Source organism: Ruegeria sp. CF5, assembly GCF_056537325.1.
In genome coordinates this window covers 288,358-346,028 of sequence record NZ_JBQFRI010000004.1, presented here as the reverse complement: position 1 = coordinate 346,028, position 57,671 = coordinate 288,358, and the positions used below count along the sequence as shown (strand labels likewise).

The 57,671-nt window shown below is 56.1% G+C and carries 45 protein-coding genes (2 of these 45 only partly in view); 27 read left to right on the top strand and 18 right to left on the bottom strand.

From position 1 onward, the window contains the following. Positions 1 to 162, bottom strand: the 5' portion of a protein-coding gene (locus tag ACR0NW_RS12875; protein ID WP_480450190.1) for a helix-turn-helix transcriptional regulator. It extends 651 nt beyond the left edge of the window; only the first 162 of its 813 coding nucleotides appear in the window; it begins with the start codon at positions 160 to 162; its stop codon lies off the left edge, out of view. A 158-nt stretch (positions 163 to 320) separates the two neighbouring features. On the opposite strand from ACR0NW_RS12875, the gene ACR0NW_RS12870 reads away from it, so the two are divergent. After that, on the top strand, positions 321 to 2,390 hold the full coding sequence (locus tag ACR0NW_RS12870) for an oxidoreductase (protein WP_480450191.1): 2,070 nt from the start codon (positions 321 to 323) through the stop codon (positions 2,388 to 2,390). 172 nt (positions 2,391 to 2,562) lie between these two features. Here the strand turns inward: ACR0NW_RS12870 and ACR0NW_RS12865 are convergent, their stop codons facing one another. The 7 genes from ACR0NW_RS12865 to ACR0NW_RS12835 form a co-directional block, all read right to left on the bottom strand. Beyond that, entirely contained in the window at positions 2,563 to 3,840 is a 1,278-nt protein-coding gene (locus tag ACR0NW_RS12865; RefSeq protein WP_480450192.1) for a tetratricopeptide repeat protein, read from the bottom strand. Between the two features lie 241 nt (positions 3,841 to 4,081). Next, positions 4,082 to 6,394 carry a DUF3604 domain-containing protein gene (locus tag ACR0NW_RS12860; RefSeq protein ID WP_480450193.1) on the bottom strand — a complete coding sequence of 771 codons (2,313 nt, stop codon included), beginning with the start codon at positions 6,392 to 6,394 and terminating at the stop codon, positions 4,082 to 4,084. Between the two features lie 35 nt (positions 6,395 to 6,429). Continuing rightward, the gene (locus tag ACR0NW_RS12855) at positions 6,430 to 7,254 is read right to left on the bottom strand and encodes a universal stress protein (protein WP_480450194.1); all 825 of its coding nucleotides are present in this window, start codon (positions 7,252 to 7,254) and stop codon (positions 6,430 to 6,432) included. Positions 7,255 to 7,266: 12 nt separating this feature from the next. Further along, positions 7,267 to 8,841, bottom strand: coding sequence for a tripartite tricarboxylate transporter permease (locus tag ACR0NW_RS12850; protein WP_480450195.1), 1,575 nt, complete (start codon positions 8,839 to 8,841; stop codon positions 7,267 to 7,269). Further along, complete coding sequence (locus ACR0NW_RS12845; protein ID WP_480450196.1) at positions 8,841 to 9,407, bottom strand: hypothetical protein; 567 nt, start codon at positions 9,405 to 9,407, stop codon at positions 8,841 to 8,843. Before ACR0NW_RS12845 ends, ACR0NW_RS12850 begins: the two co-directional genes overlap by 1 nt. Before the next feature lie 71 nt (positions 9,408 to 9,478). Continuing rightward, positions 9,479 to 10,435 (bottom strand): tripartite tricarboxylate transporter substrate-binding protein, encoded by a 957-nt coding sequence (locus ACR0NW_RS12840; RefSeq protein ID WP_480450197.1) that lies wholly within the window; start codon positions 10,433 to 10,435, stop codon positions 9,479 to 9,481. Between the two features lie 101 nt (positions 10,436 to 10,536). Further along, positions 10,537 to 11,013 (bottom strand): MarR family winged helix-turn-helix transcriptional regulator, encoded by a 477-nt coding sequence (locus tag ACR0NW_RS12835; RefSeq protein ID WP_480450198.1) that lies wholly within the window; start codon positions 11,011 to 11,013, stop codon positions 10,537 to 10,539. A 397-nt stretch (positions 11,014 to 11,410) separates the two neighbouring features. On the opposite strand from ACR0NW_RS12835, the gene ACR0NW_RS12830 reads away from it, so the two are divergent. The 5 genes from ACR0NW_RS12830 (at position 11,411) to ACR0NW_RS12810 (ending at position 17,362) form a co-directional block, all read left to right on the top strand. Next, the gene (locus ACR0NW_RS12830) at positions 11,411 to 12,406 is read left to right on the top strand and encodes a TAXI family TRAP transporter solute-binding subunit (RefSeq protein ID WP_480450199.1); all 996 of its coding nucleotides are present in this window, start codon (positions 11,411 to 11,413) and stop codon (positions 12,404 to 12,406) included. 121 nt (positions 12,407 to 12,527) lie between these two features. Continuing rightward, a complete protein-coding gene (locus ACR0NW_RS12825) occupies positions 12,528 to 13,454 on the top strand; it encodes an aminotransferase class IV (protein WP_480450200.1) in 927 nt (308 codons plus the stop codon). 8 nt (positions 13,455 to 13,462) lie between these two features. Next, positions 13,463 to 14,278: a pyrroline-5-carboxylate reductase gene (gene proC, locus ACR0NW_RS12820; protein ID WP_480450201.1), complete on the top strand. Its 816-nt coding sequence runs from the start codon at positions 13,463 to 13,465 to the stop codon at positions 14,276 to 14,278. Between the two features lie 46 nt (positions 14,279 to 14,324). Beyond that, on the top strand, positions 14,325 to 16,934 hold the full coding sequence (locus tag ACR0NW_RS12815; RefSeq protein WP_480450202.1) for a TRAP transporter permease: 2,610 nt from the start codon (positions 14,325 to 14,327) through the stop codon (positions 16,932 to 16,934). Then, positions 16,931 to 17,362: a universal stress protein gene (locus tag ACR0NW_RS12810; RefSeq protein ID WP_480450203.1), complete on the top strand. Its 432-nt coding sequence runs from the start codon at positions 16,931 to 16,933 to the stop codon at positions 17,360 to 17,362. Before ACR0NW_RS12815 ends, ACR0NW_RS12810 begins: the two co-directional genes overlap by 4 nt. 52 nt (positions 17,363 to 17,414) lie before the next feature. Here the strand turns inward: ACR0NW_RS12810 and ACR0NW_RS12805 are convergent, their stop codons facing one another. Then, a complete protein-coding gene (locus ACR0NW_RS12805; RefSeq protein WP_480450204.1) occupies positions 17,415 to 18,086 on the bottom strand; it encodes a GntR family transcriptional regulator in 672 nt (223 codons plus the stop codon). A 338-nt stretch (positions 18,087 to 18,424) separates the two neighbouring features. Beyond that, on the bottom strand, positions 18,425 to 20,773 hold the full coding sequence (locus ACR0NW_RS12800) for an AsmA family protein (protein ID WP_480450205.1): 2,349 nt from the start codon (positions 20,771 to 20,773) through the stop codon (positions 18,425 to 18,427). Here ACR0NW_RS12800 and ACR0NW_RS12795 point away from each other — a divergent pair. Beyond that, the gene (locus ACR0NW_RS12795; protein WP_480450206.1) at positions 20,748 to 21,200 is read left to right on the top strand and encodes a hypothetical protein; all 453 of its coding nucleotides are present in this window, start codon (positions 20,748 to 20,750) and stop codon (positions 21,198 to 21,200) included. The genes ACR0NW_RS12800 and ACR0NW_RS12795 overlap by 26 nt on opposite strands. A 370-nt stretch (positions 21,201 to 21,570) precedes the next feature. Here the strand turns inward: ACR0NW_RS12795 and ACR0NW_RS12790 are convergent, their stop codons facing one another. Further along, positions 21,571 to 22,239 (bottom strand): GntR family transcriptional regulator, encoded by a 669-nt coding sequence (locus ACR0NW_RS12790; RefSeq protein WP_170653148.1) that lies wholly within the window; start codon positions 22,237 to 22,239, stop codon positions 21,571 to 21,573. Positions 22,240 to 22,367: 128 nt separating this feature from the next. Here ACR0NW_RS12790 and ACR0NW_RS12785 point away from each other — a divergent pair, with 128 nt between their 5' ends. The 5 genes from ACR0NW_RS12785 to ACR0NW_RS12765 all read left to right on the top strand — a co-directional run bounded on the left by ACR0NW_RS12785 (position 22,368) and on the right by ACR0NW_RS12765 (position 26,566). After that, positions 22,368 to 23,312, top strand: a complete 945-nt coding sequence (locus tag ACR0NW_RS12785; RefSeq protein ID WP_480450207.1) for a class II glutamine amidotransferase domain-containing protein — start codon at positions 22,368 to 22,370, stop codon at positions 23,310 to 23,312. Beyond that, positions 23,309 to 24,022, top strand: coding sequence for a GltB/FmdC/FwdC-like GXGXG domain-containing protein (locus ACR0NW_RS12780; protein WP_480450208.1), 714 nt, complete (start codon positions 23,309 to 23,311; stop codon positions 24,020 to 24,022). The genes ACR0NW_RS12785 and ACR0NW_RS12780 overlap by 4 nt, the downstream gene beginning before the upstream one ends. Further along, positions 24,007 to 25,431: an FMN-binding glutamate synthase family protein gene (locus tag ACR0NW_RS12775; protein ID WP_480450209.1), complete on the top strand. Its 1,425-nt coding sequence runs from the start codon at positions 24,007 to 24,009 to the stop codon at positions 25,429 to 25,431. The genes ACR0NW_RS12780 and ACR0NW_RS12775 overlap by 16 nt, the downstream gene beginning before the upstream one ends. Beyond that, positions 25,428 to 26,123, top strand: a complete 696-nt coding sequence (locus tag ACR0NW_RS12770) for a type 1 glutamine amidotransferase (protein WP_480450210.1) — start codon at positions 25,428 to 25,430, stop codon at positions 26,121 to 26,123. Before ACR0NW_RS12775 ends, ACR0NW_RS12770 begins: the two co-directional genes overlap by 4 nt. A 92-nt stretch (positions 26,124 to 26,215) precedes the next feature. Continuing rightward, on the top strand, positions 26,216 to 26,566 hold the full coding sequence (locus tag ACR0NW_RS12765) for a hypothetical protein (RefSeq protein ID WP_480450211.1): 351 nt from the start codon (positions 26,216 to 26,218) through the stop codon (positions 26,564 to 26,566). Here the strand turns inward: ACR0NW_RS12765 and ACR0NW_RS12760 are convergent. Further along, positions 26,563 to 27,702, bottom strand: a complete 1,140-nt coding sequence (locus ACR0NW_RS12760; protein ID WP_480450212.1) for an FAD-dependent oxidoreductase — start codon at positions 27,700 to 27,702, stop codon at positions 26,563 to 26,565. The genes ACR0NW_RS12765 and ACR0NW_RS12760 overlap by 4 nt on opposite strands. A gap of 92 nt (positions 27,703 to 27,794) precedes the next feature. Between ACR0NW_RS12760 and ACR0NW_RS12755 the strand changes: the two genes are divergently transcribed. From ACR0NW_RS12755 to ACR0NW_RS12695, 13 genes are all read left to right on the top strand, one after another. Continuing rightward, positions 27,795 to 29,087, top strand: a complete 1,293-nt coding sequence (locus tag ACR0NW_RS12755; RefSeq protein WP_480450213.1) for a glutamine synthetase family protein — start codon at positions 27,795 to 27,797, stop codon at positions 29,085 to 29,087. After that, on the top strand, positions 29,087 to 29,353 hold the full coding sequence (locus tag ACR0NW_RS12750) for a EutN/CcmL family microcompartment protein (protein ID WP_480450214.1): 267 nt from the start codon (positions 29,087 to 29,089) through the stop codon (positions 29,351 to 29,353). Before ACR0NW_RS12755 ends, ACR0NW_RS12750 begins: the two co-directional genes overlap by 1 nt. A gap of 44 nt (positions 29,354 to 29,397) precedes the next feature. Then, on the top strand, positions 29,398 to 29,706 hold the full coding sequence (locus ACR0NW_RS12745) for a BMC domain-containing protein (RefSeq protein ID WP_170653132.1): 309 nt from the start codon (positions 29,398 to 29,400) through the stop codon (positions 29,704 to 29,706). A 23-nt stretch (positions 29,707 to 29,729) separates the two neighbouring features. Further along, positions 29,730 to 30,914 carry a hypothetical protein gene (locus ACR0NW_RS12740; RefSeq protein WP_480450215.1) on the top strand — a complete coding sequence of 395 codons (1,185 nt, stop codon included), beginning with the start codon at positions 29,730 to 29,732 and terminating at the stop codon, positions 30,912 to 30,914. Further along, a complete protein-coding gene (locus ACR0NW_RS12735; RefSeq protein WP_480450216.1) occupies positions 30,914 to 32,293 on the top strand; it encodes an aldehyde dehydrogenase family protein in 1,380 nt (459 codons plus the stop codon). The genes ACR0NW_RS12740 and ACR0NW_RS12735 overlap by 1 nt, the downstream gene beginning before the upstream one ends. Further along, entirely contained in the window at positions 32,290 to 32,913 is a 624-nt protein-coding gene (locus tag ACR0NW_RS12730) for a BMC domain-containing protein (RefSeq protein ID WP_170653126.1), read from the top strand. The genes ACR0NW_RS12735 and ACR0NW_RS12730 overlap by 4 nt, the downstream gene beginning before the upstream one ends. Next, positions 32,913 to 34,094 (top strand): malate dehydrogenase, encoded by a 1,182-nt coding sequence (locus ACR0NW_RS12725; protein ID WP_480450217.1) that lies wholly within the window; start codon positions 32,913 to 32,915, stop codon positions 34,092 to 34,094. Before ACR0NW_RS12730 ends, ACR0NW_RS12725 begins: the two co-directional genes overlap by 1 nt. Continuing rightward, positions 34,091 to 34,501 (top strand): Rid family hydrolase, encoded by a 411-nt coding sequence (locus ACR0NW_RS12720; protein ID WP_480450218.1) that lies wholly within the window; start codon positions 34,091 to 34,093, stop codon positions 34,499 to 34,501. The genes ACR0NW_RS12725 and ACR0NW_RS12720 overlap by 4 nt, the downstream gene beginning before the upstream one ends. A gap of 95 nt (positions 34,502 to 34,596) precedes the next feature. Then, a complete protein-coding gene (locus ACR0NW_RS12715; RefSeq protein WP_480450219.1) occupies positions 34,597 to 35,877 on the top strand; it encodes an ABC transporter substrate-binding protein in 1,281 nt (426 codons plus the stop codon). A gap of 65 nt (positions 35,878 to 35,942) precedes the next feature. Next, positions 35,943 to 36,794, top strand: a complete 852-nt coding sequence (locus ACR0NW_RS12710) for a branched-chain amino acid ABC transporter permease (RefSeq protein ID WP_170510277.1) — start codon at positions 35,943 to 35,945, stop codon at positions 36,792 to 36,794. Positions 36,795 to 36,796: 2 nt separating this feature from the next. Then, on the top strand, positions 36,797 to 37,744 hold the full coding sequence (locus ACR0NW_RS12705) for a branched-chain amino acid ABC transporter permease (RefSeq protein ID WP_480450220.1): 948 nt from the start codon (positions 36,797 to 36,799) through the stop codon (positions 37,742 to 37,744). After that, positions 37,741 to 38,472, top strand: coding sequence for an ATP-binding cassette domain-containing protein (locus tag ACR0NW_RS12700; protein WP_170653116.1), 732 nt, complete (start codon positions 37,741 to 37,743; stop codon positions 38,470 to 38,472). Before ACR0NW_RS12705 ends, ACR0NW_RS12700 begins: the two co-directional genes overlap by 4 nt. Then, positions 38,472 to 39,179, top strand: a complete 708-nt coding sequence (locus ACR0NW_RS12695; protein ID WP_170653114.1) for an ABC transporter ATP-binding protein — start codon at positions 38,472 to 38,474, stop codon at positions 39,177 to 39,179. Before ACR0NW_RS12700 ends, ACR0NW_RS12695 begins: the two co-directional genes overlap by 1 nt. Positions 39,180 to 39,251: 72 nt before the next feature. On the opposite strand, the gene ACR0NW_RS12690 is transcribed toward ACR0NW_RS12695, so the two are convergent. The 3 genes from ACR0NW_RS12690 to ACR0NW_RS12680 all read right to left on the bottom strand — a co-directional run bounded on the left by ACR0NW_RS12690 (position 39,252) and on the right by ACR0NW_RS12680 (position 43,732). Continuing rightward, complete coding sequence (locus ACR0NW_RS12690; protein ID WP_480450221.1) at positions 39,252 to 41,135, bottom strand: amidohydrolase family protein; 1,884 nt, start codon at positions 41,133 to 41,135, stop codon at positions 39,252 to 39,254. 294 nt (positions 41,136 to 41,429) lie between these two features. Beyond that, positions 41,430 to 42,542, bottom strand: a complete 1,113-nt coding sequence (leuB, locus tag ACR0NW_RS12685; RefSeq protein ID WP_480450222.1) for a 3-isopropylmalate dehydrogenase — start codon at positions 42,540 to 42,542, stop codon at positions 41,430 to 41,432. Then, positions 42,539 to 43,732 carry a TauD/TfdA family dioxygenase gene (locus ACR0NW_RS12680; RefSeq protein ID WP_480450224.1) on the bottom strand — a complete coding sequence of 398 codons (1,194 nt, stop codon included), beginning with the start codon at positions 43,730 to 43,732 and terminating at the stop codon, positions 42,539 to 42,541. Before ACR0NW_RS12680 ends, leuB begins: the two co-directional genes overlap by 4 nt. 110 nt (positions 43,733 to 43,842) lie before the next feature. Between ACR0NW_RS12680 and ACR0NW_RS12675 the strand changes: the two genes are divergently transcribed. Together ACR0NW_RS12675 and ACR0NW_RS12670 are read left to right on the top strand one after the other, a co-directional pair. After that, a complete protein-coding gene (locus ACR0NW_RS12675; protein ID WP_480450226.1) occupies positions 43,843 to 44,709 on the top strand; it encodes a LysR family transcriptional regulator in 867 nt (288 codons plus the stop codon). A gap of 330 nt (positions 44,710 to 45,039) precedes the next feature. Next, positions 45,040 to 49,293 (top strand): hypothetical protein, encoded by a 4,254-nt coding sequence (locus ACR0NW_RS12670; protein ID WP_480450227.1) that lies wholly within the window; start codon positions 45,040 to 45,042, stop codon positions 49,291 to 49,293. 207 nt (positions 49,294 to 49,500) lie between these two features. On the opposite strand, the gene ACR0NW_RS12665 is transcribed toward ACR0NW_RS12670, so the two are convergent. The 3 genes from ACR0NW_RS12665 to ACR0NW_RS12655 all read right to left on the bottom strand — a co-directional run. Further along, complete coding sequence (locus ACR0NW_RS12665) at positions 49,501 to 50,676, bottom strand: glycosyltransferase family protein (RefSeq protein WP_480450229.1); 1,176 nt, start codon at positions 50,674 to 50,676, stop codon at positions 49,501 to 49,503. Between the two features lie 442 nt (positions 50,677 to 51,118). After that, positions 51,119 to 57,025, bottom strand: coding sequence for a hypothetical protein (locus ACR0NW_RS12660; RefSeq protein ID WP_480791875.1), 5,907 nt, complete (start codon positions 57,023 to 57,025; stop codon positions 51,119 to 51,121). A gap of 238 nt (positions 57,026 to 57,263) precedes the next feature. Further along, positions 57,264 to 57,671 carry the final stretch of a tetratricopeptide repeat-containing sulfotransferase family protein gene (locus ACR0NW_RS12655; RefSeq protein ID WP_480450231.1) on the bottom strand. Its footprint extends 1,680 nt past the window's final position, so the window shows 408 of its 2,088 coding nt (coding positions 1,681-2,088); its start codon lies beyond the right edge, outside the window; its stop codon occupies positions 57,264 to 57,266.

The following is a 57,671-nucleotide window of genomic DNA, read 5'->3' as shown; positions in this document are numbered from 1 at the left end:
CAGAAAGACCTCGGGTTGTTGGTTTTTGAAGAACGCGACGATGGTCATGTTGTCGATGCGCAGGCACGCACTCAGCCAAAAGTGCAGCCGATGTGCGAAACCATCGGCTCCGATGGACAGGATTGCGTCTGCCAGAAGGTCAGGCCTGGGAGTGTTGCCCATGTTTCTATACCTCCTTGGGGGTATATACCCCTGTATCGCCATTCTTGTACAATAATTGTCGAAAATAGGGGGTATATCCAGTGTGAAATGCCCCCCGTTTCTAACAATCGCAACCCGGAAACGGGCAAAACCGCCAGATGCCTAAGGGAGATCCAGCAATGCGCGACCCACGCTATGACATTCTCTTTGAACCGATGAAGATCGGACCGCTGACTGCCAAAAACCGATTCTATCAGGTGCCCCATTGCAACGGCGGCGGCTATCGCGATCCCTCAGCAGCCGCCGCGATGCGAGGCATCAAGGCCGAGGGTGGCTGGGGCGTGATCTTTACCGAGCAGTGCGAAATGCACCACACTTCGGAAATCACACCGTTCATCGAGCTGCGCCTGTGGGAAGACAAGGACATCCCGCAGTTGCGCAAAATGTCCGAACGGATGAAGACTCACGGTGCGTTGGCCGGCATTCAGCTTGCTTATTCCGGCATAAACGGGCCGAACCTGTATACGAAAGAAGTACCACTGGCCCCTTCGGCACTGCCGATCCGGACCTTTACCAACGATCCCATTCAGGCCCGTGCGCTGGACAAACAGGACATCAAAGACCTCCGCCGTTGGTTTGTGAACGCAGCCAAACGGTCCAAAGAGGCCGGATTTGATCTGATTTGCCTTTATGGCGCGCATGGGTTCGGCATCTTCCAGCATTTCCTGAGCCGTGCCACAAACCAACGCAGCGATGAATATGGTGGCTCTCTGGAAAATCGCGCCCGGTTCAGCCAGGAGGTCATCGCCGATATGCGCGACGCCGTTGGCGACTCGATGGCGATTACACTGCGGGTGTCGCTGGACGAAACCATCGGTGAGCTTGGATTCTCGAACGCCGAGGTGCGAGACTATATCGAAATGAACAAGGACCTGCCTGATCTCTGGGATCTGGCGCAGGGCACGTGGGAGGACTGCTCGGGCCCGTCGCGCTTCAAGGAAGAGGCGGCACAGGAACAGTTGGTACGTGGCATCCATGAACTGACTGATAAACCCATCGTCGGGGTAGGGCGGTTCACCTCGCCCGACGTGATGGCCAAGATGGTTAAGTCCGGAACGCTGGACTTCATCGGCTGTGCCCGCCCGTCGATTGCCGACCCATTCCTGCCGAAGAAGATTGAGGAAGGCCGGATCGACGACATCCGTGAATGCATTGGTTGCAACATCTGCATCACCGGCGACATGACCATGTCGATCAGCCGTTGTACGCAAAACCCGACATTCATGGAGGAATGGCGCAAAGGCTGGCACCCCGAGAAGATGAACGAAAAGGGTGACAGCTCGAACGTACTGATCGTTGGCTCAGGTCCTGCCGGGCTAGAGGCTGCCTGGGCCCTGTGCCGCCGTGGCTACGACGTTGCCGTGGCCGAAGCACGCGACGTGATCGGTGGTCGCGTCACCCGCGAACGCGCCTTGCCGGGGCTCAGCGCCTGGGGACGTGTTGTTGATTATCGCGAATATCAACTGCAACAGCGGCCCAATGTCGAAATCTACCGTGAAAGCGAGCTGGATGCCGACAGCATCCTTGAGTTCGGATTCGAGAATATTTGCGTTGCCACCGGTTCGGTCTGGCGCCGCGACGGAGTATCCCGCCAACACGTCGTCCCAATGCCGATCGCAAAGGACGCAAAGGTCTATACCCCGGATGATCTGATGGATGGTTCTATCCCATCAGGCCGCGTGGTGGTTTATGACGATGACCACTATTACATGGGTGGAGTTTTGGCTGAACTTTTGGCCAAGAACGGCGCGCAAGTGACGCTTGTCACCCCTTCCGCCTATGTAAGCGACTGGACGAACAACACGCTGGAGCAAATAGCGATCCATCCACGGTTGGTCGAGGCAGGTGTCGAGATTGTCCTCAATCGGGGCATCACCGAACTACACGCGGACCATGTCGTATCGAACTGCACCTACACCGACCGAACATGGAATATCGAGGCAGACGCTGTAGTCATGGTGGCCTCTCGTGTCGGCAATGACCGCATCTTCGAAAGCCTGTCGCAACGCAAAGCCGAGTGGGCAGATGCCGGAATCAAATCTGTCAAACTGGTGGGGGATGCAAACGCCCCCGGTCCGATCGCATGGGCAACCTATGCAGGGCATCGCTATGCCCGCGAACTGGACGGCCCTGATATCGGAGATGCTCTGCCTTTCCGTCGGGAGATTACGGAGCTTGCGGTCGACTAACCGGTTCTGTCGTAAACTCTGCTTTCGACTATAGCTCCGACCGCGTGTCTGATTGCACGCGGTCGGATAAGACAGCAGCAACCTATGGCAAAGCGCGGGAACTAAGCAGTCATTCGCAATTCAGCTCAAGGGGGCTTTGTCAGATGAGCTGATCAACTGAAGCTCAGCGAGTTCAGACAAAGCCGACAACGGGCGCTGTCTGGCTGAAGATCGGGCGTCGCGCTGTGATCGTTCGATGGGCTTCGTTAGTATGGCCCGATTTCAACAGCAGGTTCAGATAAGTCAGTTCCAAAAGGTCGCGCTGCGCGCGGCTGCCGCCAAGACGGGCGTGATCCGCCATGACCGGTGTTAATTGTTGCAGCGCCTCAGTCCAATCTTGCCGTGCGATCGCACCCCAAGCTCGTGCCACGGGGCGAACAAGATCTGCCGCGAAACCCGACTTTGCTTCGGTCAGGACCGCAAGGCGTTCTCCGTCTCCGGCCATGGCATGGGCCAGCGCGCTATGAATATCCGCAAAACTCATGCCCGGGTTTGGAAAAAACCGTGATGCATAATCGCTCAGGTCGCGCCAGAGTTTGGGTGCCACGTCTAAACCGGCTATCTCGGATCGGTACAGAAGTGCAGCAACATCAGTCAAAACGTTAATAGGTAGCGAGTGGGACACGGCGGGCGCGATAGCGCCGTCGTAAATCGCCCACAGCTCCGCCTCATCTTCCTGCTCCAAAGCCCACAAAGCGCGATGCCAGCTCAGGTGGCCATGCAACAAGGAGCGGGTATCGTAATCCGCGATCCAGTCGGCAAGGTATGTGCGACCAACCTCTCCAGAGCCCTGTTCATAAAGCGTGTGTGCTTTGAAATGTGACGCATTTGCATTTGAATTATTCAAGGCAAGTGAGCGATCCATCATGGACATGGCCTCATCAAGCCGTCCAACCTCGCATAGCGCCTGACCATGCACACTCATGATCCACCAATCCTCGCCCAAGGCATCAAACAGTTGGGTCGTGTAGGCAAGTTGCGCGCTTTCACGACCGGGTTCGCCAGATGTCCCGATCAAGCCGAAAATGTTGGTACAGATTTGTGCGACAAGAACATCGCGCGGGTGATGTGCAGCGTGTTCCTGAACTGCGCTTCGTGCCTCGGACACACGCCCCTGAAGCAAGAGATCGAAGACCGCGAGATGGCCCTCCTCACGCGCGGTCAGCCCAGACGCGCAGGCGCGCGCCGACGCCATCGCCTCTTGTGCGCCAGGCATATCGCTCTCATACATTCGAGCCCGAGCAAGCCCAACGTGACCGAGGGCAAAGTCGGGATCGGCAGTGATGGCTGCGGAAAAGGCATCGCTTGCACCAAACGTTGCTGCAAGTATGTGATCAACCCCTGTCACATAGGCGTCCCGCGCCTCCGGCAGGCTGGTCGTCAGCGTCAGTCCATATCGATCAGTCAGCATGTCCACACTTCCATTTTCAACCGCAAACCCAGGTGCGAGTGCTCGCAACTGTTCAACGCTAGCACAAAAGTTGAAACCCTGAGCATTCAAATAGATAAACGACTGTAGTGCGCAACAAAGTGGACTTTCGCTGCGCAAACACAAATGTCAGCTGTTTTGAGTGTAACGACCTCAGCGAAGAGAAACTCAGACAGAAGGCTGAATTTCTCTGAGGGTTTTGAAAATGTAAGTGGTGCCGCCGTCAAACGCGGGCCACGTAGACCGGGCTGGACCAGGCCTGGAACCCGTCTTCGGTGTAGGCCGCGATCCAGATCTGATTATCGCCTTCATCATGCAGATCGATTTCGACCTCATCGGTGATATTGCGATCTAACGGAGCATCAGGCAGGCGGAAAAGCTTGATCTCGCGCTCCAGGCCGCCGGCTTCCATGCGGATGTCTTCCAGCCCGATATCGGAAAGCGCCGTGATCAGGTCACCCAGATTGGTGGTTATCTTCAACTCGCCTTCGTTGCTGTCTAAATGCATGTCGAAGCCCATGAAATTACCGGTGGTGATGGTTTTCCAGATCACCTGACTAGAGTTGCGCTGCTGTAACAGCGCGTCCGGGTTCCATTTGTTAATCGTTTCAAACCCATTGATCACAGCGTCCGACAGGGTCGCCAGACCATTCCAGGTGGTGTTTCGGCCACGGCCGCGATATTCGGCCCCGCTCCAAAGCACGCGGATGCGATTGCCGAGATCGGCCTCGGTATAAGGGCGCAGAGTTTTCAGAACCTTTTTACCGTTGCGGATTTCGATCCGTTCGATGCCTTTTGCTGCCCGAACATCCAGTGACAGGCGCGCGGTTTTTGACGGGGTTTCGACGATATCACCCATCATCACCTCGCGCACTCTATGGCGCGGGGTATCAGGATTACCCACGGGATTGCGTTCGAACAGTGCACTGTCCTGATCGAAACTGACCTTCACATCCATCGCCATCCGGCAGCCGGTGGTGGCATAGTGATGGCGGCGGCGTTGTGCCTCCATGATGCCATCGCGGGTGTTTTCCGGGGTTATGAAACAGGTCAGCCCGCCATAAGCCCCGAACAGGCTGTCGCCAGGATAGCTGGCGCCGGGACGGCCCTTGTGCCCGTCCGAGTTTGCCACAACGCCTACCCGGCGACCCAGTTCGAACCCATCGGTCAAAACCCATTCGAACGTACCCCAGGCCGAGTGCATTTCAACTGCGGTTTCGATGTTGGGATCATGATCATAGTGGATATTGGCATAGCGCCCACCCACATGGGCATAGACTACCACGTCCTCATCCGTCTCGCGGAAAGCACGGAACAGATCGGTCAGGGTATGGGCGTCGGTGTCATAATCTGTCTGCCCTTCGATCAGGGCATGACTGCAGCGGCGGATCGGGCGGCCTTCAGTGCGGAAGAATACGTTATGGTCTCCGCCAACGGCCGTGTTACCCGACCATTCATAACCGGGCAGAACGGTAAACCGGCCCGGTTCGTCCCATTCGGCGGTTAGCATATGGAGTTTTTCCCAAAAGGCGTCGTTGATCTGGAAGTCGTTGGCCTGATGGCTTGTCACATCCAGAAACGCCTTGTTGCGGGCAAAGTCGAAATAACTTTCGGCCGTATTGGTGCCAATGGTTTCCCCGGTCTGGCCGTGCAGATCGCCCCAGTAACTGGCCACATCCCCTTTGCGGATCAGCAGCGGCCCGGCCTCGGCCACAAGGCTGTCGCCTTCAAAGACTTTGATACGCAACTCGCCTTCGTCCGAAACATTCAACCCTTCAAGGGTCAGTGCGCGATCCTCCGGCGCAAAGGTCAGGGTATTGGGCAGACCGGCCACCGGCAGATTGGCCTCCAGGCGAAGACTGGTGCCTTCGGCCTGCGGGGTCGGGTTGCCCCAGAGGTCTTCGTTTTTGAGCCCCAGCGTAAACGCCTCGCCGGGGCGGCGTAGGGTCGGCAGAACCGCTTTCCAATCAAAGGCCGGGCCGGGCACGATCGGCACAAACATCTGCGGGCCCGGCACTTCGATGAAATGGCGGGTGGCCTGCACATCTGCCAGCACCTTGAATTCCCGCCCACCCTCGATAAAGGTCTGGGCTAGCATGCCGGGTGAGCCACCGGAGGTGTCGCCGAATATGACGGTGATTTCTTCTCCCTCACGCAGGTAACCTCCCTTTTGCTGGATCGTGAGGACCTCGAACCATGGTCGCGTGCCACCGGTTTTAGCGTAGGAAAGGTGCAACTTGCCTTCGCCATTTGATTTCGCGGTTACATAATTGGGTGCGGTCGGGTCGGTGAATTGCGGCATGCCACTGTCCGAGACCATGCGAAACGCGATCTGGATCGCGCCCAGGTCGTCAAGGCCCAGACGCCCAACCCTGTAGGTGATCGTTTCCGTGTGAAACCCGCGCACCTCAACCGGTTTGGCCGGTGTCATTGTAGCGGTGCCGTAGAGGGTCGGGTCGGGGCCGGGCTGAGCCGATGGGGTGAGTGCGCCGACAAGCTCGCGTGCGACAGGGCCATGCGGGTTCGGTTTTTTCATTTTCTCACACTTTCTTTAAGCATTTCAGTGGGAACTCAATGGGACAGAAGAACAGGGATGGCGCATCGCTCCAGCACGGTTGCTGTTACGCCGCCAAATATGTCTTCGCGGAATTTCGAGTGTTCGTAGGCGCCCATAACCAGCAGACCGGCCTGGCGGGTTTCACATTCTTCAAGCAGGGTTTCGGCTACAGATCTGCGTCCGGGTTCGACTTGGTCGTGCTGACAGGTGATCCCGTGACGCTTCAGGACGGTCGTTACATCGATCCCGTCCAGAGGATGGGACAGTTCGCTGCTTTTAACGCTCAGCACGGTGACGCGGCGCTTGGCTTCCAGAAGCGGTATCGCATCGTTCAGGGCACGTGTCGCAGCGCGATTGCCGTCCCAGGCCAAAAGCGCATGATCGGCGAACCGGGCTTCAGTCCATGTTCGCGGAACGACCAGCACTGGGCGGCCGCTTCTGACAGCGATCCTGTCGGGATGAAACGCGGCGCGGTTTTCGGCAAAGACACTGTCGCGACGGCCCACCACAGTCAGATCGTACATCTGCGCATATTCGGAGACTGTGGCGTCCGCTTCAGCACGGCGTGCGATCCAGTGAGTCATTTCGGGGTCGGCGTCCGCGCAGGCGGCATGGAAGCTGGCTTCGACCTGACGCACATGGTTTCGATCCAGGTTCAGGATACTTTTGCGGATGGACGAGCTTAGCCAGGGCTGTTGCCTCAGATCCACCCGCGAATACATCGCCATCAGACCCGTGACGTGCGCTCCATACCGGCGTTGCATATTGAGCGCAGCTGAAAGAGCCGCATCCGAAGACGGGCTGCCGTTATAGGCCACGAGTATGTTGCGCAGGGCCATGGGAAACTCCGTTTATTCCGGTTGTTTTCGCGGACGCGAAAAGAAAATGATGACGCCGAAAGCCAGTGCGATGAAAAAGATCGACGTTGGACTGCGGAACAGAAAGAACGGGTCGCCATCGGTGATTGCAAAGGCCTGCCGGATCGTATCCTCAAGGTTTCGCGACAGGATGAAAGCGATCACGAAGGGCAGGATCGGAACAGACAGTTTGCGCATCAGATAGCCCAGCACACCGAAGCCAAGGGCGAACAGCATCGCCGAGAACGCGGTTTCTTGCGCGTAAATAGCCGTCAACGTCAGCAGCAGAACAAAGGGCATGAGGATCGGCTTTGGAATGCGCACCATCACACCCACAAGCGACATGAAGCGCACACCGGTGAACCAGTTCAGCAGATTGGCCAGAACCATGCAGGTAAACAGACCAAAGGCGATGATCAGCTCGGGATTGACCTCGTTCTCGGTAAAGCGGAAGACGGATGGGCCGGGATTGAAACCGCCGATGCTGTCGGCTGCGAGGATCAGGAACACAGCCCCAACATTGCCTGGTATGCCCAGCGACAGAACAGGGATCAGATTGGCCCCCGAGACCGAAGAATTGGCAGCTTCGGTCGCCGCGATACCTTCGGGCGTGCCTTCTCCGAAGGGAACCGGGCCTTTGTGCATGCGTTGGCCCGTGGCATATCCCAGTGTCGCCGCAAGGGTCGAACCGATACCCGGTAGGGCACCGACCACCGTTCCGATCACGGCAGAGACACCGATAAAGGGCGCCAGTGCCCGTCGCTCACGCCAACTGAGCCGGTTGTCATCGCTGAGAACAGGGTCCGAGACCGTCTGTTGCGCGCGCTTTTCGCGCCACATCTCCTCGAATGAAACAAACAGCTCGCCCAGGATCAGCACACCCAGAACCGCAGTGATCAGCGGTATGCCGTTGGACAGGGCATCCAAACCCATGGACAGGCGGGGATAGCTGTCTTCGCCTGTTCCGATCGAGGCAATCAGCAATCCAAGTCCTACCGCCATGACGCCTTTGAGAGGTGCAGCCCCGACAACGGCGGCAACAAATGACAAGGACAGGATGATCAGGGCCGCCTTTTCAGGAAAACCCAGATAGCTTTCCACCGCGATTGCCAGAAACGGCGCGCAAGTGAACAACACCAGATCGGAAAAGGTATCCCCCGACGCTGACGAGAAATGCGCGACTTTCAATGCCTTTCCTGATTGGCCTCTGCGGGTCATCGGGTAGCCATCCAACGTTGTCAGCAGCGCATCGGGCGTACCAGGCGTGTTGAACAGGATGGCGGGTACTGCCCCCCCGACCGTCGCCCCCTTCATGACCCCTACCAGAAAACCGAATACGGGCAGCAGCGCCTCTTGGCCAAAGCCGAAACTTGACAGCAGAATGGGCAGCGACACGGCCATCAGGAACGGACCGCTAAGCCCCGGTGTGGCCCCCGCAACGATGCCGGCGAAGAACCCGAAGACTATCATCAGCAGCGTGATCGATATCGAAATACCAAGAAGGGTGAACGCTTCGGGCCCTTGAAACACGGCCAGCACACCAGCCCAGACATAGTCGAATGCTGACATTACCAATCTCCGTTCGGGGGCAGAAGGATAGTGTCGAAAGGCAGGTCGAACAGAACGATCAGAAATGTCGTCGCCAAAGCCGAAATAACCGGAATACGCGGGCGAAGCCGCCCTTCGATGATCGAAATCAACCCGGTCAGCATCATCGTGCCACCAAGGAAAAACCCGGTATACTTGAACGGGATATGCCCCCGAAGGCCGCGATACCCGTTTTCGTTCCAGAAAGACAAAAGCGGCCCGGCCCAGAACATGACCAGCAAAGACGTGGCTATCACCCCCAGGAATATCCCAAGCAGCATTAGATCCGACCGTGAAAGGGGTACAGATTTGAATGCGTCAGATGGCGTTGAGCGGCGCAATAGAACGGAGATCAGTTGCAGAAGAGCACAAATCGCAATGGCTGCGGCGGCCAACACCGGCAGGAACGCGTCACCGATTATGGTCTGACGGCGAAAGGTCTCGATCATTCCGGTATCAACATCCCAAGGGATCCAGATACCCAGCGCGGCCAGACCGAAGCACAGGGCAAACAGTGCGAACGCAATCTCAGTCTGATGGGGTGTCATGAGAGTCCTCCGGGTAATGGATACAGAGACCGCGAAAGGGCCTTGCAGCCCTCCCGCAATCCCGGGAGATGTTACTCGGAAGTGACTTTCAGCAGGGCGGCATCGTCCGCCGCTTTCTGGGTCAGATAGGCGTCCAGCTCTTCGCCGTTGATGGCCTGAACACCAGCAAACGCGTTAGTGATAAAGGCGTTGGCCTCGGTGTTTTCGTCGGTGATAATCTCGACAATGGCGTTGGTCAGCGCCTCTTTGGCCTCGGCGGGGATACCTTTGGGTGCAACGAAGATGAATTTGGAGCCGAAGGAGTACGGAACACCGAATTCTTTCAGAAGCGGCGCATCAGGCGATGCCACCAGCGCCTCATCTTCCCCCGAAACAAGGTTGACCAGTTCGCCGCTGGCCACCAGTTTGTTCTGCGGACCCGCGCCCCAGGCGATGTCCAGATCATCGGCCATCACACCGTTCATGCTGCCCTTGCCTCCTTTGACCATAACGGTCTTGAGATCCGCTCCGGTTTCCTTCGATAGCAGATAGATCGCGTCCGCGACCCGTGGGCTGAAAGCTCCGACCGAAATGTCCTCACCGGCTTCGGCGGCCGCGATTACGTCATGCAGGGTGTTCCATCCGCGGTCGGCCTTGGCAAACAGGGCCATTTGGGTGCCTGCCGTGGTGGTCAGCGCCTCGAAATCTTCAAGTGCATATCCCGCGTCCCGCGTTGCAAAGGGGGAATAGGTCAGTGCTTCGGAGACAGTCATGCCGATGGTCATGCCATCGGCGGGATCATTCACATGTTCCCGCAACATCACGGCGCCACCTTTGCCGGCGATGTTTTGCGGGATGATCTCCCAGCCGTGGCGCTTGTTTAGTTCCGTGGCGATCAGGCGGGCCTGGGTGTCTGTACCTCCGCCAGCGCGGAACGAAATCTTGAGTGTGATTGGCCCCGATGGTTTCCACTCATCCGCCATTGCTGCGGTGGTTCCTGTTATGGCCGTTACGGCCAACAGGGTTGCAGTGGCAACTGCTTTGAACATGTCTTCCTCCCTTATGAACACCTTCCGGTTCATTCAGGAGTCATTCTGTCTGCTGATTTGATGATATGTCAACAATAATTATTCAAATGATCAATAAGATGCTACTCGTTGAATTCCATCTCGGACGCAGAAATTGTCTCCAGAGCGGCATTAAACCCCCGTAACGCCTCTTCCCCTATGGCTTTTTCCAGCTCGGTCCGTCGCTCTAGGAATCTTGGCGCAAGCCGGGCAATCAGCGTCGCCCCGTCTTCGGTCATGTGGATCAGTTTCTTGCGCTTGTGAGTCGGATCCGCATGAAAATCGACGAATCCTTGCTCGACCAAAGTCGCGACCATGCGGCTGATAAGGGCGCGGTCCACCAGAATGCGGCGGCTCAACTCGGACACGGTAATCTCTTCAAAGATGCTGACCACGCGCAGGATACGATAGCCTGTCAGCGTCAGGGGGGTGTCTTCGATCAACCGCAGTGTCTGCTGTTCGAGCACCTTGTTGGCGATGGCGACCCGATAGGTAAGGTTGCTCTCCAGCTCCCGTGTCTTTCTCAGCTCCGTTTCAAGCTGTTTTTCACGTATCGACATAGCGATCATCCTTTGTTGACTTATCATCATAAGTAGAAGATTCCATGCCCGGGAAACAAGCCCGTCGGGTACATTAAGCAAATTGACGGCTTAAGGCTTTCGAGGGTGGTTCTCGGTACTGCCATCTGTACCAATCTCAGAATTCGGAAAGGTGCTGATCCAACTGCTTGCAGGAGCTTTTTGGCGAAGCTTGCGGAAATCCGAGGGAACAAACGCCAAATCATTTATGCTCGTCAGTAAAGCTCCAAAGTTTGCGACATATCCAAGCTTGGTTGTCAGGACAAAATATTCCACTAACAGGATTGTCGACAATCCTACAATACTATGATAAAGAGCTCCCACGGGAGAGCCGAGAGCCCCTTGGCCTCAGCAAACTGACCCAACGTGGAGGATAAGCATGACAACCAATTCAACCCTTGGCGCCAAGTTGCGCAATCGGGCGACAGCGCTGACCGTTGCAGCTGGCTTGGTGGTTCCTGGAGCAGCCGTTGCCGAAGAGACCTTTCTGACAATCGGCACCGCAGGCGTAACAGGTATCTATTATGCGGTTGGCGGAGGTATCTGCCGGTTGGTCAACAAAGACCGCAAGGAACACGGTATCCGTTGTTCGGTCGAAAGCACCGGCGGATCGGTTTACAATCTGAAAACCATTCGCTCAGGCGAGTTGGAAATGGGGACCGTTCAGTCAGACTGGCAGTTCCACGCCTACAACGGTACCAGCGTGTTCGAAGAAGATGGGCCGCATGAAGATTTGCGTGCAGTCTTCTCATTGCACCCCGACACTGTAATTGTTGCCGCGCGCACGGATACCGGCATCAAAACGCTTGATGATCTGAAGGGTAAAACCGTTAACCTCGGCAATCCGGGTTCGGGTACACGCGCTACAGCAGACGTTCTGGTGGACGCTCTCGGTTGGAGCCATGATGATTTTGCTCTGGTGACCGAGTTGAAATCGGCCGAGCAGTCCGCTGCTTTGTGTGACGGCAATATTGACGCTTTCCTGATGGTCGCGGGCAACCCGGTTGCCAACGTTTTGGAGGCGGCAACGACCTGCAACATCAATATCATTCCCGTCACCGGAGATGCCGTGGACGAGCTGGTTGAAAGCAAGTCGTTCCTGGGTCACGTGACCATTCCTGGCGGCCTGTACCGGGGGGTCGATGAAGGCGTTCCAACCTATGGTCTGTCGGCTACCTTTGTAACCCGCGCAGATGTTGACGATGAGGTTGTTTACCAGATGGTGAAAGCCGTGTTCGACAATTTCGATACCTTCAAGGCAATGCACCCCTCGTTCGCCAATCTGGACAAAGAGCTGATGGTCTCTCAGGGGCTGACCGCACCGCTGCATCCGGGCGCGGAGCGCTACTACCGTGAAGTTGGCTTGATTAAATAAAAGCCGCGCAAAAGGGCATTTATGCCCTTGCGCACTTGGGGCGCTCTCTCCCTGGCGCCCCAAAGGAAAGTCCTCCTTCGGGTGGGCTTTCGTCCCAGTCACAAATGCGAGCAACGAACCCATGTCTGATGCAATTCACAGCCATTCCACCCATGACGCAGAAGAAGATGCGCGGAACCAGGATATCAAAATCTATGTGAATGGTGAGATTGTTCACCGGGATGAAGCCAAAGTCTCGGTTTATGACTCCGGGTTCATGCTGGGGGACGGCATGTGGGAAGGCATGCGGCTGTATAATGGGAAATGGGCTTTCTTCGATGAGCACATGGATCGCCTCTACAATAGCTGCAAATCCGTATCTATCGACATAGGCCTAAGCAAAGAAGAATTGCTGGACGCCATGAACCGCACGGCGGCCGCCAACGGCATGACAAGCGATGCTCATTGCCGCCTCATGATTACTCGGGGCCGCAAGGCGAAACCGTTCCAGCACCCGGGGTTGTCACGGTTTGGTTCTACAGTCGTAATCATTGCCGAGCACTCCAAGCCGAAATCCAGCTTGCATAGCGCTGGCATTCGTCTGGCAACAGTTCCCCAAGTGCGCGGCCTGCCGATGAGTCAGGATGCAAAGTTCAATAGTCATTCGAAGTTGAACTGCGTTATCGCTTGCCTGCAAGCCGAACAGGCGGGCGCAGACGAAGCGTTAATGTTGGATCCGCATGGGTTTGTGAACACCACCAACGCCTGCAATTTCTTCATCGTGCGCCGGGGCGAGGTTTGGACCTCGACCGGGGATTATTGCATGAACGGTGTCACTCGGCAGAAAGTCATCGATTTGTGCCGTCAGGACGGAATCCCGATCTTTGAAAAGAACTACTCCCTTTATGAAGCTTATGGCGCGGACGAAGCGTTTCTGACCGGCACTTTCGGTGCGCAAACCCCAGTTGCTGCAATCGACGGGAAACCCATCGGGACAGGAGACAGGCCAATCATGGCTCGCTTGCAGCAGCTCTACAAAGAGCTGGTCGCACAAAACACACAAGGCTGAGGCCGATCATGCTGGACAAGATCGAAACGCTGCTGCTGGTAGGCTGCGGAAGAATGGGAGGCGCCCTGCTGAGAGGGTGGTTTGAAGCTGGTCTGAAACCCGCACAGGTCAGCGTAATTGACCCACATCCTGCTGATTGGTTGCTTGCACTGCAAGGGCAGGGCATCTCAATCAATGTTCAGCCTCTGACCGCCCCCGACGTCGTCGTGATCGCGACCAAACCGCAGATGATGCAAGTGGCCGTCCCCGGCCTGAAAGAATTTGGCAACGGCCAAACCCTGTTCCTGTCAATTGCCACAGGAACCTTGATTGACAGCTTTGAAAGCATGCTGGGGGCGGCGACCCCGATCGTTCGGGCCATGCCCAATACTCCAGCAGCGATAGGGCATGGTGTCAGTGGCATCGTCGGCAACGCGGCCGCCGGTAATCAGATGCCGTTGGCCGTTGCATTGATGCAGGCTGCGGGACACGTTGTTGAACTGGAAACCGAAGATCAGATGCACGCGGTCACCGCCCTGTCCGGATCTGGACCGGCTTATGTGTTTGCGATGACCGAAGCGCTCATCGCGGCGGGACAGTCTGTTGGGCTCACAGCCAAGATGGCGCAGGAACTTGCCGTCGCGATGGTCGCCGGTTCCGGCCAACTGATTGTCCAAAGCAAAGAAGATCCTGCTGAGCTTCGGCGTCAGGTGACCTCGCCCAATGGAACCACCGCAGCTGGCTTGGCCGAACTGCAATCCCCGCAAAACGGAATTGATGCCCTGATTAAGGAAACCGTTCAGGCAGCGCACGATCGGTCGATTGAATTGGCCCAAGGGACATAACGGCCCCCCAAACTGCAACAGGTATGCACCTGCAGGAGAGCGTAATATGATCAAGGACACCTCCGAAACGCACCAGTATACCGAGGAAGAGCTGCAAGAGCTTGTCGCTTCGTCCGATGCCGGAGCCCGCAATCCCGCTAGCACAGTCGGTATCGTCATGGCCGTAACGGCCATTGTGTGGTCTCTTTTTCAGGTTGTTCTGGCGTCTCCACTGGTGAACCACCTGCTACCGGCAGATGTCATTAACAATTCACGTCAATTCCACCTGATGTTTGCCATCTTTCTGGCTTTCCTGGCCTATCCTGCATTCAAGTCCAGCCCGCGCGACCATGTCCCGTACGTCGATTGGGCACTGGCGTTGGCCGGGTCCTTTGCCGCGATTTATGGATTTATCTTCTATGACAAGATCGTCCGCGCCGGAGGCATCGCTGATGAAGTAGACAAATGGGTAGCTCTGGGCGGTCTGCTGTTGCTGTTCGAAGCGGCCCGTCGCGCGCTTGGTCCCGCAATGGCCATCATCGCCTGCATCTTCCTGGCTTACATCTTCTTTGGCTCTTCCGAATACGTGCCCGAGGTCATCCGCTGGAAAGGCGCGTCGCTGACCAAGGCCATGAGCCACCTCTGGACCACCTCCGAAGGTGTTTTCGGCCTGCCGCTGAGCGTGTCGACAAAGTTCGTCTTCCTGTTCGTCCTCTTCGGTGCATTTTTGGAGAAAGCCGGCGCGGGGAATTATTTCATCCAACTGGCCTTTGGCGCACTTGGCCACCTGCGCGGTGGCCCGGCCAAGGCGGCCGTTGTCGGCTCGGCTGCGACCGGGCTGATCTCTGGTTCATCCATTGCCAACGTTGTGACCACCGGCACCTTCACCATCCCACTGATGAAACGGGTAGGCTTCACCTCGGAACAGGCCGGATCGGTCGAAGTCGCATCGTCCGTCAACGGTCAGATCATGCCCCCTGTGATGGGCGCCGCGGCATTTCTGATGGTGGAATATGTGGGTATTCCTTATGTGCAGGTCATCACGCATGCCTTTGTACCTGCAGCCATTTCCTATGTTGCGCTGGTCTATATCGTTCACCTAGAAGCCGTAAAACGCAACATGCCGACACTTGGTGACCGGGCTGTGCCCCTTGCCAGTACGATCGGGGGAATGTTCGCGTTTTTTGCGGGCTTCGCCCTGCTTTGCTATGCGATGAAATACCCGGTTCTTTGGGTGACATCTCTGGTTCCCGATGGCGCTGGCTGGGTTTTGGCGGTCTTGTTGGGTCTGACCTATCTGGGTCTGTTGGCCATTGCTGCGCGTCATGACGATCTGGAACCGGACGATCCGAACGCCAAGGAGGTGCACCTGCCTGTGGTGTCGGAAATCTACAAAAGCGGGCTGTACTTTCTGCTGCCGATCATCGTGCTAGTCTATTTTCTGATGATCGAGCAGAAATCCCCGGGCTTGTCGGCCTTTTGGGCCACGATGCTCCTGTTCGTCATCCTGTTAACTCAGAGACCGCTCAAGGCTTTGCTACGTGGTCAGACCAATTATGCCGAACAGATTCAGGGCGGCGTTCGTGATGTCATCGCGGGTCTGATTGACGGTGCTCGGAATATGATCGGGATCGGCCTGGCGACGGCAACGGCGGGCGTCATTGTCGGAACAGTGACACTGACCGGGGTTGGCCAAGTTATGGCGGATCTGGTCGAGTTTCTTTCGGGTGGAAACCTGATTGCCATGCTGGCCTTGGTTGGCTTTCTCTCCCTGTTTCTTGGCATGGGCTTGCCAACCACAGCAAACTACATCGTCGTCAGCTCGCTTTTGGCGGCCGTCGTGGTTGAACTGGGCGCGCAAGCCGGGTTGGTGGTTCCGCTGATCGCGGTTCACCTATTTGTCTTCTACTTTGGCATCATGGCCGACGTGACGCCGCCCGTTGGGTTAGCCAGCTTTGCTGCCGCCGCAGTTTCCGGGGGCGACGCCATCAAGACAGGCTTCATAGCCTTTTTCTACTCGCTGCGCACTGTGGCGCTGCCGTTCGTGTTTATATTCAACACGGATCTGCTGCTGATTGATGTTACGGTCTGGCAAGGCGTTTTCATCTTCATCATAGCTTCAATCGCAATTCTGGTGTTTACCGCAGGCACAATGGGATGGTTCGTCACGCGTAGCCGGATTTATGAAAGTGCTGCGCTCGTATTGATCGCCTTTGCACTGTTCCGCCCGGATTTCTTTCAAGACCGCATTCAGCCCCCGTATGTGCAAAACGAAGTCTTCGCATTGGAAACATTGCTGGATGCAGCTGCGGAGGGTGATGAAATTCGCGTTGTTGTGAACGGTCCGGATTTTGATACCCTCGAACTCAAGGACCTGACACTAAAGATTGACGTGCCTGCCGGTGCTTCCGGAGCGGAACGACTGGGTAAACTTGGGTTGCTTCTGGTGTCTGACCGCGAAACGACCACGTTGGAAGAGCCTTTTGGCGGCACTCCTTTTTTCGGACCGCTATCCAAGTTCGATTTCTATGCAGACGCTCCGGTTGAGGTCAAAGTGGTTCTAACCACTGCGGACAGAATGCCGAAAGAGCTGATCTACATTCCAGCGTTTCTGCTGTTGGGTCTGATTGCATTTCTTCAGAATAACCGCGCAAATCGGCAAGAGGTGGTGGCATGACCAAACGTATTCTCTGCGCAATTGACGTATCTCAGGCTGACCACGATTTAGCTGTTCTAACCGAAGCGGTTTCTTTGGCGCGGTCAAATGCTGCGCATCTGGATGTTTTGTCTGTTCTGCCCGACTACGGTACAAGTTTTGTGGGAAGCTTCTTCAAAGATAACCATCACGCCCAAATAAAACAGTCGGCGCGGGAGCACCTGGATGAAATGGTAAAGGGTGCTATTGGGGAAGACTCCGATCTGTTGATCCGGAAAGTGATCGCCACGGGTTCGACTTACGAAGAAATCCTGAAAACAGCCGAGACAACGGGCTGCGGGCTCATCGTCATCGGCGCGCATAAGCCCAACTATCAGGACTATCTATTAGGCCCCAACGCGGCTCGTGTGGTCCGGCATGCGCCATGTTCGGTATACGTTGTCCGGTAGGTGATCGGACAAAGGTCGCACGGTTTTGAGCCGGAGACCTGCATCTGCCACTTTATTCCAGCGGCAGGGCTGCCAGTGCCTTTCGCATTCCCTGGCGCATGTGGTCAGTGAGATGGTCCAGCATAGCGCTCAAATCGTCTCCACAAGCCAATGTGACATACAGTTCATGCGCATCGCGCTGCGGGCCGGCTCTTTCGTGCGCCTGCTGATGAATGGTGAAGTAAAAGCTCAGATTGGGGCGTAGTTGGTTCCAGCTTTTTTGAAGCAGCGAATGTTCCGACAATTCGTAACACCAACTGTGTAAAACAAGTTCCCGCTCAATTGCTTCATGAGGGTTGCAATTATCGTCCACGACGCTGGTCAGTCGATGGTTTCGCTCGTGAAGGTCATCAAAGCTAGCCTGAGTACGCTTGTTCCAACATTCCTGGAACGCAAATTGCTCAAGTGTGAGCCGCATCGAATACAACTCTTCAACATCGCGTCTGGTCACGCCGCGCACAAAAATGCCGGTGTATGGTTTGCTGACCAGAAGCCCGGTATCGACAAGCTCGCGAATGGCTTCCCGCAGAGGACCACGGCTGATCCCCAGCGCTTTTGCCAAACCGGCCTCGGTTAGCCTCTCTCCTTTACTAAGCTGTCCAGAAACAATCAGTGACGTTAACTGATCGACAGCCTGTTCACGTAAGGTTCTGGAGCTCAAAGGTTTTAGGTCGCTCAGTGACATTCGTTTGACGTACTCTTATTGCCAGCAAATCAATGCAAATAGTGTCAGTAAGTTCAAATTAGCTCTTTGTTGACAATAAAACAATCAGAAGGCGCGCCCTTTGATGATTTTGGGATGCGTCAATTCACTTATGCTCGTCAGTAAAACCCCAAGGTTTGCGACCCATCCTTGACCGGCCTGAAGTCAATTGAGCTGGCAGGGCCCTAACCCGCAGGTTTCGTCGAGGCCAGTGAACATGCGAGCCGCGCAATCCGGCCGGTTAATTGCCCGCCAGATGTGAGATTTCGATCCCTCTGAAATTCTTGCAAATCATCGGTTGTTCACAAATGACGCAACCGTCACTGCAATTGAAGAATATCAGGTACGCAGAGCTTTCTCTGTGCAGGCATCTGATCTGCGCCGTCCGAGCGTTTCAACCTTTTCGGCCCGTCTTTGACCTTGATTTTCGGCTTGGCCAGCGGCCCCTTTGCAGTTACCGGCCAAGGGCTTCGAGAAAGGGGTTCTCCGATTTTGCGGGGCTGCAAATTAAGATCGAGCGCTTTGTTGTTCAGGTCCACCCCGCCAAAGATGACAACCTGCACCTGATCCGTTTCCAACGTGGTCTGTTTCGTTGAAATTGTTCCATTGGAAATACTCAGTGGCGCGCGCAAACAAACGATTGGTGCCACTTTTTGTTTTTCTTTGGAAAACACCCAAGGCAGCAACCCAAGTCCCGCCAAATCCAGAAGCTGAGTTTCGACCGAGCCATCGCGCATGGAAACCGTAGCACTGCCGCTGATCGAGTTGGCAAAGTGCTTTGCAGATTCCGTCCCGCCGGTTACGTCAAAGTCGGCGTAAATCGTTCCGCTTGCACCTTTCTTGAAATTCAAATTGTGCAGTATGTCGTCCAACTGCCATCCTCCGGCTTTGCCAGAAAGGGTTAGGGGATGCGCCTCATCCGACAGATCCATGCGACCGTTCACAGTGAAATGGCCGCCGCCATATTCGAAATTCAGGGGTCCGGCCTTCAATTCGTTTTCATTCAGCGTCAGTTCACTTTGCAGGACGCTGATGCCCTTAGCACCTTCGATGTGGCGCAGATCGATATCGACGTCCATGTTCATTCCAGACAGAAGAATGGACCTTCCGATTGGTTTGAGCGTCACATCCCGCAGCGGACCCGGATCATCCTTGCCACCCGGTTCTGTGGTGTCCTCAGCATTCTCGCTGTCCGCGTCCGAATTGCCCAGCTTTCTCAGTTGAGCAGTCGCCAATACGATCTGGCGAATCTGATCTATTTTGATCAGATCACTTTCAACTGTCCCTCGCAGCACAGGATCCGTCGTCGCATCATCAAGATCGGCTTTGATCTTCAGAACTGAATCCGCGACTGAAATCTCGGATTCGGCGTTCCAATCCGTCCCCTCACTCACGAGATTGATTGCAAAACTGGCTTTCCCTGTTTCTACCGGTTCCAGTGACAAGGCTTGCAAAAGTTCGGCGCCGGACGGAACTTCGACTTCAATACCCAAATCGAGATTTTCGAATTTGAGAACATTTTTTACAGTACCGTGCACTTCGAGGTTCCAGACATCCGTTTCGCTTGTCTTGCCGTCCAGATTGGTAAGTGAAAGCTGATTGATATCTCCGTTCAGATGAAAATCGCCTGAAAACCTGCCAAGCTTGTCATCTGGCCCCAACAGCTCTGGCGAGATCAGGCTGCTTGCGGGGATATCCAGCAGCCCCTCTGCCGATATGCCTTGCAACTGCAAGGCATCGTCGACCGAGCCATTTAATACGACAAACGGATGCGCTGGATTTCCGATACGCAAGTTGACGTTCCCGACCCGCAGAGCACCTTCCGGCGTTCTGGATAGCTCGGAAAACTTGATCGGCGGTGGTCCTTCGCCTGAGGTATCCAGCGTAAATCCATTGGTCTTGATAACCATTTGCCGCTGAGGAACCTGACCCGGTACGCTGTCCATAACCATATCGACGGCGACAAGCTTGAGGTCGTATCGCGATTCTGCAGGAGCAGGTTCAGCGTCTTCTGGGTAAAGTCTGATACGGGTCGTCAGCGAAACATCGGCCGGGTTCCCCAACTCGCCGATCTGTCCAGTCAAATCCAGACTTTGCCCACCATCCAGCTCGACCGTGACGCCAAGGTCATCAATCCGGGCTACGCCGTCTGCAGTCTTGAACGTCGCGCCTACATTCCCCGATCCCTCCAGCACACGGTTCAGCTTTAACACATCAAGAAGTTGACCAAGCTCAGCGATTTCAACTGCTGTTCTTACTTCTAGTCCGGATTCCTGTTGGACCTGATTTGCGATAATTGAAATCTGATCAAAATTTACAGTCACCTGAAATGGAGCACCGACCGGAAAAACTCCGTTCAACTCAAATTTCTCGCCGTTCAGCGTGCCCGTTCCAGCTACAGAAGCATCTTGGGCTTCACTACCGCGCGCCAAAACCAGTTCAGGAAGCTGCAGATCGAAATCCAGGCCGTTCTGTGCGCTCTGGTATAGGATTGATACGTCAGTCAGCTCAATTTTCCGGTCCGTCAGAATGTCGGAGACTGAGGTTTCCCGGTGTTTGGCTGGTTTTTCGTTCTCATCTCCTGGCGTGGAAATGGGCTGCCAAGAGGTTGTGCCATCTTCAGCGGTAATAAGGTTAAGATGAATGCCCGCCACGGATAGGTTGCTCAAAGACAACCTGCCATTCCATAAGTCTTTTGCCGAAACTTCGAACGCAAACCTGTCGATTTCTGCAAGATTGCTGTCAGAATCCGATGTGCCGGGCAGGACCAACCCCGTTGCCGATACCCCCAACTTTCGACCCAGACTTAATCGTACTTCATCTTCAATTTCAACGGTTTGGCCCAGACTTTTAGAAATCTGGCTTTCAACAAAAGCAGTCCTCATCGAAGAAAACAAAGAGGACGAAAGAACAAGCCAGGCGGCGACAATTACGACAAGTGCGATCGCACCACACAACATTAAACCTCGTACGATATATCGCACGCTCATCTCCTTTGTCGCCAATAACTCGCAGCATTCATTTAGCTTAATTCTATTATGCCAAAAAACCTGTTGGCGTGCTGGTGTCAATCGGCGTGTTTCGAAAACCGGCTAAACGCTGGGTATGAGCGAAGGGAAGTGTCGTAAGCTCTGGAGCTTTATTGACCAACATTCGTGAATTGACGTTTGTTCCCGTGGAACAGATTTTGAACAGACTTAAGCATGGTCTCTTTAGAAGGCTGTCACTTCCCCACGGATATGGCTCTGAATGCCGTGTACTTCTACTTGTACACAGTGTGCCATCCCGACCTGGAAGAAATCATGGCCAAAAAAGGCATTTCCCAGAGCTTCGACCTCGGGCTTTCGGCTATTTGCCGAACTCGCTGGATAGGTGTGTCAAAGCGAAGGCTAATCCCCTCCTTCCCAAAGTTTTGCAGCACAACCAATCTATTTGGCTGAACTAAAACTTTGAAACGGAACCTTTGTCAGTGGGTGACTTCTTTGAGACCCTCAATCTGCAAATCGAAACCCTCCTGAATGTGACGAGTGAATGTTTCCAAGGCTTCGGTCACGTCGCCCGTAGCAATCGCATCAACGAGTGTCAGATGGTTCCCAAGGGATTTTGAAATATCAACGTTTTCGATTGCCGAAAACAAGTGGAACGCCATGGCTTTGCCCCAAATCATATCGAACATGTCGATCAGAAATTTGTTGCCAGCCTCTACCATAAAGGCACGGTGAATGCGCCGGTTTGCGATAAAGTAGTCCCGCGTCGTTGGGTGGGTCAGATCTTCTTCGCGACGAATGAGCTCGCGCAGACGATCGAGCACCTCTGGTTCCGCATGAACCGCAAGAATGCGTGCAGCTTGCCCTTCGATCGCGGCTCGGGCCTGATACAGTTGTCTAACCTCAGCCTGGTCCATGCGGGCCAGCCGAAATCCACCGCTTGCGGCAACTTCCAACACGCCTTCGGTTTCCAACCGCATAAGCGCCTCGCGCACGGGCGTGCGGCTGATGTTCAATTCGGCGGCCAACTTTTCCTGCACCAGCCGATCATCACCGGTGATCTCGCGACTCATGATGGCTTCGACCAATTGGTCATAGACCTCGTCAGCAAGGCGTCTACGTTGTGTTTTGATCTGTTTCAGAGCCACTCGGGGCCTCTCTTTCTGTTCTTTTCGAATTCTGTATTCAAAAAAGCAGCGGGTGCCAAGGCGAATGGGGTTGCTATTACCTGTGTACTGTATACAGTATACAGACGCGGATGAACAGGGAGCTCTTTATGTGTGGAATTGCTGGTAGAATACTGGCCGCGCCCGGGAAGGTTGGGGCGGATCTGGTTGACCTGATGGATGCGCAGGAACACCGTGGCGCCGATAGTACCGGATTTGCCGTTTACGGTTTGCCGCGGGAAACAGGGTACGTTCTGCGGGGAATGGGGTTCGACAAGTCGCGGCAGGAATCAGATCTGTCCGAGTTCGAGGCCGTTCTGCGTGAACACGGCAGCAGTTTCCTTTCTGACCCCGAAATTCTTACGGACCAAAACCGCCACTACTGCTTTCGGATGGAGATTTCGGATCCAGCAAATCTGCAAGCTTGGGTCGCGGATGCGGATGAGCTGACGGATCGTATCGAAATACAATCCTGTGGCCGCAGCCTTGAGATCATCAAGGATATCGGTGGCGCAGAGGCGGTGGCCGAAAAGCACGGCGTCCGCGATATGATTGGAACACACGGGTTGGGGCACGCGCGGTTGGCCACGGAAAGCTCGGTATTGCCCAACGCCTCTCATCCGTTTTGGGCGCGCCCGTTTTCGGATGTCGCGATCGTGCATAACGGACAAATCACCGACTATTTCACCTGGCGCGATAAACTGACCCGGATGGGCTATCGGTTCCTGACCGAGAATGACAGCGAGTTGATTGCCGTCTGGGTCAGCGACCAGATGAAGGCCGGGCTGACGATGGAGCAGGCGCTCAAGAAGTCGATCACCTCGATCGACGGCGTCTTTACCTACATGATCGCAACACCGAACGGGATCGGTTTTGCCAAAGATCGATTTGCCATGAAGCCTCTGGTTGTCGTCAACCGCAATGGCGATCTGGCAGCGGCGACCGAAGAGCAAGCGGTCCGTCGGGTGATGGCCGAGGAATGCGATGTGATCAACTATGATGGCCCGTCGTTGACTGGCATCTGGGGCGTCGGAAACCGGAGCTTGGCGGCATGAACAAGGTGGCAGCAAAGATGGATGAGATTGTCATCGAAGTTGGCAAGCGCCATATCCGCGAGGTGAACCGCGACATCATGGAGGCCTGTGCAACCGGCCGACCCATACGTGTCGTGGACACCGTATCGCGCCATAACTTGGGCGTGGGATTGCCGGACAATGTGGATATCACCTTTGAGGGATCGGTTGGCTATTACTGCGGCGGTCTCAACACCGGTGCAAATATCTCAATCGAGCGTAACTGCGGCTGGGCAGTTGGTGAGGGAATGGCCAAGGGTCATATCACCGTCGGCGGATATGCGGGTATGTCCTGTGGCGCTGCGATGATTGGCGGCACGATCCATGTCAAAGGCAATGCGGGTCCACGGGTCGGCGTCGCGATGAAAGGCGGAAACATCGTTGTCGAAGGCAAGATCGGCTATCAGTCCGGCTTCATGGCACATTCCGGGCGCATCATCGCGCTAGGCGGGGCAGGAGAATCCTGCGCTGACGCGCTGTGGGAAGGCGAGGTCTGGGTGGCCGGAGAGGTCGATAGCCTGGGTGTGGATGTCGACGTAATCGAACCGACAGCTGAAGAAGTGGCCGAGGTCGATGCGATCCTCGACCCGCTCGGGCTGGTCGACAGTTCGCGAAATTGGCGCAAAATGGTTTCGGGCCAGCGTCTTTGGTATTTTGAAAGCAGGGACGCAAGCGCATGGCTCATGATCTGAGTAAACCTTACGAATATCCTTTCGACGTCGCCTCGGAAGAGGAAATCAGGTTCCGCGATGCAGGTGCGATCGACGGCCGCCCAGCCGGTGTGCCATCCTCTTACGATGAGGGAGGGTCGACCCGCTGGACACCCGAGGCGATCTCGGAAGTGCACGCGCTGGCGCAGCTCGGGCGCTATCAGGTGCGCGGGTACAATACGTTCAACAAGCAATTGCCGACCTTCGACGACCTGACGTTCGTCCCTGCGACGATGACTCGCCTACCTCTGGAAGGTTATCGAGAGAATTGCGATACGACGACCGTTCTGGGCGGTGGCCGTGGTCTTGTGGAACGTCCGCTTGAATTGAAAATCCCGATCTATATCGCATCGATGTCCTTTGGGGCCTTGTCGGCATCGGCAAAGGCATCGTTGGGTTATGGGGCCTCGAAAGTGGGGACCATGACCTGCACGGGTGAGGGTGGCATGCTGGAAGAGGAACGCGAAGCCTCCCAACGCCTGCTCTACCAGATGTCGCCCGCCCGATATGGAGTGGATCTGGATCACTTGCGCCGCGCGGATGCCTTGGAGCTGGTCGTGGGGCAGGGGGCGAAACCGGGAACCGGCGGGCTGCTGCTGGGCATGAAAGTCAGCCCGCGGGTCAGCCAGATGCGGACATTGCCTGAAGGCGTCGATCAGCGTTCGACCATCCGCCACCCTGATTTCCTCGGTGCCGACGATTTGTCAGTGAAGATCGAAGAGCTGCGTATTGCCACCAACTATCAGGTGCCGATCTTCATCAAGATGGGCGCAACACGCCCCCGATTTGACGTGGCAGTTGCTGCCAAAGCGGGTGCAGATGTTGTGGTCGTTGATGGTGCCGAGGGTGGTACCGGTGCGTCTCCGGAGCTGTTGCTGAACCATACCGGTATCCCAACGATGAGCGCCATTCGTGCAGCGCGCGAAGCTTTGGATGAATGCGGCATGACCGGCAAGGTCTCTCTCGTGGCTGCAGGTGGCATACGGTCCGGCGTGGATGCCGCGAAATGTTTGGCACTTGGCGCGGACGCTGTGATGATCGGTAATGCGGCCATGGTTGCCCTGGGATGCAACAGTCCACGCTATCTTGAGGATTACGCCGCCTTGGGAACTTCCCCCGGTGCGTGCCACCATTGTCACACGGGCCGTTGTCCGGTCGGTATTGCGACACAAGATGAAACCTTGGAGGCGCGGATGAACCCGCACGCCGGGGCGGAACGCATAGCGCGTTATCTGACGGCCATGACCATGGAGATAACGGCGCTGGCCAAGGCCTGCGGCAAGTCTTCGGTTCATAATCTGGAAACCGAGGATTTGCGTGCGCTCAGCTTTGAGGCATCGGCTTTTACCGGAGTGAAAATGGCTGGAATTGACAGGGCCTTTGACTGGTGAGGATATCGGTTCTTGAACTGACCAGCCACCCTTTGCCTTTGCTCGAAGGGGTTCCGCGAACCGCACAGCAGATACAGGAGTGGATCGCTCCGCATCTGCCCGAGGCTACGTTTGCGGTGGCTGGAGTCATCGATGGTGCGCCACTTCCCGATCACGATGATTTCGACGGTGTCATCGTCGGTGGATCGGAATGTGGTGTCTATGATGACACCGAATGGATGCAGCCGCTTCGCGAATTTCTCGAACGGCTGCGGGATCACCGCAAACCGGTTTTTGGAATTTGTTTCGGGCACCAGATCATGGCCGACGTCTATGGCGGACGGTCCGAGAAGGCAGAGGTCGGCAATATCATTGGAGCGCGTCCTTTCGACTTTGCAGGCGAGAGTGCTGACGCATTTGTCTGGCATCAGGATCAGGTGACCTGCGTTCCGGATTCGGCCCGGGTGACCGGATCAGCAAGCCACTGCCCTGTGGGCGCGTTGGACTATGATTTTCCTGCACGGTCGGTGCAGTTTCATCCCGAATACAGGGCGGATCATTTGCGTGAACTGCTGATACGGGTTCGAGAGGTTCTTTTGACGCCCGAAGAAGCCGACGCGAGCTTGTCCACAGTCAACGCCGCAAAGGTTTCAGAAGATCTTGCCGCGCGTCAGGCGGTGGAGCTGTTCCGAGGTACCTACACTCCCGTGTGATACACCGTTAGACAACGGTTCCTTGATCCTGATCAAGTCCGGCCAACCCTTAATATGTATACTGTATACACGGTAAGATGGGAGGTTGGGGAATGACAGGATATAAGGATTTCTTCGAGAAAATTGCGCGGATCGTGAATGCTCCGCGCGAAGGAAGTATCAGCGATCTGGAGTTGTCGGATCTCGGTCTGTCTCGGGCTGATCTGGCCATGTTGCGATCTGGTGCACCCAATGCGAGGGAACGTATTCTATCGATGGCCCGTCAGTTTGGCCTGAGCGTCGACGATCTTAACGCACATCCCGAGCTTGGCTTGGAGTTGGCTGAAAAATGCGGGCATTGCCGTCAGGCAAAGACCTGTCGTGACGCAATCCGATCTGGTGAGCGATTGCCGCAGGAAAAGTGCCCGAATTCCGGTCTTTATGCTGCGCTTTCCCAAAGCTAGCGACCGCTGGGGCTTTCTTTTGGGCTCAGCTTTCTACGTCCGGCGATCTTGAAACGATCAGCCGTTCCAAAATCCTTCATCCCCACACCTGCGACGAACTCGGCAAAGACCGGTGCATGCTTGAACAGATGCCCAGAACACCCACCGGCGAACAGGACGTTCTCATGTTCAGGGTGCCAGTCGACAATAAAATGCGTGTCGGGTGTCAGGATAATCTGGTTGAATTTGGAATCCACCACCCGCTCACCTTCAAGGCCCGGAAGACGATGGCGGATGTAGCTGCGAGTGCGTCCCAGCGTTTCCTTCCGGATCAGCCTTTCGTCATTGTCCAGATCGATCTTGTCCGGAATCACCACTGCGGCTTTCACGCCTGAGCCTTCGGATGAGGGCAAGCCAAAGGAGCCCTGACCATGATCGATCCAGCAGGGCATCCTGCTCATGTCGAAATCCTCGGACCCATCGGGTGTCGACGTATAGAGGACGTTTACACCAACCACCGTCGATATCGGCTTGATCGATTTGGGGAACATGTCCGCCATCCAGGGGCCGGTTGAGACAACGATGAGGTCCGCCTCAAGTGGCTTTCCATCCAGCATCAGTCGCTCTGAACCATCGGTGGTCACGCGGCCACGCTGCACAGTCCCGCCCGCGCGGCGAAACAATTCCAGCCCGGTCAAGACACAGCGGTGTGCCATCAGCATTCCGGCTTCGGGCTCGAACAGGGCGTATTCGATGTCAGGCACGCGAAACTGGGGGAATCGCGATTCGATATCCTGCCGTCCGAATTTGTAATAGGGTACGCCAACCCGGTCGAAAGTTTCGGCTGTGGCGTTTTCCCAATCACAATGGCCGCCTGTCGCCAGAATCAGTGCGCCGCATTCATACATCAGGTTCTGTCCGCTTTCCGCCTGAAGCTCTAGCCAGCGCAGGCGGCTTTCGCGGGCCCACCGCGTATAGAACTCGTCACGCCCCGAGATGGCACGGATCACACGGTTGTAATCCGTTGAAGATGCACGAGAATGTCCTGGTTCCCAACGATCAATCAGGGTCACCGTCTCGCCACGTCGTTGTAGTGTAAGCGCTGTCATGACGCCGACGATGCCGCCTCCGACAACAATGACCGAGCTCTTGGGCATGACGCAGATTTTCCTTGTTTATCGATTGGCTTTGTGAATACTGTATACAGAATACAGCAATTATAAAGCCAAAAAACAGGGAGCGCGCGCAAATGAGTTCGGGGTTTGATCTGCCCGAGGGCACACACACCGTCATACTTGGTGTTGGGGATCTCAACGGCATCATGCGTGGCAAGCGCATTCCGGCCAGTCACTGGGATCACGTCTGCAAAAGCGGCAATGCGCTGTCGATTGCGCTGATGGCGATCGACATGACATGCGATGTCTGGGACACGCCCTATGTCAATTTCGACAACGGCTACCCCGATATGCACGTCTTCCCGATGACGCAACCTGTTGCCGTCCCGTGGGAGCCGGGCGTCGCCGTTTGCTTTGGTCGGGCCGAGGGCATGGATCACAAGCCGGTACCCATTGATCCAAGGCAGGCGCTGGTACGTCAGGTAGAGCGTGCTCGCGAGATGGGGTTCGAGGTCAATGTAGGCACAGAACTAGAATTCTATCTTCTGGACCCGGATACCGGGCAGCCGCGCGACAGTGGGATTCAGGTCTATGGCTTGGGTCGGGCGGCACGGATGGAGCACATCGTCGGCCCAATTCGTCAACAGATCAACGAATGCGGCATTCCGATCGAACAGTCGAACCCGGAATATGCCGCCGGTCAGATCGAAGTGAATATTCGCTATGGCGAGGCGCTTGAAGCGGCCGATCGCGTCGTATTGTTCAAATCACTGATCCGCCAATTGGGGATTGCACACGGGTATTTGGCGACCTTCATGCCAAAGCCGTTCTTTGATCAGTCCGGTAACGGGTTCCACACGCACTATTCGCTTTGGAAAGACGGAAAGAACGTCTTTGCAGACGGCGGCAAGATTAATGACACCGGCAAATCATTCATCGCCGGGCTGCAGAAGCGCATGTGTGAAACGGCGATCTGCGGCAGTGGTACGGTCAATGGCTATCGCCGCCGCCAGCCCTATACGTTTTGCCCCATCAACGCGAGCTGGGGGTATGACAATCGCACCGTCGGCATTCGTGTCATCGAAGGGTCTGACAGCGCCGTACGCGTTGAAAAGCGTGACGCCGGTGCGGATGCGAACCCCTACCTTCTGCTGTCTGCGGAAATCGCTGCGGGGCTGGACGGGATTGAAGAGGGGCTTAAGCCTTCTGAGCCGACTATGGGCAACGCCTATGAAGACGGAATTGGCGATCCCATCCCTACCGACTTGCCAACAGCCATTGATTTGGCGCGAGGGTCAGAGTGGCTGCGTGATGTCATGGGAGAAATGACTTGGGAGCTGGTTCTGCAGCAGGCTGAGCGCGAGCTTGAGTTCTTTAATCAACAGGTCACGCAGGTTGAGCTGGACCGCTACCTGAGGACTTTCTGATGCAATTGGGTAAGGTCACCGGGACCGTCACAGCCACGGCCAAAGACGCAAAGCTGGTCGGTGCAAAACTGCTGGTGACAGATCTGGTCGACAGTAAAGGCAAGGTGATCGATCCGGCGCGGGTTTCTGTCGATACCTGCGGGGCCGGGGTCGGGGATACCGTTCTGGTGGTAAGCGGCTCGGCTGCGCGTATGGCAGCAGGTCTGTCTTCGGCACCGGTTGATCTGGCGATCATCGCGATTGTGGACCGTGTGTCCACGACCTGAATCAAATGACATCAAACAACTAAATTTCGTTGGAGGAACTGAAAATGGCGAAACCAGTGGCGGGGCAGATGGCCCTGGGCATGATCGAAACGCGCGGACTTGTCGGCGCGATCGAAGCAGCAGATGCAATGGTCAAGGCGGCCAGTGTTTCAATTGTTGGCCAGACAAAGGCTGGCGGTGGTCTGGTCACCACTCTTGTGCGGGGTGAAGTCGGCGCGGTTAAGGCGGCAACGGATGCGGGTGCAACAGCAGCAAACAAAGTCGGCGAAGTAGTATCCGTCCACGTGATTGCGCGCCCTCACGATGAGCTTGAGGCCATCATAGACGGCCTCGGCGCTGGCTCTGCGGCCTGATCCGCCCGCTTTAAGGAGGCGATATGTCTGCCGGTTTCGAGGAATTCACGCGTGCGGCTATACGTGGCGCGACCCGGGGTGCACCCGAACGGCCCAAGCTCGACCGAATAGCGGTGCTGGGTGGCGGTGCAGATGCGCGCCTGTTGGCAGCCCTGTGTCTTGCCGAAGGGGCTGAGGTCACATTGTTTTCAGCCTATGGGGCTGAACTTTCGCTTTTGGCCCAGTCCTCAGGCATCTCGCTTCGGGGCGAGGGTCCGGTTGGGACCTATCAGGTTGATCGCGACGGGCCTTCTGTACGCACGACCGCTGAACTGGATGCAGCGGTCCGCGACTCGCAGGTGATATTTCTGACCGGGCCAATTCACAAGCAGCGCACATATGCCATGGTTCTGGCCGATCATCTAAGCGATGGACAGATACTGGTTCTTGCGCCGGGTCGATCACTGGGCGCCGTTGAAACAGCCTGGCTATTGCGGATCGGAGGCTGCACCGCAGACGTCACTCTGGTCGAAGTACAAGGACTGCCCTATTGGTTCCGTTCCGAGGGGGCAGCCTTGACGCTTACGCAGGCGGATCCGATGGCTGCAGCGACTTTGCCGCGCGGGCGCGAAGAGGTTCTCGAGGGCTTGTCTGCGTATCTTGGTAACGTTCAGGTCGTTGACTCGGTTCTGGCGTCTGGCTTCAACGACCTATCAGCCGCGGTTGAGATACCTGCGCTGATCCTCGGCGGAGCTGCAATGGGCTCTGGTGGTCCCGCTGTGCCAATGGGTGGCGTACCGTTAGAGGCCAATCAGACCTTTGCGTCTTTGATCGGACCTGACCAGAAAGAAGTGATCCATGGCTTGGCGGATGAGAGGCGACGCATTGCGGCTGCCTTTGGAGTTCGCAATTTGCCGGCTACGGAGCAATGGATTTCCACCTTTGCCGGTGCAGAACGTGGCCCGGGCGCACGTCCAATCCCGGATCAGCAAACGTCTCGCGGATTGATGCGCGACGGGGTGTTGGGATCGCTTGTTCCTCTGGTTTCGGCCGGTGAGCTTGCAGGTATCCCATGCCCGCTAACGAACAGCCTGATTTCCATGTCTGACCGAATTTTGGGCGCCGATATTGCCGCCGCCGGACGACGCCTCGAAACCATTGGTGTTTCAGCGGGCGATGTAGATCAGGCGCGCCGTATCTTTGATACCATCGCCACCGGAGCTTCATGATGGATGCAGATCTGAAATCGATCGCTGCCGCCAGGCGCGCTGCAGATAGCGCTTTTGAAGCCTATCGTGCCTTTCTGGGCACTGACCCGGGGCAGGTAGACGCGATTGTGGACGCCATGGCACGCGCAATTGAACCGGAAGCCGAACGGTTGGGGCAAATGGCGGTTGAGGAAACCGGCTATGGCAATGTCCCGGACAAACGGGTCAAGAACCTGTTCAACGCGCTGTCTGTCGCGGATTACCTGAGAGATGTGACAACGCTCGGTATGCTCTGGCGGGATGATGCCACAAAGATAGCGGCCTTCGGAGAACCGATGGGTGTCGTGGCGGCCCTGATACCGGTGACGAACCCGACGTCGACAATCATCTACAAAGTGCTATCGGCGGTAAAGGCGGGCAACGCTATAGTGTGCGCGCCACACCCACGCGGGGTGGAGTGCGGCATCGAAACCGTGCGCGTCATGGCGCAGGTGGCCGAGCAGATGGGCGCTCCTAAAGGCCTCATTCAGTGTCTTGAATCAGTAACCATCCAGGGAACTGCTGAATTGATGAAACATCGCCGTACCTCGGTTGTGATGGCAACCGGTGGTCCAGCAATGGTCAAAGCGGCTTATTCAAGCGGCAAACCCACGCTTGCGGTCGGTGCAGGTAACGTACCGTGTTACGTTCACAAGTCCAAAGCGCGCGATCTGGCCGAAGTGGCCGAGATGATCGTGACGTCGAAAAGCTTTGACTACGGTACGGCTTGCGTCAGTGAACAGGCGGTTGTTGCAGACCCCGAGATCGCGCGAGATCTGCGCCACGAGCTAAAGTTGAAAGGTGCGTATTTCTGTACCCCTGCCGAGGCCAATCGTCTGGCCAAAGTGATCTTCAAGGGCAGGCAGGCAATGGACCCGGACAAGGTGGGGCAAAGCCCGCAGGCGCTGGCCGATGCTGCAGGGTTTGCAATCCCGCCGCGAACCCGGTGCCTCGTTTCAGAAGAAACCGAAGTTGGCTGGCAGCGCCCGCTGTCTGCCGAAAAACTGAACCCGGTTCTAGCGTTCTACGAAGCGAAGTCCTCGGACCATGGGATTGAGCTGGCACAATCTATCGCCAAATTCGAAGGCTGGGGTCATTCTTCGGTCATTCATTCGGACGACCCCGAGATTGTCGCCCGCTTCGCCACGGTTCCCACTGGTCGGGTACTGGTGAATACACCGGGCATTATGGGCGGCATGGGGTATTCCACGGATCTTGAGCCGTCCTTCATGTTGGGCACTGGCACGTGGTCGGGATCGATCACTTCGGACAACGTGACGGCCTTGCATCTCATCAACATCAAACGGGTCGCTTATGAAAGCAGGCCCTGGCGCGACATTTACGAGGAGTATGGCGCATGAGCGAGATTACGATCCGGGCGCTGATGCAGATCGATAACCTTCAACCGAAATTCGCCGCCTATAATGGTGCTACGGTGCAGGGATCGGTTCCATTGTCGGGGGATACGGTTCTGATTGGGGAATTCGCCCCTGGTAATGGGGTGTTTTCGCTGATCGACCGGGCGCTCAAGGCGTCCTCGGTTGAGGCGACGACGCAGATGGTCGAGCGTGAGTTCGGTTTCTTCATCCTCCGGTCCCCGTCGAATGCCGAAGTGTCCGCCGCGCGCGATGCAATGTTGGCCGAGCTGGGTGCCACGATGTCTGACCGGTTGAAGCCGTCGATCAGTTCCACGCAGATCATTACCAGCGTCGAACCCTATCAGGCGCAGTTGCTGAACAAATGGCGCAAAGGGGCGCTGATCGTTCCGGGGCAGACGTTGGGCATCGTGGAGTGTGCTCCGGCTGCTTACATCTCGATTGCCGCGAATGAGGCCGAGAAGGCGGCAGAGATTGACATCGTCGAAGTGCGCGCCGTGGGGCGTTTTGGTCGCCTGTTCATCTCGGGATCGGAAAACTCGGTCAAAACCGCGGTCGAGGCCGCGACTCGTGCGATCGAAGCTGTGGACGGGCAAGCCGGCTGATGGCGGCACCGCGTGTCATAGGCTCGGACGCAGTCGAGGATGCCCGTCGTCGCGGCAGGATTGTGCTTGAGATATTGCCCGACGACATCGTGACCGCTTTGGCTCGCGAAACGGCTGAACGTGTTGGCATTACGTTGGTCGACGGACCTCTGGAAAAACCGCAGTCGCCGCGTACCGATGCTGCCGTCTCGATGCAGCGGGTGTTGTATCGCCGTTCGCCTAAATGGGTTGCACCGGTGCGTGCGAAGCGCAAAGCCCGCAGGCTGGGTAAGCTTGCCTTGATCGGGGCCGGTGGAGTTGGGGGTAATGTGGCGCATCTGGCGGCGATGCAGGATATCGCGGATGAGATTACGCTGATCGACATTGCTCCGGGAATGGCTGCTGCAACAGCATTGGATCTGAACCACACCTCAGGCATCACCGGTGCGCGTGCACGGTGCGTGGGTGGCGAGTCGCTGGATCTTGTGGCGGGGGCCGAGGTGGTTGTAGTGACGGCAGGCCGCGCCCGACGTCCGGGTATGAGCCGCGCGGATCTGATCGACGTGAATGCGCGCGTGATCCGTCAGGCTGCCGAGGCCATCCGGTCTGCAGCGCCAAATGCCATCGTCATCGTAGTGACCAACCCGCTTGATGAAATGACTGTCGAAATGCTGCGTGCCACTGGGTTCCCACGTGAACGGGTGCTGGGAATGGCGGGAACGCTGGACAGCAGCCGGTTTCGCAATGCCCTTGCCATGGCAGCCGTAGTTGTCCCTGCCGATGTCGAAGCCTTTACCCTTGGTAGCCACGGAGACGAGATGGCACCGATCCCAAGTCGCGCGAGAATAAAGGGCAGGGCATTGGATGTGTTTCTGTCGCCCGACCAAATTGAGGCCTGTGTTCAGGACGCGGTGACCGGCGGCGGACAGGTCGTTGCCCTCAAGAAATCGGGTTCTGCGACCATCGCGCCGGCGCATGCGTCGATCGAGTTGATCGACCATATCCGGGGTGCACGCACTGGCCCGGTTCCGGTTTCGGTCATGTTGCATGGGGAATACGGCATCGATGGCGTGGTGCTTGGCGTTCCTGCACATCTCGGATCCAGCGGGTTGGTCGAGGTTGAAGAACTGCGGCTGACCGATCAGGAACAAGCAGCCTTGCAGAAGGCGGCGGATGCCATCCGGTCGAGGTTGGGCCTGTGACCCTGCGCACCTGGAAGTCAGGCGGACGGTTCGAGGAAGTGGCGTCTTATTCCCGCGCAAAACGCATTGGCCCCTTCGTCTGGATTGCCGGAACCACGGCCATCGAACCCAGCGGGCGGATTCACGCACCCGGAGATGTTGAAGCCCAGACAGGCTATATCCTGTCGCGCATAGAAGAGGCGCTCAAAGCCGTTGGGGCCGAGTTGCGACATGTCGGTCGGGTCCGCGCCTATCTGACCGATCTGTCGCGCGCAGGCGAATTCGCGCGCGTTCACGGAGCAGTTTTTAAGGATATCGACCCGGTTCTGACTGCCGTTCAAGCGGGGCTGACGCAGCCTGGTTTGATGGTGGAAATCGATGTGGATGCGGTAATTCACGACGAAAACGGCGGAATCAGCGGAATCTAAACATGAGTCACCAAGAAAGGATTTGATCGAACTATCATCTTGTGTACTGTATACAGAATACAAGAAGGCATAATGAGACACAGGGAGCTAATGTGATGATCAAGACAGCGCTACTCAGCGGAACATGCATCGCGCTCATGGCCTCGGCGGCCGCAGCGGAAATCAAGGTTGGATTTATCGGATCTCTTTCTTCGGATACCGGGCTATCGACCCTGCGCGGCGCCGAGATTGCGATCGAAGAACTCAATGCAAATGGCGGGGTGATGGGGGAACAGATCACCTTGGTCTCTGCCGATACCGGTCAGGACCCGACCGAAGGTGTGCGGGCCTACGAGTATCTGGCCGAAACCGAAGAAGTGGATTTCATCATCTCGGGTTCCATCGATGATGTCTCATTGGGTTGGCTACCACGGATGCAGGAGTACCGGATACCAACTCTGGACACATGGACATCCTATATCGGCATCATTGACATGGTGGTCGAGGACCCCGAAGGCATGGCGCCTTACTTCATGAACATCGCGTCGGATGAGGCGCTTGCCACGCTTTATATCAATTTCGGCGCGGACGTTCTGAAGGAAAAGATGGGGTGGGAATCCGTTGTTATTCTGGCAGAGGATACAGCGTTTGGCGAAGCAATCACCGGATTGGTGACCGAAGCGCTTGCCCCGGTTGCGGGGATCGAAGTCAAGGACATCATCACCTATGATGTTGCCACCGTCGACTTTGCACCAATCTTCAGCCGGGCGCAGGACACCGGGGCGGATTTCATCTATCAGGTCTCATCCGTAAATTCGCAGGTGGTATCGTCGCAATATGTGAAACTACAAGTGCCGATGGCGATGACGGGCGTGAACGTATCCGCATTGGGCATGGAGTATTGGGAAGACACTGGCGGAGCCGGTGGCGGCATCTCAACCCTGTCACCGATCCCGTCCGTAGGGTTCAAACTTGACCCGGCCAGCAAGGCCTTTGTCGACACCTATCAGGCTAAATATGACAGCCGCCCATTGCTGCCCCATTTCAACGGATTCAACGCCTATCATGGCCTGAAGCAGGCTATGGCCGCTGCGGAAGAGGCGGGTGGTTTCGACAATGTCGAAGGCTGGGCCGATGCGATGAAAAAACAGGACCTCGTTCTGGAAATGGATGGTCAGCTGTGGCTGCGCTATGCATTCTGGGGCGATGATGAGGTCGAACCGGTGACAGGCCGCACCTATCCGCACAATATCCGCTTTGATCTGTCGGAGCCGTTCGATGATGCGGCCCCGTCAATGGTCGTGGTTCAGTGGTACGAAGATGGAACTGCCGCCGTTGTGTATCCCGAAAAGTACGCAACAGGTGAATTCACCCTGCCCAGCTGGGTGAAGCAGTAATCCGGTCGCGTCGTTAGCTTGAAACGGGTGCGCGCTGTCGCGCACCCGCAGCCAAGGATCCATACATGTTGCAGATACTGATTCAGGGGCTTTTGCTCAGCGGTCTCTACGCGCTCATTGCAATGGGGTTTACGCTGATCTTCAGCATCGGCCGCGTTCTGAATCTCGCCTATGGCGCCTATCTGATGGTCGGCGGCTACATTTACTTTTGGATATCTCAATCGCTTGGGATGCCCAAGCTGATGGGGGTTGCCGTGGCTGCTGCGCTGGGTGTGCTGATGGGTGTCTTGAAATACCGCCTGATCGTCAAAACGCTAAAAGGTGATCATGTGGCTGTCGAGATTTCGACGCTGATCTTGGCGGTGGTAATTCAAGCGGGGATCGTTTTGGTCTTTGGCGACAGCAGTAAAATCCTATTGCCGATTGTCCCTGGCGTGATCAACGTGGCAGGGGCCTCGGTCACCTATAATATCCTGATCGCGACCCTCATCAGTTGGGCCATTCTGCTGGGCCTATATGCCTTTGTCCGGTTGACGCACACCGGACGAGCGATGCAGGCGGTTTCGATGGATGCCAAAGGTGCCGCGATTTCTGGGATAGACCCTGATCGCATTAACCTGATCACCTGGGGTATCTCTGGCGCATTGGGGGCGATCGGCGGCGTCTTCTTCGCCAGCTATACACAGTTGTCACCATCCATGTGGGTGGCACCACTGATCATTTCGGTGGCTGTGGTCATCGTGGGCGGGATCGGCTCGATCCTGGGAACACTGGTTGTTGCCCATATCGTTGGGTTTCTCGAGGTCATTGTCGTGGCCACGCTTGCACCGGAACTGCGCGGTGTCTTCACCATGCTTTTGATAATCGGCGTGCTTGTCACAAGACCGCAGGGCCTGTTTGGCCGCGAGGAGCTGTGAGGATGGGACTACGCTGGTTTCACTTTGCGCTCTGGGGCGGCTTGATCGCAGGTATGTTCCTGCTGCCGCAATTCGTCTCGAACGGGACGTTACGCACGATGATCTTTGCCAACTATCTGGCGATCTTTGCCATTAGTTGGGACGTGCTGTCGGGCCGAACAGGATATGTGAGCTTTGGCCACCCGTTCCTGATCGGTATCGGTGCCTATACTACGGCAATCCTGACAAAGCGGTTCGACGTCGCGGTCGAAATCTCGATCCCGATCGCTGTTGTTGTCACCATGATTGCGGGCTTGTTGGTGTTGCTGCCTGCCCTGCGCATTCGTGGCAGCTATTTCGCTCTGGTCACGCTGGCCTTCATGGAGTTGCTCTATCAACTGGTTCAGGTCATACGACCGGATCTGACAGGCGGGACCCGAGGCATGTCGGGCATTCAAACACTGACACGCGGCGCTGCGAACGGATACTACCTGTCCACGGCGCTAATGCTGGCGATTGCCGTCAGCATGTGGCTGTTGATGAAAACGCGGCTAGGAACCGCCTTGTCTGCGATCGGAATGAACGAAGAAAGCGTGCGGGGCTCGGGCCTCAGCACCACCCGCCTCAAGGCTTTTGCCTTCCTGACAAGCGCTATGATCGCGGGCCTGGGTGGTGCGTTCTATGTTCACTATCTGGGGTCGCTCGCGCCGCGTGCACTGTTTGATATCAACTTCCTGTTCACCATCATCGTTGCAGCGCTTTTGGGTGGAACTTCAACCATCATCGGGCCCATGATCGGCGCATTCTTCATGACTTTCCTGCTCGAGTACCTTCGGCCGGTTCTTCCCGGTGCGGAACGTTACTTTGTCTACGGTGCAATTGCGTTGCTCCTCTACATGTATCAGCCGAAAGGCCTTGTTGAGCTTGTCCGGCGTGGTTTCAAAAGTCTGGGCAAGGGGCGGGCGGCATGAGCGTAGCGTTGCAGGTTTCAGGTCTGGTGAAGCGTTTTGGCGGGTTGGTCGCGACGAATGATTTGTCGTTCTCACTTAAGGAGGGCGAGTCACTGGGATTGATAGGTCCAAATGGCGCAGGCAAGACAACCGTGTTCAGCCAGATCATGGGTGAGCTACGGCAGAACGGCGGTACGATTGAGCTGTTCGGGCAGGAAATCTCGACGTTGTCGACGCCTCAACGCATTCGCGCCGGGGTCAGTCGGACCTATCAGATCCCGCGCCCGTTTGGCGACATGAGCGTTGCCGAAAACATCCGGGTCGGTCTAATGCCCGACAATATCTGGCAAATGATCGTCTCACCCCCCGATAAAGAACGTGAGCGGGAGCTTGCGCTTAGCGTCGGCTTTACCAAAGCGGATCTTGATCGCACGCCAACAGAATTGGCCATGGGTGATCTGCGCAAGCTGGAAATGGCGCGCACAATGGCAACGGCACCCAGGGTGATGTTGCTGGATGAGGTGTTTGCAGGTCTCACCACAGGGGAGATCGCTCAGATCTCAGAGCTCATTCAGTCGATGCGCAAGGATGGGATGACTTTCCTGATTGTCAGTCATGACTTGCCCGCGCTTGAGCCTTTGATCGACCGTGCGATCGCTATCGAACGAGGCACCATGATTGCCGAGGGATCGTTCAGCGAGGTGATGAACGACAAGGCCGTTCAGGCTTCGTATCTGGGAGGCGCGTAATGTCGTATCTGGAAATCGAAAACCTGTCGGCGTTCTATGGCAAGGCGCAAGCGCTGACCGACATCTCTATCACCGTCCAACCCGGTGAGATTGTCGCGGTGGTCGGTCCCAATGGTGCCGGCAAATCGACCTTGCTGGACAGCATCATGGGGCTTGTCAAAACTGAGGGCGACATCCGGCTTAGGGGGCACAGCCTCGCCGGTCGAACACCTTCCGAAATTGTGCGCCATGGAGTGGGTTATGCGCCCGAGCGTTTCAACCTGTTTCCCTATATGTCGGTGCGAGACAATCTGATGGTCGGCGCCTTCACGGCCCGCGAGGATATCCAGAGCAATCTGGCAATGGTGCACAGTCTCTTCCCGCGTCTCGAAGAGAGGGAAGGGCAGGAGACTTCGACCCAGTCGGGCGGGGAACGTCAGATGGTCTCGTTCGGTCGCGCGCTCATGACCAGCCCCGAGCTGTTGCTGGTCGACGAGCCCACGATTGGGCTGGCTCCAAAAATCTGTCACGAAATTGCTGAGGTCGTGCGCAAACTTAACAAGGAATACGGGCTGACGGTGGTGATCACCGAGCAAAATGCCAATTTTGCGCTGTCATTGGCGAGCCGGATTTATGTGCTCGAGTCGGGACGCATGCAGACGTCAGGCACCGCAGACGAATTGCGGAATGATAAGCGATTGCTTGAAGCCTATTTCGGCGGGCATTGAGGTGCCTGTGAAGGTTTTTCAATTGCATCGCTCAGATCAAGATGCGCCAAGTTTTCTAAACACCTGCCTGCTTTAGTTTGCTCTGCGTTGCTCCGATTGACTAGAATTAGATCCCCCAGTTCTGGACATCATAGCCTTCGCATAGTCGCGCCTTGCTGTTGCACGATCCTCAAAGCGAGCGTGAACGACGCAGAAAAAGAGGGTGCTGTCATCCAGACCATTGCGAGGTGTAAACCAATCATAAGGGTCGGTTGGTTTTGCTGCGGCAAACTGATTGGGTCGTGGTGCTAAAGGTGTTGAATTGGCTTCATTATTTGTGATGTCTTCAAGCAGTGTTGGACGGGCAGTGCCAGTATCCGGCGTGAGGATGCCCATGATTTGTTCGCGACCAGCCGGAACGAAACGCGCGTTTTCCTCGACGGGAAACCGGATCGGCTGTCCTGCATAGACATCTCGCTGAACTTCGCTGTTCTTAACAACAATCACACCGTTAACGAGCACGTACGGGATGCCTTCTGAAGGAAGGCCTTGCTGGCCAAGCGTGTAGTTTGCCTTTTCGGTCACGGATTCTGGATCAAAAATTGTGATGTCCGCAACCATGCCTTCTTGCATCCGCCCACGCACTTGCATTGCCCGCAATCCGGTATCGCCCAACCGCTTTGCATGGATGTAGCTTAGCTGAGTGAGCGTGAGCATTAATGGCACATTCGCTTCGCGCGCCAATCTCAAAACCAGTGCATGGCTGCCGGCAGATCTGGGATGCCCAGCATAGTCTTCATAGGGCGCATCCCAACTCATCAGATTGCCCTCGATGTCTAGTCCGGCCATCCCGTCGCCCGAGATGCCGTAGCCTGCGATGGTGATCCAGTCGTTTAGCCATTGCTCCCTCGGCGGGCTGAAAACAATGGCTGTCCGTCCCGGCTCATTTTCTGCGAAGCTCAAGAACTCGTCTTTTGTCACGAAGCGATCAAGTTGGGGGTCAAAGATGGTGTCTTCGTATTTGTACCCCATCGAACCTTCCCAGTTTTCGGGGGCGATGATCGAGGCTCCGTAGTTTCCTGAACCAGCGGTCCATGGATAATAGCTGGACCAGACATTGTAGCCTTGGTCACGCGCCATCTGGAGTTTTTCCTGATTTTCCCACCACCCATAATCATTGTCGTGATGAATGTGCAGCGGAGCGCCAAGAACCATCGCGTTTACGAGGATTTCATTGACCCCGGTCTGCGTTTCTGTCGGAGTCGAAGCACTGGGATGAAATCGGTGATGGACAGAGGTCAATCTACCGTAACGCGCCGCAGCCCGTTGCGCTTCGAACATCTCGTAGGTCGTAATACCCTCGCGGGCATAGCCGATGGTCGATCCGACGCCGAGGGCTCCAAGACGTAGTCCCTCATCAAGCTGGGCAGTGATTTCGTTCATCTGTTCACGGTTGCTTGGAACCGAAGACCATCCCTCGACGCCGTCTTCCACAGATTGTGCCCTTAGTGCGAAGAAGTTTCGGAAATCTATATCCCCTCCTTCTAGCACGAGGCCGTCATGAACCCGCATCCGTGCGAATTCCTGTCCAACGACGGTGCCATAGTTAGCCTGCGTCGCGCCTTCGCGAGCATCATACCACTCATCGATGTTCGCGGCCCCAACCTCAAAATCCATTTGGGTCGTGACGCCATCACGAAGGTTTACCTTGATGCCCCAAGGGTCCAACCCATGCTGCTCGAGATCGATAAATCCGGGAGCTACAACATGCCCCGTCGCATCGATGGCCTCGCTACCGTCAATGTCTTCGTCAGTGATCGCTGTGATCCAGCCGTTGCTTATTCCGACGTTGGCGATCTGGTCGAACCCGGTTTCCGGGTCCATTACGCGACCGTTGAGAATTACAACGTCATAAGTTTGCGCAACACACAACGTAGAAACAACAGACAGTGCGCCTGCTAGAAACACGGTACGCATGGTTAGACCCTCCCTTTGATCAGTAGGATAACTGAAAGCAACTTCGGATCAACAAAATGGCATATTTAGATATCTGCCCCCGTACTCTTCGCCCAGATTACCGTGATCGGGAACGCTCTCTTGGATCCTCTGCCGGATCGCGCATGTATACCCAGATTTCCGAGTCCGGGAGGGTTACAAGATCGCCAATCTGTTTCAACTGCACAGCAAGGTTGTGTGAAATCAGAAAACTTTCGGCGACCTGTAACCCGGGGTTTTTGCTCTCAGTTCACAGGCTCAGGTGTGCCGTTCCGATCAAAAAGCGTTCGATCTCAAACTACTCAGAACCGATTGTGTGATGGTAGCCGTATCAGACAGCCCACCCAGATCCGGCGGCAGCAATCCCGCGTTCAAAACGTCATCCACGGCCCGTTCAATGGCGCGCGCGGCCTGGAGTTGTCCAAAGCCGTGCTCGAACATCATCGCCACTGACAGGATCGCGCCAATCGGATTGGCGATCCCTTTTCCAGAGATATCCGGCGCGCTGCCGTGGGTCGGCTCGTAGAGACCACCTTTCACCGGATGCCCGGCTCTCGCAGCGGCGGGCAGGGTTGCCGAAGGCAGCATGCCCAGCGACCCGGAGACCACCGCAATCAGATCCGAGATCAGATCGCCGAACAGGTTGTCCGCCAGCAGCACGTCAAACTCCCGCGGGGCGCGGGCAACGGCAAATAGCGCATAGTCCATCAGCAAATGGCGCAGTTCAACATCGGGATACTCATCCCGCCCGATCCGGTCCACCGTTTCACGCCAAAGCTTGCCACTCTCCATCACATTGGACTTGTCCAGAGAGGTCACATGCCCCCGCCGTCCGCGTGCGGCCTCGAAGGCGCAGCGGGCGATGCGTTCAATTTCTGCCGTGCGGTATTCGCTGATCTCAAAGGCTCGGATTTGGCCGTCACTCAGCACCTCGCGCCCCCGGGGTTCGCCATAGTAGATGCCCCCCGAGTTTTCCCGCACAACCAGCAGATTGGCACCGTCCACAACTTCTGGCCGGTAGGGCGTCTGCGGCAGGAGGGCTGTCCACGCCCGTGCCGGTCGCAGGGCGTTATAAACGTCCAATTCGATCCGCAGGCGGGTCAGGCCATCGGTTTCGGTAATGGGTCCGTCGATCCTGATGCCGTCCCATTCCGGCCCGCCCACTGCGCCGACCAGAATGGCATCTGCGGCCCGCGCTTTGTCAACGACCGCATCCGTGCAGAACGTGCCATGCACGTCCCACGACGCACCGCCAAGAAGGTCTTCCTCGATCTCGACCGACACGCCAAACTGATTGGCAACCTGACGCAATACCTCGAGACTGCTGGCCACAACCTCGGGGCCAATATGGTCACCGCCAAGAGCGAGCACCTTGAAAGGTCCGTTCATCCCGCCATCCCCTGCTGCAGCACCATATGCATAGCGTCAGGGTCCAGGTCCCGCTGAAGCAGACGCAGGGTGGAATGAAAGTCGTCCAGATCGACCGAAGACGTCAGGACTGCGCGCGGGGGCGTTTCGGGCGTGAATCCGGTTCGCCCATGCAGCAGTCGCTGATTGTCAAACAGCAGTCCTTCACCCGCCCTCAGATCCAAAGTCAGGCGCAGATCATCGCAATACAGCAGATCAAAGAGCCTCTTCAGGGCGCGATAGGCTGGCACCACCTGATCTGCGGGTACATCCAGCGGAGAGATTTGCCGCTCGTTCATTCTGACACCGCAAACCTGGCCCTGATCATCCCGCTGAATGATCGGCAGGCGGGATTTGTACCAGCGCATGTTGCCATGGCTGTTGTCTCCGGGGTCGAAACGCTGGCAGGTCACATGCATGTTGCAGAGCAGTTCAAAATCCTCAGGCCATTGTTCTTTCAGGCGCCGGACGGCTTCGAACCCGTCCACCAGTGTCGAGGCCCCACCGTTCGAACTGGGCCGCAGCACCTGAAATACGGTGATCCCGATCGCAGCATAGCGATAGGGTTCATCCACATGCGGATCCAACGGACCTGTGGTGTCGCCCACATTGGTTACGGTCTTCTTCTTTTTCAGTGTATAGGTGCCGTAATGTGTTTGTCGCTGCGCCCCGACCAGTTGGATCATTCGTTGGCTTTCGGCCTGATCGGTGGGCGCGTCCACGATCTTGCAAAACCCATAGTCCCGCACAGTTTCTAGGATTTTCAAACGGGCGGCCGGATCAGCCTCGGCCTCGGTCAGCGATCCGACCGGAAGATTGTCGCCAAGAGTTCTGTCCCACAGGGTTGGCTGCACCCGCCTGAGGGCACGCTCGGTGTCAGAGTAGCAGTGGTTGCGCAGCCAGCGCGCGCCATATTCGGATCGATGTCCGTCTGGCCAGATCACGTGAACGGAACTGCCATCCATCCCGACAGTCTGTATTGAGATCCCTTCGTCGATGTGATGCAGCCGAATCCCGCGAACACCGGTCTCTGGAGTGCCGCATTCAGGGCACCAGCATTGATGCCGCAGCCATATGGGATGAAACCGGCTTTCGTGGCCGTCTTCCCAGTTTACGATCAAGTGGTCGTTTTCAACGGCAGTAGAGCGAATGCGGTGGCGGGCAGTTGGCATTGGTCTGTTCCCTGTGGGTTTCCTGCCCGCAATAAGGTCTCCTTCGATTTTGTTTGACAAATTCGAATTCAACACAAGAAAGTTGAGCTCAGCTCACTTATGGAAAGCACATGCTGCCCGACCCCAAAGACCCTTCCTATCTTGGCGCACTGGTCTATTTTCATCATGCCGCTGAAGGCCTGAGTTTTTCCCGCGCGGCCCAAGCCCTGAACGTGACACCTTCGGCGGTCAGCCACCGCATAACGGCTTTGGAAAACGCTTTGGGCAAACGGCTGTTCGAACGGCGTGTGCGGGAAGTCCGCCTCACGCAGGACGGCGCTGAACTGGCGCGCGCCACTGCGGCGATCTGGAATGAACTTAATAGGATCACCGAACAACTGACCACGCAGGAAGTGCTGCGGGTTTCAGTCGGGCCCTATCTGTCATCGCAATGGCTGCTGCCGCGGATCGGCGCATTCGAGGCCCAGCACCCCGGACTACGAGTGGACCTGATCCATGTAATCGGGCGACCGGATGCACGCATCGCAGATGTTTCGATCATCTGGGCAGAACTGGATGGTCCTGCAAGCGAAGCAGTTCTGCTTTTCGACACCAAAGCTGTCCCTGTTGCCGCGCCCGGACTAAAAATCGATCCCAATTTTTGGGAAGGCAAACTACCGCCAATTCATTACCGAGATCGCACCACCTGGCGTCACTGGCTTTCTGCTACGGGCGCTCCGTCGGATTACGCTGAACGCGGGGAGGTTCTGGAAGAGCCACATATCGTTCTCGAAGCTGCGGCTTTTGGGCGGGGGATTGCGATCGGCTTTTTACCCTTCATCGGGAAATTCTTTGAACAAGGGCGGCTTGTTCACGTGGGGACACATTCTGTCCGCTCCAGCCGGGGATACCAGATGAAGGTAAACTCTGACAGCCGCCCAATGGCCAACCTGTTCGCCGATTGGGTTAAGCACCGGGCGAAAGAGGATGTGAGTTAAACGGCAGCGGAATTACAAACTGGATCATCTGGAAATAATTTCTGCGATCTTCTGGCGAACGGTCCAAAGCTCTCCGGAAGATCCTGATGGCGGACAACTACAGTGTTGGATCGCATCAATCACCAGATGTTAGATCAGTCCTTCGATACGTCCACCATATGAGATCACTGAAAACGAAGTATCACATCGACATGTTGTGTGTTGTCTGTGCAATACACGGAAATCTTCCCATGATAACTAAAATTGTCACATTTGTGCCCAGCTTTGATTTTAGCCAGCCAGTGCAACAATAGTTAACAAATCATAAATTTCCGAGGGGGTTTTCGGAGAATGAAGAACTGCGTAGCAGAGCGCGCCCATGAACGTGTGGCGCGAGGGGGTCGTTTGGTGAAATGGAAGGGTCGCGTGGCGAGTGTCGCCCCATCGCTTTTCCTTGCCTCAGTCTCGGTAATCGCCCTGACAGCTGGTGCTGCCCAGGCTCAGGTGATTAACAGCCCACAGGGTAATCAGGCCATCGTCCCAGTTGATGTCGACACAACGATTACGGCAACCGGAGCAATCAACCTGACCACCGGCAGCCCCGTAGCGGTCGAGATCATCACAAATTACTCGAGCACTGCCACCAACAATGGCACTATTTCGGCCCCAACGCCCGGCCTTCCATTCGGGATTGGCGTCGTTCTGAACGGAAACCTCCAAGCATCCGGGGCAATCATAAACAACGGAGACATCAACGTCGCGGCGAACGGCAGCACCGGGGCAGACGCCCTTGGTTTTCTTTTTCTGGGCGACTACGGCGGCTCGTTTTTGAATACAGGGACTGTCTCTGTAAATGCGAATTCTACATCAAGTAACCAAGCGAGCGCGTTGGGTGCGGTTTTTGTTGGGGGTGCTGAGGCAACCGCAACCATTTCAAATTCCGGCACAATCACGGCCGCCGCAAGCGCGGCCGGATCAAGCTCTGCATTGGCGATCGGCTTTGAGTTTGTGAATGACGTCGAGACGGCAATAGAAAACAGCGGAACTATCTCGGCGACGGCATCAAATGCTTCTACCCTTGATGCAATCGGCATCTTGGTGGACGCCAATCTGAACGCCAATCTGAACAACTCGGGTACCATTTCGGCAACCGCGACTGATAACGGCAGCTTTGCCGAAGCGATCGGTGTCCGCGTTGTCCGCGACATGACCGGCAACGTCAACAACAGCGGGACAGTATCTGTCAACGCCTCTGCCCGCACGACAGCGACGGCCTGGGCCTTTCATCTGGAGGACGATCTGACCGGGAATTTTGACAACTCGGGAACAATCACCGCCAACGCTTCTGCCTCGTCCGGCAGCGTGGATTCGGCCGCTGTTTATATCGAAGGTGACACCAACGGGCACATTTCGAACAGCGGAACCATCCGTGTAGATGGGCAGGCTTCGACCCAGGTCAGCGCCTCGGGTTTTTACCTGTCCGGCGAACTCAACGGAAACTTTACGAACACCGGCACAATCAACATTCGTGGAACCAGCACCGGATCGCAAAGTGTCGAGGCATTCGGCCTTTATGTTGATGATGGCATAACGGGCAACATAACTAACAGCGGGGTTTTGTCGGTGTCAGGTGTTGCTGCAAGTGAAGCCAGCGCCCTTGGCATCTACGTTGACAGCGACATTTCCGGCAACTTCAACAACAGTGGTACATTGACGGCTGTGGCTGAGGCCGGATCGGATTCGGCTGAAGCTTATGGTCTTTATGTGGACTCGGATCTTGATGGCAACGTAACAAACAGCGGTGTCATTTATGTGTCTGGCGTCGCTGGAAGCGAAGCAAGCGCATATGGCTTCTATATTGACAGCGACCTCTCCGGAGACTTCAACAATAGCGGTGCGATAACCGTGATGGCGCAGGCCGGATCGGATTCGGCTGAGGCTTATGGCCTTAATGTGGACTCGGATCTTGATGGCAACATAACGAACAGTGGCACAGTCTCAGTGCAGGCTTCGTCCACCAGCTATGAAGCTGAGGCTATCGCCTTCTACATTGATGGTGACGTTACCGGAGACATCAGCAACTCCGGCACAGTTTCTGTAAGTTCAACTGGGGTGTCCACTGCAGATGCGCGTGGTTACCATGTGGATGATGAGTTTACCGGGAACTTTACCAATACCGGTACGATTTCGGTGAACTCGGTAACTACGCAGGCAGCAGGACCGCGCCCACCGCGTCCCCCAAGCCCGCCGTTTGCTGTCACTCCGGACGTAGTGGGTGCCTATTTTGAAGAAGTCGCAACTGGCAATATTGCAAACGCGGGATCGATTTCTGTCAGTGCACAGAATGTCAATGATGCAAGTGCATCGGGTATCTTCCTGCGCGATGACCTGGTTGGGAACTTTACCAACTCTGGCGCGTTAACGGTAAGCACCGGTTCTGACAGCGGCAGCGCCGAAGCTTTTGGCCTGTTTATCGTAAATGATCTGCACGGCGACGCCACCAATAGCGGTACCATCGCCGTTAACGCGAGGGGTAATTCCGACGCCTCCGCTGCGGGACTGAACATCGTTGACGATTTTGAAGGGAATTTTCAGAACTCTGGTTCGATAAACGCGGCTGCGAGTTCTGTCACCGAAGACGCATATGCGTCCGGCCTGACTGTCGGGGACAGGATGGAAGGGAATGTTTCCAACAGTGGATCGATCACTGCCGCTGCAACAGGTGGCGAAAGTGCCTTTGCTGCAGGTTTCGAGGTGCTAGATGGCATTGTTGGGAACTTGGCCAACTCTGGCACGATAAATGTGACAAGTACGAGCACAAGTGACGAAGCCGCGGCATTCGGGTTCTTTGTGCGTAACGAAGATTCCAGTGATCCGGATGCCTCAGTGAAAGGAGACTTCACAAACAGCGGCAGCATCACGGTTCGCGCCGAAGGAGACACCGGTTCTGCCTATGCCAGCGGCCTCTATGTTCGCCACGGTTTTGAAGGAAACCTGACCAATTCCGGCGTAATCGACACTGTGAGTATTTCCCAGAAAGATGATGCCACGGCACGCGGTATCTACGTTCGTGGTGACACAGCCGGAAGAGTTACAAACAACGGCAGCATTTCGGTTCTGGCCCGCGGGGCCGAGGATATCAGGGCGCAGGGCATATTGCTGTACGACAACGTAAGCGCGCCTGTCGTGAACACTGGTACGATCAACGCGACCGCGAATATCGTGAATGGTACCAATGACGCCGAAGCCCTCGCGGCAGGCGTCTGGGTCGAGGACATGCAGGGCACGTTTTCGAACACCGGCACCATCACGGCAACGGCAACTGGCGGCGCATCTGCCACGGCTTACGGGCTGTATTTCGAAAACTTTGACGGCGTTATTTCAAACGTCGAACGAATCTCGGCTACATCCGACGGTGGCAAGGCCTATGCGATCTTCCTTGGCACGGGCTCTGGCACTCTGAACGTGGACACAATGGATCGGGTGACTGGTCTGATCCGGGTACAGGACCATAACGTAAACCTGGATGCGCAGGGTGGCAGCAACGTCTTTTACTTTGAAGATGCAGCGCCGGGCACAGGCGTTTTCAGGACACGGGTTTCTGACGGCAGATCAGCCTGGTTTGTTCAGGATGAGGGCGGATCGGCACCTGTCTATGCGACCGTGGATGGTGGTGATCTTGGAATTTCCGGCGATGTCACCGCGTTTTTTGGAGATGTTGTGGGCAGCGCTGATCAAGCCTTGAGATACGACCAGCTGCCGCAGGTCTCGCGCGGTTTCTCGTTCCGGCAGGAGAATGCCCTATTAGGCGGGTTCCGGCCTTACGCGATGATCGACGCCCAATATCGTGAGTTTGAAAACGTACCGGGCAATGAAACTGACATCTCACTGTTCAACGGCAGTGCAGGGCTCTCCGGCCAACTGGACAATGGCCTGTCACTTGCTTTTGGCTTGGGTGTTTTCACTGCCGATGGCGAGACCAACACCACGGATTTTGACACCACAGGTTTCTATCTGGACACCGCGATTGGACGTCAGATTGGGGCCTATACGCTTGAGGCCGGATTGGGCTACGGATGGTTGTCAACGGATCGGTCGCGTCAGATCATAGGCAGCGCAGACGCAAATGCCGACTATGACAGTAAGTTGTTGACCGCTCACATCGGTGTCGAACGGGAATTTGATGTCAGCGACAATTTCGGGCTGCTGGGTCTTGGCGAAGTCCGGTACACACGCCAGAAGGACGACGAATATACAGAAACCGGCTCCGCCACCAATGCGACTGTGGGCTCAACCACAACTGAAGTGATCGAAGCCCGGCTCGGCGCAGAATTCTACAAAGATCTGGGTCGCGGAGGTATCATCTCGGGTCAGTTGAGTGGCGTCCTGCGCAGGGGGCTGGGTGACAACAGCACTGCGGTCAGCCTGTTTTCGTCAACGGAGACGCTGACATTCGCGTCCACGGACTTTACCGGCGCCAGCGTTGTGCTGGGGTATGAAAAAGACCTTCTGCAGGGCATGCGGTTCGAAGCCACCGCCGAGCAGGAAATCGGAGACGACGCTCAGGGACCCTACCTGCGCGCCGGTTTGAACTGGTCGTTCTGAACTAAGATCCGCTGCGCCGCATTTTCAAGCGGCGCAGCGGACGGCATTGCCAATTAGATCGCCGTATTATTTGGATATAGAACGGCCATAGCTAGCGACGCGCCGGGCATATATGTCCTGCGATCATGGCAAGTATCCGAAAGCCCAAGGCCGTGGCGTTTAATGTCGCTGCGCGCGGATCATTCGGCGACAGCAGACAAATTCAATTCAGCTCTGCCGTAATCGTTTTTGTGCCCTGCGGATGGCGCTCCATTTGGAAATTTTGTGGGGTGCCTTAAGAAATGATTTCCGCCAATCCAACTCGTCCGGAGGAGCACCCGCTGCCAACTTTCGTATCCTGTTTGGGCTGAATAGTTCGAATTGCTGTAACCGCCTCAACGCATCCTTGACTTGCTCAGGCGATTTATCCGATCCAGTCCCTTCCGGAGATTTCTGCGTTTTGTCTTGTGAAACTCGATCCTGCTCAAGACAGTTTTCCAACTCGGGAACTTGTTTGACAGCAACCGACAAGAGGTCAGCCTGGGAAACGGCGCGTTTTACCAGTTTGAACTTGTTTTCTTGCCGGTCCAGCCAGATGCTGGGTGTAGAGATGTTTCCGAGTTTCAAGCTGGATTCGAAATCGGAAATTCGATCTGCTTTCGAACAGATCTTATCAACCTCCGAAAGATAGGCCTCAAGGTTGTTCGAAAGCTGGCCTTCCCTTTTAGAATAGCGCCCTGTCATAATTCCTAGCAGTTGGTGAAGGGGTGCATGTTGCGCCATCAATCGCCAAAGGTTCCAGTCGCCCGCAAGCTTCAAACCGGAAAAAGCTTCATTCTTATCGACCGCATCCCAAAGCCATTTGCGAAAGAATGTTCCCTCTTGCTGAATTGTTGTCATCAACATTGTGTCCGCGGCGCCGCATGCAATTAGGTCTTGCGGAAGAGGAGGGGAAGAAAATCTGGTTGGGCGGCCCGCTTCATCCGTGTGATTGTGTATTCCTGTGAACCAAGAAACTTCACTGGAGCTGAGCTCTTGATCCAACGACGCCGCCAGTGCGCATGCGCCAGGCAACAACAAGTCATCAAAGTTAATCCACGTCAAAAAGGCGTCGTCTGGCGCTTCTGACAGGTGTTCGAACCCCTTGGTCACTGCCTCGTACATTGATCCATCAGGCTCGGATGTAAATGAGAAGTCTATCGCTTCACAGAAAATCGGAATGGAATTTGTTGCGAGTCTTTGTTTCCACGCTTCCAATTTTTGGATTGTGCCATCGGTCGATCCACCATCCTGAACGTGGTACCGAATGCGGAAAGGCCCGGACTGCATCACTACGTGCATGATGCAGCGGTCGATTAACTCAACACCGTTAAACACAGGGGTTACAATGTAGATTGTTTTCAACGATTTTGCCTTATTCTATGGCCTGGATTTACCAGATGGAATTCTTGAATCTACGATTCGTAGCGGCGAGATTACTAGCTTGATTACTGGGTGACGACAGTTGAATTTTGCTTCTGGTTTTGTAGCCAGATCGACTTTGCCACAGTTCTTAACTTCAAATAAGGCGCGTGACAGTTGGAAAGGCACTTGTCGATTTTTGCCAGTTTATCCAGTCGGCGCCAGATTTGAAAATTCAAGTAACAGAGGTGTCTGCCTGTAATTTGGTAGGCCCAAAAAGCGCCCATGATTGTTCTACCTGTTTGGCGATCCCAGAGGAGGGGGTCGGCAACCGGAGCCATCCCGGCTTTCGGTATACCGACACAATCGCAACCCGTGTTGGCACTATCGCCAAAATGAACGTCTGACTTTCACGAACAACAGGTTTGCAATTGTTCCATTCTGGTCAGAACGTCCACCTCAAGCCGGCCTGAAAATATGGCCCTTGTGCGTCGCTGCCGAATTCCTGTTCGGCATTGACTTCGAACAACATGTTGGGAACGAATTCGTGCTCATACCCGACCAGTACACTGGCGCCGGTGAAATCCGTGGACGGGAACGTAAGGTTCTGGGTTGTTGAAAACACCGTCACGGATGCATCGGTATCGCCCAGACTGCGCCGGAGGACACCCGACAACTGACCCAGCAGGACACCACCACTACTTAGCGACCAATCAGCCTCGACACCCAACCGGGCTTCGATGACTTCGGTCGTGCTGTCCTGAACCGTTGCTTTAGCGGACGAGCCGGTTTCGGTATAATCATCATCGTCCTGGCGGGTATAGCGCACCTCGCCAAAGCCAAGCAGTCCAAACGCGTTGCTGGTATCAAGGGATCGTTCGACCCCCAGATAAGCCGTTATAAGATTGCTGTCGTAGTCGGCGTTAGCATCAGTACTGCCGGTGATTTCGCGCGACCGCTCGGTCGACAACCAGCCATAGCCCAGCCCGGCCTCGACCGTGAACGATCCGAACTGACGACCGACCGAGGCATCCAGATACACACCATCCGTGTCGAAATCGGTGGTGTCGGTATCCCCGTTCGAGCGGAAAACACCCAACCCCAGCGCCAGTGCCAGACCATTGTCCAGCTGTCCGGACACTCCCACGCTGCCGTCAAACACCGTGACGTCAGTGTCGACTCCGGGCACGTTCTCGAACTGGCGGGCTGCGGCATCGACAGTCACATACGGACGGAAGGGGCCGAAGCTGACGCCCGAGACGCGCCCTGTTGTGGCATTTCGCGTGACCTGAGCCTGCCCGCCGTAGCTCAACACGCTCGCAGATCCATTGATCACGCTGCCATAAAACGCCGTCACATCGGCTGAGTTCAGGAGTTCAGAGGAATCGACACTGGCATAGATCGGTGCGGCACCGCCTTCGTCCTGCACGAACCAGCCGGACCGACCATCCGATACCTTGGTGGTGAACACTCCCGAAACCGCAGCGGCGTCTTCGAACCGCAACACCGTGCTGCCGCCAACAGCGTCCAGATTGACGTTGTGATCCTGAACACGGATCAGACCACCGACCTTGTCTTTGGTATCTACATTCAAGGTCCCGGTGCCGGTTCCCAGATAGATCGCATAGGCATCACCGGACTCAGAAGCTGCAGAGATATCTCCTACCGCCGTGATTTCTCCGTCAAAGTTCTCGAAATACAGACCGTAGGCGTTGACCATGTCTCCACCCGCAGCGGTTGCCCGTATGACACCGCTGTTGGCAAAATTGCCCTGCATATCCTCGATATAGAACCCTGCGGCAGTGCCGTTGGCATTGTCTGTTGCGTTGATCAGTGTGGCATCCGCCATTACAGTCCCCGAGTTGATCACATTGCCGGACATCGTATCGTACAGCAGAACGGCCTGAGCCCGCGCGCTTTCGACCCCTTGGGCAATGGCTGTGATCCCGCCTTTGTTCTGAACGGTGCCGATGGTCCCGCCGCGCACGTAGATACCACGCGCCCTGGAATCCTCGGTCTCCGAAACGGATTGCGCGGTGATCGTGCCCGAGTTGTTCAACCCACCATCAAGGCCGTTTCGGATATAGACGCCACCCACATAGGCGCTGTGACCTTTGGCCTGAACCGAGATCGTACCGCTATTGTCGATATCGCCGCTGACCCCGTTTCCGGCATAAAGCCCAAAGGCTTCGGCCTCGGTTCCCTGTGATGTGGCCTGCGCGGTCACCCTACCTGAATTCGAGAAGCTGCCATCGTGCCGCTCATCGATATTGAACGCAGTTGCTTCGGCTTCCTCACGGGCTGCAGCTAACACCGAAACAGAGCCTGCATTAACGATGTCGCCATTGAAATCACCATCACTGCCATCAGCGCCGACATACAGACCATAGGCTTCGGCAAATTTGTCGGCTGAATTGGCCCCAACGGAAATCGTACCCTGGTTCAGGAAGTCACCGCTCAACCCGTTGTCTGCGTAAATCGCTGCCGCTATCGCCTCCTGGTCCGCGTTGGCATTAACCATTATCGAACCGGCGTTGCTTACGCTGCTGGTGGCCTGTCCGTTCTCGAAGTAAACCCCATAGGCGTTGGCAAATTCGTCGTCAGAATTGGCCAGAACGTTTAAGGACCCGGAATTGTCGATATCGGCGACAACCTCGCCATTTCTGGTCAGAAGGCCATAGGCCACGGCTTGCTTTTCGCCTGCATCCGCCACTGCCTGAATGGATCCGGAATTGTTCAGCGCTCCGGTCCATTCCCGGTTGACGTAGACACCGGCCACGGTGGCTTCGGTCGCGCCAATACCCTGAACCGAGATCGCGCCCGAATTGACGATGTTCCCTTCCAGACCCGAAACGACCGAAATACCATAGCCAAGCGCATCTTCGTCTTCGCTTTGAGTCACGATCGCAATCGTGCCGGAGTTTATGACGTTTGCATCAACCTCACCGGATAGCCTCAGCCCGATCGCCTCGGCGGATTCTCCGGCGGTTGCTTGCAACGTGATGAGGCCGCTGTTGCTGACGTCCTGACTGACACCGTCACGAATGGCGACGCCATAGGCATCCAGATCATCCTCATCGGTATGCCCGACAATCTGGATCGTGCCGGTGTTTGAAAACGCGCCGTCCAGCCCATTGTCAATCCGGATGCCGTACACGTCGGCTGAGGTGGCACTGTCAACCTCGCTGCGGATGAGGCCGCTGTTCTGCACAGCGCCCGTCACGCCGTCCTGGGCGTACAGACCATAGGCATAGGCTTGCTTGTTCTCTCCGGTGGCCTTCACCGACAGGGTACCGGCATTGCTGAACCCGCCCTGCACATGGCCCGTTACATCCAGACCCATCACCATGACGTCTTCGTGGTTGGAGTCAGACGCTGTGGCCGCAACAGATATGTTGCCGGAGTTGGAAAATGTGCCCGTCAGGTTACCGTTGACGCGAAAGCCCGCAGCCGTTGCCGTATCCGCACCTTTGGCTGACACAGAAACCGTGCCGCCGTTTGTGATGTTTCCGGTGATGTCACCGTAAGACACCAGACCAAATGCGAAAGCGTCCGACGATGACACGACGGATTCGGCACGGATAATGCCTGTGTTGGTGATATTCCCGTCAAGGCCCCCGCCGATGCGCACTCCGGCGGCGTCAGCTGATGCCGATCCTGCATGCGCAACGGCCGTGACACTGCCTGAATTGCGGATGTTGCCCGTCACGCCACTGGTAATGTCCACACCGCTGGCGCGCGCGCTGGAGCCACTGGCATCGGCTTTGACCGTGATGGCCCCGAGGTTGTTAAGGTGCCCTGTGAGACCGCCCGCAATGTCGACACCATTGACCGTAACTTCGTCAGAACCCGTGGCGTTGACGACAATCGAACCGCTGTTCGTAACAGTCCCCGTCAGACCGCTGCTGACATCAAAACCGTCCACGCGTACCGACGTGGATCCTGTTGCTGACACTGTGACCGTACCAGAATTCGTCAGGTCTCCGTTCATACCACTCGACACGTGCAATGCAGACGCAGAGGCGCGGGTGGACCCACCATTCGCGGTAACCGAAACTGTTCCGGAATTCAGAAAGTTCCCGTCGAGCCCGCTGGAAACGTCGAAAGCATCGGCTTCTGCCCGCACGGTACTGACAGCTTCGACGGTGACTGTTCCGTTGTTGGTAATGTCACCGGTCATGCCGCTGCTGACATAAAAGGCATCAGCATCCGCTTCGCTGAAATCACTTTCGGCTTTTACCGTAACGGTGCCGGAATTCACGAAGCTGCCTGTCAGGCCACTGCTGACATAAAACGCATCCGCATCGACCGTTGTAGACCCCAAGGCATTGACCGCGACCGTGCTGGTATTGGTAATGTCACCCGTCATTCCACCGCTGACATAGAAAGCCTTTGCATCCGTGTAGTCGATGCCGCCCTGCACATCGAGCGAGATGCTGCCAGAGTTCAGGAAATTCCCGGTCAGACCACTTCCGACGCGTACACCTGCGGCGTTTGCCGTATTTGATCCCGCACGTGCGTTGGCGATGATACTGCCAGAGTTGGTGATGTTGCCGGTCATACCGCTTGTGATATCGATGCCATTTGCGCGCCCGCTGGAACCACTGGCGTTGGCTTCAGCCGTAATGGTGCCGCTGTTGAAGACGTGGCCTGTCAAACCTCCGGCAATGTCGATCCCGTTGACGCGAACTTCGTTCGAGCCCGTCGCGTTGACCGAAATTGTACCGGTGTTTCTGACATTCCCCGTCAGACCGCCGCTTACATCGAAGCCATCCGCGTGAGCAGTCGTAGTCGCCGAAGCGGACACGGTGACAGTGCCTGAGTTCGAGATGTTTCCATCCATGCCACCAGCCACGTGCAACGCCGATGCAGAGGCTTGGCTCAATCCGCTAGCGTCAACCGACACCGTACCTGTGTTCGAGTAGTTGCCATCGAGCCCGCTTGAGACACTGAACGCATCTGCGCTTGCTCTTGACGTGCTAACGGCTTCGACGGTGACTGTTGCATTGTTGGTAATGTCACCGGTCATGCCACTGGTGACGTAGAACGCGTCCGCATCCGCCTCGCTGAAACCACTTTCGGCCTTTACGGCGATGCTGCCGGAGTTGACGAAGTTGCCGGTCAGACCACTGCTAACATAAAACGCGTCCGCATTAACCGACGAAGACCCCAATGAATTGACCGTGACAGTGCTGGAATTGGTAATGTCACCCGTCATTCCACCGCTGACAAAGAAGGCATCGGCACGCACGTCATCGCTGCCGCCCTGCGCATCGATCGAAATGCTGCCGGAATTCTGAAAATTCCCGGTAAGGCCGCCACTGATATAGTAGCCATCGGCATCCGCAGCCGAAGAGCCCGAGGCCACAACAGTCATTGACCCTGTATTGGTCACATTCCCTTGCACGCCATTGTCAACGCGAACCCCCTCGGCGTCCGAGTTCGTTTGGCTGTTAAGCGCCTCTACAGTGATGTTACCTGCGTTCGTGACATTGCCCGCCACGCCGTCGGCGACCTTGACACCAACGGCCTGCGCTGTGTCTGCCCCGGAACTGGTCCGTGCGTTGATCGCATTAGAATTGACTAAGTTGCCGTTCAAAGTCCCATCGACATTGACACCGACCACCGAAACAGCAGCCCCGCCCGTTGTCGTTGCGCTGAGGGTTCCGGTGTTCCGGATCGTGGTGTCTACGTCATCCCCAAACAGCAGTGCCGTCGCCGATGCATTCGACGACCCAGCTGCTGCCACAGCCGAGACTGTCCCGGCATTCAAAACGGATCCGGTGGACTCGACACCATTCTCAAAACGGGCGCCGGTTGCGACTGCATTGTCAGCAATTGCGGATGCGCTGGCCGACACGGTTCCCGTATTCGAAAACGCCCCGTTAGCATCCGCATCAATCAGGATGCCCTGGGCAGTGACGTTGCCCGTACCGCCGGTAATGGAGGCACTGATTGCGCCGTTGTTGGCGATTTGACCAGTGGGCAGCAACTGATCATTCAGCTGCAATCCGACTGCCTGCGAACTGCCCGTTGCAGAGACAGTGCCGTCGTTGGTCAATGCGCTGGAATAAGTCGTATCTAATGTGACAGCGGTTGCCGTGGCCGAGGAAACGTTCACCGCGCCTGTTGGCGTGATGCTGATGTCTTCGTCATTTGTAAAGTTTTGGGGCGTGGTTCGCAGCGTGTCTATGACCTCTGCTTGTGCCACGCCAGCTGGCGCTGTTGAGATCACGGCTGAGGCAAGGAATACCGAAGGCGCTATGCTTGCAATCTGACCTTTCCATTTGACAACTCGTCCACCTTTGGCCACGTGCGTCTGCACGGACCGCCGCAATCCACCTGTATTCACCGAAGTCCCCCAAAAAGGTCTTTTTTGATTTTTCTTTAATTGGCCTAAGAATAAATCCCGGCGGAATTGTGGCGAACATCAAGAGTCTTCACCAGATATTCAAAATGGATCGCCGGCAATGCCTCCGATCGTGTATCAATTTGATATATTGAGGGAAATACAGGCAGATCCGAGATTTTCAGCGAGTGCATTCAGGGCAGATTCCAAACCGTCTGCCATGTGAAAATCAGGGTCAGAGCTAAATACGGGCGTCCGTGATTGTTTCGATCAGCGGGCCCAGATGACGCTCGTATTTCCTCCACTTTGCCTTCGAAGAGGAATAGAGCGGTCGGCGAACCTGCTGAACGCTGGCGGTGCGAACCCGGCGTTTGCTCTTGTGGAATTCCAGACAAGCATTGTCCCAGTGCAATCCGCAGAAATCGATCAAACCCCGCGCGACGACCTCGAAATCGTCGATCAGCGCCTCATACTGAATGCTGTGGAATGAACCTTCTGGCAGCAGCGTGCGCCAGTGCCTCATGAGTCGGACGTAATTGTTGTAGAAGCGGCCCAGTTCAACCTGATCGTAGCTATGTAACTGACTGCGTTCAAACAGACGTGTGTAACATGACAGACATGTATCCAGCGGGTCGCGGGAGATGTGGAT

Bases quoted from the DNA above. Each gene is read 5' to 3' on its own strand.
- ACR0NW_RS12870 (WP_480450191.1), top strand. From the start codon at position 321: ATGCGCGACCCACGCTATGACATTCTCTTTGAACCGATGAAGATCGGA.
- ACR0NW_RS12865 (WP_480450192.1), bottom strand. From the start codon at position 3,840: ATGCTGACTGATCGATATGGACTGACGCTGACGACCAGCCTGCCGGAG.
- ACR0NW_RS12860 (WP_480450193.1), bottom strand. From the start codon at position 6,394: ATGAAAAAACCGAACCCGCATGGCCCTGTCGCACGCGAGCTTGTCGGC.
- ACR0NW_RS12855 (WP_480450194.1), bottom strand. From the start codon at position 7,254: ATGGCCCTGCGCAACATACTCGTGGCCTATAACGGCAGCCCGTCTTCG.
- ACR0NW_RS12850 (WP_480450195.1), bottom strand. From the start codon at position 8,841: ATGTCAGCATTCGACTATGTCTGGGCTGGTGTGCTGGCCGTGTTTCAA.
- ACR0NW_RS12845 (WP_480450196.1), bottom strand. From the start codon at position 9,407: ATGACACCCCATCAGACTGAGATTGCGTTCGCACTGTTTGCCCTGTGC.
- ACR0NW_RS12840 (WP_480450197.1), bottom strand. From the start codon at position 10,435: ATGTTCAAAGCAGTTGCCACTGCAACCCTGTTGGCCGTAACGGCCATA.
- ACR0NW_RS12835 (WP_480450198.1), bottom strand. From the start codon at position 11,013: ATGTCGATACGTGAAAAACAGCTTGAAACGGAGCTGAGAAAGACACGG.
- ACR0NW_RS12830 (WP_480450199.1), top strand. From the start codon at position 11,411: ATGACAACCAATTCAACCCTTGGCGCCAAGTTGCGCAATCGGGCGACA.
- ACR0NW_RS12825 (WP_480450200.1), top strand. From the start codon at position 12,528: ATGTCTGATGCAATTCACAGCCATTCCACCCATGACGCAGAAGAAGAT.
- proC (WP_480450201.1), top strand. From the start codon at position 13,463: ATGCTGGACAAGATCGAAACGCTGCTGCTGGTAGGCTGCGGAAGAATG.
- ACR0NW_RS12815 (WP_480450202.1), top strand. From the start codon at position 14,325: ATGATCAAGGACACCTCCGAAACGCACCAGTATACCGAGGAAGAGCTG.
- ACR0NW_RS12810 (WP_480450203.1), top strand. From the start codon at position 16,931: ATGACCAAACGTATTCTCTGCGCAATTGACGTATCTCAGGCTGACCAC.
- ACR0NW_RS12805 (WP_480450204.1), bottom strand. From the start codon at position 18,086: ATGTCACTGAGCGACCTAAAACCTTTGAGCTCCAGAACCTTACGTGAA.
- ACR0NW_RS12795 (WP_480450206.1), top strand. From the start codon at position 20,748: ATGCCCGCCACGGATAGGTTGCTCAAAGACAACCTGCCATTCCATAAG.
- ACR0NW_RS12785 (WP_480450207.1), top strand. From the start codon at position 22,368: ATGTGTGGAATTGCTGGTAGAATACTGGCCGCGCCCGGGAAGGTTGGG.
- ACR0NW_RS12780 (WP_480450208.1), top strand. From the start codon at position 23,309: ATGAACAAGGTGGCAGCAAAGATGGATGAGATTGTCATCGAAGTTGGC.
- ACR0NW_RS12775 (WP_480450209.1), top strand. From the start codon at position 24,007: ATGGCTCATGATCTGAGTAAACCTTACGAATATCCTTTCGACGTCGCC.
- ACR0NW_RS12765 (WP_480450211.1), top strand. From the start codon at position 26,216: ATGACAGGATATAAGGATTTCTTCGAGAAAATTGCGCGGATCGTGAAT.
- ACR0NW_RS12760 (WP_480450212.1), bottom strand. From the start codon at position 27,702: ATGCCCAAGAGCTCGGTCATTGTTGTCGGAGGCGGCATCGTCGGCGTC.
- ACR0NW_RS12755 (WP_480450213.1), top strand. From the start codon at position 27,795: ATGAGTTCGGGGTTTGATCTGCCCGAGGGCACACACACCGTCATACTT.
- ACR0NW_RS12750 (WP_480450214.1), top strand. From the start codon at position 29,087: ATGCAATTGGGTAAGGTCACCGGGACCGTCACAGCCACGGCCAAAGAC.
- ACR0NW_RS12745 (WP_170653132.1), top strand. From the start codon at position 29,398: ATGGCGAAACCAGTGGCGGGGCAGATGGCCCTGGGCATGATCGAAACG.
- ACR0NW_RS12740 (WP_480450215.1), top strand. From the start codon at position 29,730: ATGTCTGCCGGTTTCGAGGAATTCACGCGTGCGGCTATACGTGGCGCG.
- ACR0NW_RS12735 (WP_480450216.1), top strand. From the start codon at position 30,914: ATGGATGCAGATCTGAAATCGATCGCTGCCGCCAGGCGCGCTGCAGAT.
- ACR0NW_RS12730 (WP_170653126.1), top strand. From the start codon at position 32,290: ATGAGCGAGATTACGATCCGGGCGCTGATGCAGATCGATAACCTTCAA.
- ACR0NW_RS12725 (WP_480450217.1), top strand. From the start codon at position 32,913: ATGGCGGCACCGCGTGTCATAGGCTCGGACGCAGTCGAGGATGCCCGT.
- ACR0NW_RS12715 (WP_480450219.1), top strand. From the start codon at position 34,597: ATGATCAAGACAGCGCTACTCAGCGGAACATGCATCGCGCTCATGGCC.
- ACR0NW_RS12710 (WP_170510277.1), top strand. From the start codon at position 35,943: ATGTTGCAGATACTGATTCAGGGGCTTTTGCTCAGCGGTCTCTACGCG.
- ACR0NW_RS12705 (WP_480450220.1), top strand. From the start codon at position 36,797: ATGGGACTACGCTGGTTTCACTTTGCGCTCTGGGGCGGCTTGATCGCA.
- ACR0NW_RS12700 (WP_170653116.1), top strand. From the start codon at position 37,741: ATGAGCGTAGCGTTGCAGGTTTCAGGTCTGGTGAAGCGTTTTGGCGGG.
- ACR0NW_RS12695 (WP_170653114.1), top strand. From the start codon at position 38,472: ATGTCGTATCTGGAAATCGAAAACCTGTCGGCGTTCTATGGCAAGGCG.
- ACR0NW_RS12690 (WP_480450221.1), bottom strand. From the start codon at position 41,135: ATGCGTACCGTGTTTCTAGCAGGCGCACTGTCTGTTGTTTCTACGTTG.
- leuB (WP_480450222.1), bottom strand. From the start codon at position 42,542: ATGAACGGACCTTTCAAGGTGCTCGCTCTTGGCGGTGACCATATTGGC.
- ACR0NW_RS12680 (WP_480450224.1), bottom strand. From the start codon at position 43,732: ATGCCAACTGCCCGCCACCGCATTCGCTCTACTGCCGTTGAAAACGAC.
- ACR0NW_RS12675 (WP_480450226.1), top strand. From the start codon at position 43,843: ATGCTGCCCGACCCCAAAGACCCTTCCTATCTTGGCGCACTGGTCTAT.
- ACR0NW_RS12670 (WP_480450227.1), top strand. From the start codon at position 45,040: ATGAAGAACTGCGTAGCAGAGCGCGCCCATGAACGTGTGGCGCGAGGG.